The following is a 53128-nucleotide window of genomic DNA, read 5'->3' on the forward strand; positions in this document are numbered from 1 at the left end:
AGCGCGGTGCCGACCTGTACCTGGTCAGCGTTGCGAAAACCGCCAAGGGTATCCGCGAGGGATATGCGCACTACCCAGAGGTGGCACGCGAGCTGGGCATGCCGGTATTGATGGCCAACTGCGTGGGGCCGGCCGACACCTTCATCGGTGCCGGCGGTTCTGCAGCATGGGACAGCCAGGGGCACTTGCTGGCCAGCCTGGATGACCACAGTGAAGGGCTGATCGTACTCGACACCCGCAGTGCCAGCGCGATCACCCTGCCCTTGAACCTGCACCCTGCATGATCTATCTGTTTCTAGCGTTACTGAGTTACGCCTGCACCTACTGTCTGGTCGGTTTGCTGATTCAGGGTCAACTTGCCGATGTGGCCGAGGGATTGCGCCATCGGCCCGATGCGCCTACGCCCGGCGAGTACCTGCGTGAGGTCGGGCCCCGCGCACGTCAGGCCCGGCGGCAATACACCCTGATCGCCGGTTCGGTGCTGGCCGTGCTGGCCTGCCTGATCGCCAGCGGGTTCGGTTGACGCCTTACAGGTCCAGCGCCAGGCTTTGCCGCCCTTCCAGCGCCAACAGATACTGCTTGGCCGCCAGGCCACCGGCAAAGCCGGTCAGGCTGCCCGACGCGCCGATTACCCGGTGACAGGGAGCGATGATCGAAATCGGGTTGCGGCCATTGGCAGCGCCAACCGCGCGTACCGCCCTGGGGTTGCCGAGCTGCCGGGCAATGTCGCTGTAGCTGCGGGTTTCGCCGAACGGTATCGCCAGCAATGCGGCCCACACCTGGCGCTGGAACTCAGTACCGGCAAAGTCCAGCGCCAGCTCGAAACGCTGGCGCTTGCCGTCAAAGTACTCGCCCAGCTGGCGAGCGGTTTCCCGCAATACCGGGCACTGGTCGTCCCGGTGCAGTGCGCCCAGGCGTACGCGGTTTTCCCGCTCCTCTTCCCACAATACGGCTGCCAGGCAATTGCCACGGGCCACAAGGGTCAGCATACCGACGGGCGATGGCATGATCGTGAATGCGCTGGACATAGCCGGCTCCTGCAAGTTGCGACCGCCCAACTGTACGCATCCACAGTCTTTCATGCACCCGCTTTCTTGCTCAGGTAACTGCGCAGCCAGCAATGTGCCGCGCCTGGCTGAGCGTGACCTTGGGTATCAGCTCAGCGGGAATGCGTGATGTTGCCGACAGGTTGTAGACGTGGAAATGCTCGCTGACCACTTCCCTGGCCATCAGCTTCAACGACGGCAGGATGCGGCTGTCCCAATGCTGGTCGAGTCCGCACGGCGAAGACGGGCCCTGGCCGTCCTCGTAAAAGCGCCCGACGCTCTGGTCGAGGTCTACCCCCACCAGCAACACGTCCTCGAAGCCCAGGTGATAGGCCAACTGCAAGGCCACATAAGCCACCGTGCGGGCATCAAAAAAGCCATGGGCCATGTCTTTACTGAAGGCAATCGAGCGGCTGCGTTTGCTCCACAGTGCCCGGTTGCACACGCAACTGTCACCATGGCCGCGCAAACCGTCCAGCAGGCTCGGCATGTCGGCTTTGTGCAAGGCATAACACTGGGTGTGGGCTGGCACATCGGCACGCGCATACTGCTCAGGCCACAGGGCCAGGCGTTCGCTGTCGCGCACGGCAGTGGCGAACAAGGCCGGCTGTTGCTGGCAAAAGCTTTTGTCGGTGCACACGTAGAAGAAGGGTTTGATGCCGTGTTCGGCGGTCATGGCGACCGACCCGTTCATGGCGATGATGGGCAAGTGCGCAAACTCGCCCAGCGGAAAATGTTTGGCAGAAGCCCCGGAGGCAAGGATCACCACGGGGCCCTGCTGGGAATTGCGACACGCCTCGAAACCGGAGAACGCCCCGCGTTCAGCGCTTGGCTGCGACGGAAGTGTGTTCATCAATGGCATCTTTAACTGGACAGTACAAACCACAATACTGATCCGTGTATATGCCGTGGCCGCTTTTACCTAACTTTACCTGGGTGAACTCAAGTCAACCGCCATTCCCTTGTTTGGCGGGGTTTTGGGGCTGCTGAGCGCGCGGGCAAAGCCCCCGCCAGCAACAAGATGGGGCGCAAGGCGCCCCCAGGCATCGCAAGCCACTTCTATATTGCAGTCTGGCGAATGCGTTTCTTGTCGATCTTGCCGACACTGGTCTTGGGGATCTCGTCCACACACCGCACCTGCCGCGGTATCGCCCATTTGGCCAGGTGCCCGCTGTCAACATACGGCTGCAGGTGCCTGGCCAATGCCGGCTGGTCCAACTGCACACCGTCATGACAGACCACCAAGGCCAAAGGTTGTTCCCCCCACTGTGGATCAGGAATACCGATTACCGCGACCGAGGCGACGGACGGGTGCTGGCTGATCAGGTTTTCCAGCGCCACCGAACTGACCCACTCGCCACCGGTCTTGATCACGTCCTTGATGCGATCGCGGATGCGCACCACGCCCAGCGAGTCGATACAGGCCAGGTCACCGGTGTGCATCCAGCCCCCCAGCCACAGCGCCGCGCCTTGCTCCGGTTCGTGCAGGTAACCCTGGGTCAGCCAAGGCGCGCGCACCACGATTTCGCCCAGGCTTGCGCCATCGTGCGGTACTTCCCTGCCCTCGCTATCGACGATACGCAGGTCCACCAAGGCAATCGGCACACCGGCATCGATGCGCAGCGGCAGTTGCTGCGCCATGGGCTGTGCCAGCAAGTCGGTGCTCAGGTGGGTGATGCTGAGCAGCGGGCAGCTTTCCGACATGCCGTAGCCACAATGCACACTGATGCCGCGCCCGCTGGCACGCTGGGCCAGGCTCAGCGTCAGGGCGCTGCCGCCCAGCAGCATCTTCCAGCCGGTCAGGTCGGTGCAGCGCCCTTGCTCGCTGTCGAGCATCATCTGCAGCACCGTCGGCACGCAATGGGAGAACGTCACCCCCTCGTCATGGAACAGGCGCACCAGGCGGTTGGGCTCGTAGCGCCCGGGGTAGACCTGCTTGATGCCCAGCGCCGTGGCCACATAGGGCACGCCCCAGGCATGCACGTGGAACATGGGCGTGATCGGCATGTACACATCGCCGGTGCGCAGCAGCGCTACCTCGCCACACGCGGCCAAGGTGCCCTGCTCGACCAGGGTATGCAGCACCAGTTGCCGGTGGCTGAAGTACACACCCTTGGGGTTGCCGGTGGTACCGCTGGTGTAGAACAGTGTGGCCAGCGAGTTTTCGTCGAAGTCGGCAAATTCGAACTGTGGCGCTGCAGCCGCCAGCATGGCTTCGTATTCGCCCAGCAAAGGCACTGTCTGCGCGGCAGCATCGCCGTCGCTGAGGCGGATGATGCCCTCGACTGCCGGCAGGTCGGCGCATAGCTGCTGCATCAATGGCAGGAAGTCGTCATGCACCAGTACCCACCGATCCTCGGCGTGGTTCATGGTGTAGCGCACCTGCTCGCTGGACAGCCGCACGTTCACCGTATGCAACACCGCGCCCAGCATTGGTACGGCAAAGAAACATTCCAGTGCCCGGTGGCTGTCCCAGTCGAGCAATGCCACCGTGTCGCCAGGCTTGACCCCGGCCGTGGTCAGCACGTTGGCCAGCCGTTGGATGCGTTCCAGCAACGTGGTGTAGGTGTAGCGCAGCTTGTCGGCGTAGACGATTTCCTGGTTGGGCTGGTAGCGCACACCCGACAGCAGCAGGCGTTTGATCAGCAACGGATACGCATAGGCCTGCTCGGCCCGGGGCATGACGCGAGTGGTGAGCATGTTGGCGGCCATCACAGTTGCTCGGCCTCGAGCAGGTACAGGCTATCGCTGCCGGCCCTGACACTGGCGCTGAGCGAGTGGATGCGTGGTAGCAGGCGTGCAAAGTAGAAGCGCGCGGTACCGAGCTTGCTGAGGTGGAACGGCTCAGGTACCGCCTGGCCCTGGCACACCACGGCCATACGCGCCCACAGGTAGGCGTAGAAGGTGTAGCCAAACACGTGCAGGTACTCCACCGCCGCCGCGCCAAGCTCGCGCGGGTTGCCTTGGCTGCGGTCGAGCAGCCAGGCACTCAGTTCGTCAAGGTTGTGCACGGCAGCCAGCAGTGGCGCACTGAACTCGGCGTGCGCCACTGGCAGCGCCTGGGCAAAGCTGACGATTTCGTCAGATAGGCCACGGTAGGCCTTGCCGCCATCACCAAATAGCTTGCGCCCTACCAGGTCGAGCGCCTGGATGCCATTGGTGCCTTCGTAGATCTGGGTAATGCGGCAGTCACGAATCAACTGCTCCTGGCCCCACTCGCGGATATAGCCGTGACCACCCAGCACCTGCTGGCCGTGCAGGGTAGTCTCCAGTCCCATGTCGGTGAGGAAGGCTTTGGCGACCGGCGTAAGCAACGCCACCTTGGCCTCGGCATTGGCGCGTGTAGCCGGGTCGTCGCTGTATTTGGCCATGTCCAACTGCAACGCCACGTAGGTGGAAAATGCCCGCCCGCCCTCGTTCAGCGCTTTCATGGTCAGTAGCATGCGGCGTACGTCCGGGTGGACGATGATCGGGTCGGCATACTGCGACGGCGCTTCAACACCCGACGGCGCGCGGCCTTGCAGACGATCACGGGCATAGGCGATGGCTCCCTGATAAGACCGCTCGCCCAGCGCCAACCCCTGGATACCAACGCCCAGGCGCTCGTAGTTCATCATGGTGAACATGGCATTGAGGCCCTTGTTCGGCTCGCCGACCAGGTAGCCGATGGCGCCGTCGAAGTTCATCACGCAGGTGGCCGAGGCCTTGATGCCCATCTTGTGCTCGATCGAGCCGCAGCTCACTGCGTTGGCCTCGCCAAGCACGCCGTCGGCGTCGACCAGCACCTTGGGCACCAGGAACAGCGAGATGCCTTTGGGGCCGGCCGGTGCATCCGGTAGCCGCGCCAGCACCAGGTGGATGATGTTCTCGGTCAGGTCCTGCTCGCCGCCAGTGATGAAGACCTTGGTGCCGCTGATGCGGTAGCCGCCGTCGGCGAGGGGTTGTGCCCGGGTGCGGATCAGGCCCAGGTCGGTGCCGGCGTGGGGCTCGGTCAGGCACATCGAACCGGCCCAACGCCCTTGGTACATGGGTGGCAGGTACAGCGCCTGCAAAGCCTCACTGGCATGGTTGAGCAGTGCCAGGCAGGCCCCGGCGGTCAGCATCGGGTACAGGCCAAACGACAGGTTGGCGGCATTGAGCATCTCTTCGAGTTGGGCGCCGATCACCTTCGGCATGCCCATGCCGCCGTAGGCCGGGTCCCCGGCCACACCGACCCAGCCGTCAGCGGCAAATGCCCGGTAGGCATCGGCGAAACCGTCGGGCGTGCGTACCTGGCCAGCCTCCCAGCGGCAGCCCTGCTCGTCGCCACTGCGGTTGAGCGGCGCCACTCGCTCGGCAATCAGCTTGCCGGCCTGCTCGAGTATGGCCCGGGCAGTGTCACCATCGACCACCTCGGCCAGTATGGGCGTTTGCGCCCACCAGGTCGGGATGTCGAACACTTCGTTGAACAGAAAATCCATGTCGCGCAGTGGCGCAAGGTAATCAGACATGAGGCGAGCACTCGGTTTCTTGGGTTTGCGAAAGCGCCGGCGCCTGGGCCTCGGCAGCTGCCGAGGCGCCCTGGCCGCGCAGGAGGAAGTGCGACAACGCGGGTATCAGCACCAGCGCGCCGAGCATGTTCCACAGGAACATGAAGGTCAGCAGCAGGCCCATGTCGGCCTGGAACTTGATTGGCGACCAGGCCCAGCCGGCTACGCCAGCGGCCAAGGTGATACCGACCAGCCCCACCACCCGACCGGTGAAGGCCAGGGCTTTCTGGTAGGCGTGGGCCAGGCTCAGGCCGGCGCGCTGGTAGTGCAACTGCACGCTGAGCAGGTACAGCGCGTAGTCCACGCCAATGCCCACCCCCAGGGCGATCACCGGCAAGGTGGCGACCTTGACGCCGATGCCCATGGCCACCATCAACGCCTCGCACAGCACCGAGGTAAGCATCAGCGGCAGGACTGCCACCAGCGTCGCTCGCCAGCTGCGGAAGGTGACCAGGCAGAACAGGGTCACCGCCAGGTACACCAGCAACAGCATGCGGTGGTTGGCCTCGCGCACCACCTCGTTGGTGGCGGCCTCGATGCCGGCGCTGCCGGCGGCCAGCAGGAACTGGTGGTCAGCACTGCTGTTGGCCTGGGCGAAACGCTCAGCCGCTACAGCCACCTGGGCCAGCGTGTCGGCGCGGTGGTCCTTGAGGTAGGCGATCACCGGCATCAGCGAACAGTCGTTGTTGAACAGCTCCGGGGCGTTGACCGAGGCTTGCTGGGCGGCGTAGTTGAGCACGTCCTGGTTGCGCTGCAGGCTGTTGAGGCGCGCGTTGCCTTCGTAGGTACCCGCAGTGATCTGGCGCACCGCGTTTGCCAGCGACACGGTGGTCTGCACACCCGGCAGTTGCTGCAGCTCCCAGGCCAGGCGGTCGGCGAGGATCAGTGTCTGGTATTGCAGGCAGCCTTCGGGGGCCGTCTTGACCATGACCGCGAAGGTATCGCTGGACAGTGCGTAGTGCTGGGTGATGTAAGCGTTGTCGAGGTTGTAGCGCGAGTCCGCACGCAGCTCGGGGGCGCCACTGTCGAGGTCGCCGATCTTCAGCTGGAGGCTACCCCAGGTGCCTAGGGCGGCCAACGCCAGGGCAGCCAGCAGTGCAGCACTGGCCCACTTGCGTTCGGTGAATCGGTCAAGCAGCGCCCACAGCCGGCCGAAGCCACGGTGCTGATCCGCGCGAGCATCGATACGTAGCGCTCGCTCGGCAGCCTTGCGGCCCACACCGACATAGGACAGCGCCACCGGCATCAACAGCAACGAGGTAAAAATCAGCACTGCCACACCAATGCTGGCGGTGATTGCCAGGTCCTGAATCACCGGAATATCGATCAGCATCAGCACCGCAAAGCCCACGGCATCGGCCAGCAGTGCGGTGACCCCGGCCACGAACAGGCGGCGGAAGGTATAGCGGGCGGCAATCTGCCGGTGCGTACCGCGGCCTATGTCCTGAAGGATGCCGTTCATCTTCTGCGCCGCGTGCGACACGCCGATGGCAAAGATCAGGAACGGCACCAGGATCGAATACGGGTCGATGGCATAGCCCAGCCAGGCGACGATACCCAGCTGCCATACCACCGCAGTCAGCGAACACACCACCACCAGCAAGGTGCTGCGCACACAGCGGGTATAGCAGTAGATGATCACCAGGCTGGTCAGCACAGCCAGCGCAAAGAACGCCATCACCTGGATCAGGCCGTCGATCAGGTCACCCATCAGCTTGGCGAAGCCGATCACATGAATGCGGTACTGGCCGCTGGCCTGGTACTGACTGCGCAACTGTTCGAGCTTTTGCGAAAAGGCATGGTAGTCCAGGCCTTTGCCGGTGGCTGAGTCCTGGTCCAGCAGCGGCACCACCAGCATGCTCGACTTGAAGTCGCGCGCTACCAGGCTGCCGACGATGTTGGCACGCTCGATGTTCTGCCTTAGCTGTTCGATATCACCGGCTGCGCCTTGATACCCGTCAGGCATGACCGGGCCGCCCTGGAAACCCTCCTCGGTTACCTCGGTCCATCGCACCGCCGGGCTCCACAAGGACTTCACCCATGCCCGGTCCACGCCTTGGCTGAGGAACAGTTCGTCGTTGATATGGCGCAGGGTCTGCAGGTAACCCGGGTCAAAGATATCGCCGTGGGTGTTCTCTACCACCACCCGGACCGCATTGCCCAATCCGCGCAGCGAAGCGCGGTTTTCCAGGTAGTTCTGTATGTAGGGGTGGCTCTGCGGCAGCATCTTGTCAAAGCTGGGGCGCAGCTCCAGGCGCGTCGCCGCCATGAAGCCCAGCACCAAGGTTGCCAGCAGCATGCACAGAAGAAATGGCCAGCGATGGTTGAACACCAGGCGTTCCAGGCAATTGCCCGAGCGTGGGTCGAAATCGGCGAGGTTGCGGATTACCGGAAGCGTATCTTGGCGGGTAGCGGCCATCAGGGTCTTCTCTTGTCAGGGGTGCTGCGTGGGGTTACCGGCCTGGTTGCGCACGCCACGCTCGCCCACCAGCACCAGGCCGTTACCGGCATCGCTGACGAGTGCGGTGACTGGGCTGCGGGGGCTGTGGGCTACCGGGCTGAAGCTGGCGCCGTCATCACGGCTGAGCAGCAGGTCACCGGCCTGGCTGGCAAGCCACAGCTGCCCATCAGGGTCGATACCGGCGGCGGTGAGGCTGGTGTTGATCCCTGTGTCGATCAGTTGCCACTGCTGGCCGCCATCGGTACTGCGATAGACGTGGCCGCGCAGGCCGTATATCAGCAGCACGCCGGGCTTGCCGACGGCACCGAACAGGGTGCCGGCGTAGGGTGTGCCAACGCGAGCGAAGCGCTTGCCGTCCCACTTCAGCAACAGGCCCTGCTCGCCCGTGATGAACAGCTCGTCGCCCACCGCGGCCAGGCTGGTCAGGTGCAGGCCTTGCGGGTTGTCGCTGTGGTCGAGCCACGGCTGCCAGTGCTTGCCGCCATCCGTGGTGCGAAGCAGCAGGTTGAACACCCCCACCGCGTAACCCGTGCGGGTATCGCTGAACCACACGTCGAGCAAGGCATTGTCGGTGCCCGCGCCTGGCAGCTGTTCGGCCAGTACCCGGCCGTCCAGCTGTTTTTGCCAGTGCATGCCACCGTCACGGCTGTGCAGGACCACACCGTCATGGCCCACCGCCCAGCCCAGCTCGGGCGTGGCGAAGCTCACTGCATTCAGGTCGGCGCTGACCGGCACCTGGGCTTGCTGCCAGTGCGCGCCGTGGTCATCGGAATACAGGATGTGCCCGCGCGGACCGACCACGACCAGGCGTTGCCCGGCCAAGGTCACATCACGCAGGGCGCTGCTGCTGGCAAGGGCGCTGGGCATGGCGGGCACATCCAGCACATCGGTGAATGGCGCTGCCTGGGCCGCGCCATGCAGCGCAACCAGGGCCAGCATCACCACGCTGCATCGTTTGAAGACAGGCATTGGAACCTCTGCTCCGTGCGTTTAGCGAATGCCGTTGCCGGCCAGCGAATCGGGCGACCATTGGGTTTTCGACAACGGGTCGATGTAACGGATGCCGCCGTAGGCACCGACCACGCCATTGAGGTTGTAGGTGCCGCCGATGAGGTCGTAGATCATGAACGGCGTGGCGTCCGGGGTCTGCTTGTCATAGCTCTGGGTGAGGAAGGCGAACGAACCCCGGTACAGCTGGCCACGGGCGTCGTACTGGTCCGAGGCCAGCGCGATCCAGCTGTCCTCATCAAGGTAGAAGCGGCGCTTGTGGTAGATGTGACGCGCGCCGTCCTTGAGCTTGCCTTCCACCACCCACACGCGGTGTTTTTCCCAGCGTACAAACTGCGGCGCCAGGTGATTGGGGGTGATCAACTGCTTGACGTCGGTGTTGTAGGTCAGCCGGTAGGTGTTGTAAGGCACATACATTTCCTGCTTGCCGACCAGGGTCCAGTCGTAGCGGTCCAGCGCGCCGTTGAAGACGAACACGTCATCGTAAGTGCCAGAGCCGGAGGTGCCCGGGTTGGGCGTGTCGTAGGCCAGGTTAGGCGCCAGCTTGACCCGGCGCTGGCCCGGCAGGTACTGCCAGGCGCTGCGCGGTTGCACCAACGGGTTGGCAGCGTCGCGCAGCATCATTGCTTCACCGGCACGGCGTGCGGGCCCGGTGTACACCAGTTTCATCTGGTAGTAGGTGTCCTTGGCGCCGATCGGCTTGGTCATGTCCTCATAGATCGGGTAACTGATGTGCGCCTGGCCGGTGGTCGACAATGACGGTTTGCCGGCAGCATCGACGTTCCAGGAGTCGTACTTGGCGGTCATGCTCACGCCCTGGTAGCGCAGCAGGAAGTTCCACATGGCCTCGGCGCCGTTCTGCGGAATGGGGAACGGAATGCCCGGCAGCACGTTGTCCACTGCGCTGCCGCCCTCCTGGCTTCTGGCGCCGGTGGCGTTCTTGCGGGTGTTGTCCAGCACCGCCTGCGGCAGCGCGACGCTGCGGTGAGTCGGGTACACGTCAACGTGGTAGCTGGGGTAGCGCTTGAGCAGTTCGAGGGTAGTGGCGGTCAGTTGCCCCTTGTACTGATCGGCATTCTTGCCATCGATGACCAGCAATGGCTTCTCGTTGGCAAACGGGTCGGGGCGCATGCTGGCGCCGCTCTGATAGCTGGCCGGCGGGGTAAGCAGGCCGCCTTGGTAGGCCGGGATGGAGCCGTCGGCATTGCCGGCCTTTTCGGCGCCGAGGGTGGTCAGGTTGTTGCCCAGGTGTGCAGCCTGGTCAGGAGAAACGGCAGCCTGGGCGGCGTTGAGCGCGGCCAGCGACAGGCACGAGGCCAGCAGGGTACGTACGAAGATCATGATGATTGTCTTCCTGTGTAGGCGGTAGGAAACAGGACTCAGAAGGTCGTCTTGACGGTCAGGTACAGCGCGCCACGGTCTTCGGTGGTGGCGCCACCACCGGAGAAGGAGGCGTAGCCGCCGCCGTAGCAGGTGTAATCCTGTTCGCCGTCCAGGGCATTGGGGGTGCTGCCGTCGGTCTGGCCGTCCTTGCAGGCCTTGGTCTCACCGAAGCTGTCGACGTACTTGAGGTCGACGAAGTACTGGTTGTAGATCGCAGCGCTCAAGCCCACCGCGTAATTGCCGGTGTTTTCGGCGCCGCCGCCTTGCACCGGGGAGACACCGTCCAGGCCGACGTTGACCGACAACGGCATGCTCAGGTCCATGCCCGGCAACACCTGGTACCAGGTGGGGGTGAAGTTGACGGCGATACCCCAGTTGTCGCGGGTCGCCTTGTCGATGCCGCGGTAGCTGCCCTTGCCTTTGTACAAAGCCTCGTTGTGGCCATCGAGCTTGAGCAGGTTGCTGTAGAACAGCTCACCCAGCAGGGTTGCCGAGTCGAACAGCGGCGTGTCACCCATCGTCATCAGGCCGTTGACGGTGAAATGCAGGGTGTCGCCAGTGGCGCTCAGGCTGTCACCATCCTTGGGTACGTCGTAGACCACCCCGCTGCTGGGCAGGCGCGACGGCAGTAAACCGAAGCCACCACCCAGGCCACCTTGGCCGGGGGCACTGACGATTGCCGGGATACTCGCCAACGGCATGTTGTGGCGGATGTTGAGGTCGCTGCCGACGCTGATGCCGGCCACATCCTTGGACAGGCTCAGGCCATAGATGTCGATGTTGTCGGCGTAGGCGAACTGGTAAGTGGTGCTTTGCAGCGAGTTGTACAGGTTACCAACCGCCCCTTGGCGGCTGCCCGGCGGGTTGCCGAAAGGGCCAGTGGCCACGGTCATGCCGCGCGCATCAAGCCAGGCCTGGGGCAGAATCTCGGACGTCTTGCGGTAGTAGAAACCGAGGGTGCCGCCCAGCCATTGCGGCGACCACCTGGCCATGATGCCCCAGTCGCCGCTCTTGCCGGGCGTCAGGTCATGACCGCGGCGGATGGTGGTCAGCGCTCCGCGCACCGGGATCAAGCCCGGGGTGCCGGTGTGGCCGAGCAGGAAGCTCTGCGCGCCCTCGCCTACCACATCGGCGCCGCCATAGTAGGTACCCGCTTCGGGCAAGCGGGCAGCATCCCAGTCGAAGAAGTACTGCGCCCCCAGGGTGAGTTCGGAGTTGACCAGGAACGAGGTCGACAACTGGTTGCGGGGGACGAACAGCTCCTTGGCCTCGGTGCCTGGCGAGGCCGCCAGCTTGGCCAGGTCCAGGCCGGACTGGCCATAGCTCAGCGAATGCACGGGGTTGAGCAGGGTTTCCCCCCAGAACAGGTTGTGCTGGCCCAGCTTGGCACTGACCTGCGACGCTTCGCCGACGTCACGGCTCATGAATACGAACGCATCCAGCACTTCGCCCGATGGGCCGTTGTAGTATCGCTGGGCGTAGTTGCTCAGGTGCGGGCTGCCCAGGGGTGTGCCAGTACCCGGCAGGCCATTGAGGCTGGGGCTGATGCCCGACTGATCACCGTTGCCATTGACGAACGGGTTGCTGTTGGAGCCGGTGTTGTCGTAGGCCTTGTCGTACCAGCTGGCAGTGCTGACGCGAAAACCGGTGTTGCCCTGATACACCACATCCAGCTCGGTCAGCAGGTCGACCCGGTTTGTGATGTTGGTGCCGGCCTTGCGGAAGTTGTAGTCACCGTCGTTGCTGTTGGGCGTGCCCAGCATGCGCTTGTCGGCGCTTTCTGTGCGCACGCCATAATTGTATTTGACGGTATTGTCGAAGCGCACGGCCCAGTCTTCATTGCCGGTCTCGACTTCGACGGCCTGGGCGGCGGGCAGCGTGAGCAGGGCGACGGCGCAGGCGAGCAGGCAGCGCTGTGGCTTCACGGCATGGTGAATGCGGTGTTCTGGCATTACGATGGCTCCACGTATTGTTATTGTTTTTTACGCCGCCCGTCTGTTGCGGGCGTGGCTGGGGCGTCCATGCGTTACTACAGGGTTTCGGCGTCCAGACGGCGGATCAGGGCCTCGGCCAACGGCCAGGGGCCGAAACCGGAAGCCGGGTTGAGATGGCCGACGGCGCCCAGGTTGACCAGCTCACTGCCCCAATGGCGGGCAAGTTCGCTAACGGCGGCGTAGCTGGCCAGGTGGTCATTGCTACTGGCCGCGACAATGCTCGGGAACGGCAGCGCCGTGGTTGGCAACGGCGACCAGCCCTGGGCGGCCAGGCTGGCCGGGGTTGGGTAGTGCGCCGGCCACTGGGCGTCGAGGTCTGGCGGGGCAGCCAGCAACGCCCCCTTGATCGGCCACCGGTAACGCGCGGCCCAGTGGGCGACCATCAGAACGCCGGCACTGTGTGCCACCAGCAGCACCTGGCCGTCGATCTGCTCCAGTTCGCGCTGGATCGCCTCGACCCGGGCGTTGCAGCAAAGGCCGTCAACCTTCAGCGGCGGTACGCTGCGCACCTTCGCCAGGCGGCTGGCAAGCAGCGTCTGCCAATGATCGGCGACGTGGTCGCGCAGGCCAGGGACGATCAACACGGTGGCAGTGGTTTGCAGTTTTTCCACGGTGAACCTCGTGTGCGGTGTAGCTGTTGAGGTTCACAGTAAACAGCCCTCCCCCCGGGTGCTTCACATTGGGCGTCAGGTACTTTTCATTTGATGACAATGGCCCGAACAGGGCTTTGCTTTTCAATTGATGACACGCAGGCTATAAAACCCGTGCACCTGCAAGCCGAGTGCTTTTTGTCGCAACAGCCTTGTGCTGCTGCCTGAAAGCGCCAGGTTGCCTGAACAATAGGGATAACAATAAAAATGCCTGCCCTCGTCCGCGCCGCCAGCTTGACCAACTACCTGGAAGTGTCCCGCCACCTGGGCCTCAATCCCCACACACTGCTGGCGCAGGTGGGCCTCAGCGCGGCGTTGCTCGACGACCCCAACCGGCGTATCCCGGTGGCCAGCGTGATCAACCTGCTGGAAGCTTCCGCCAGCGCCAGCCACTGCGAGAGCTTCGGCTTGCGCATGGCCGAACTGCGCCAGTTGTCGGACTTCGGCGAAATCAGCCTGCTGCTCAGCCACCAACGCAACCTGCGCGATGCGCTGCAGGTGATCGTGCAGTACCGCCACCTGCTCAATGACGCGCTGGCCATTCATATCGAAGAAGCTGGCAAGACCGTGGTCATTCGCGAAGAGGTGATCAGCGAGCGCGCGCCCTGTAGCCGCCAGGCCACCGAGCTGGCTATCGGCGTGATGATGCGCTTGTGCGCGGCGCTGCTCGGCACGCACTGGCACCCGATCAGCGCCAATTTCACCCATGCGGCCCCTGCCGACCCCGCCATTCACCGGCGCATTTTCGGCTGCACGCTGGTGTTTGGCAGCGAGTTCAACGGCATCGTCTGCCCTGCCGCCGACCTCGACAGTGCCAGCCCGCTGGCCAACGAAGCCATGGCCCGCCTGGCCCGGCGCTACCTGGACACGCTGCCGGCAGGCAGCGAGCCATCGCTGGAGCTGGAGCTGCGCAAGACCATCTACCTGCTGCTACCCATGGGTCGGGCCACCCTCGAGCAAGTGGCGCAAACCCAGGGCATGAACGTACGCACCCTGCAGCGGCGGCTGGAAGACAGCGGCTTGACCTTCAAGGACCTGATCAACAGCGTGCGACGTGACCTGGTGATGCGCTACCTGGAGAACCCCAGCTATTCGCTGGGTCGCATTGCCGATATGCTCGGTTACTCGATGCCCAGTTCGTTCACCCGCTGGTTCATCGCCCAGTACGGCATGCCGCCGGCCAGCTGGCGGGCACGCAGTGTCAGCCCTGCTCCCCAGGCCCGTCACCATCGAGGGTGATGAACACCGCATCACCCTCCTGCTGCACCGGGTAGCTGGCAACTTTCAACGCCTTGGAATTGACCAGGTAGCCGCTGGCCAGGTCGAAACGCAGGCCGTGGGCACAGCACTGGATCACCCGCCCTTCCAGGCGCCCGCCACACAGCGACGCCCCTTGGTGCGGGCAGCTATCGTCGATGGCATAGAGCGCACCGGCGACATTGAACAACGCTACGCTGCGGCCCTCGCAGGCCAGCAGCACCCGGCCATTGCGCTCCGGCAGCTGGCTGGGGTTCAGGGCGATACGCAGGCTCATGCCTGCACCCTCTCTGACAAGGCGTCGGTCATCGCGGCAAACAGCGCCTCGGCTGGCCGCACCCCGGCAATCAGAGGGCCCAGGTTGAAGCGATAACGTGGCACGGCACTGCCTGCACGCCCTGCACCGTCGAGGAACGGGCTGCCATCATCACGCAGACAATCGATTACCTGCGCGGCCTTTAGCCCGCAACTCTCGGCGATGCCGAGCAACGTGCGGCTATCGCCGAGGTCGCGGCCTTGGTGGAAATAGGCAATGAACAGCCGCTCCAGCAACGCTTGCTGTTGCGACGCGCCAAGCAGACTGCCGGCCCGCTGCATCAACCGGTGGGCGTTGCCGGTGTTTGGCATGCGGCAGATGCGCGAGAAGTCGATATCCTCCCCCACCACGCGGGCAGCGGCGCGCACCTGAGCCTGGCGCTCGCGCACTGCCTGCTCGCTGCCCAGGCGTTGAAGGTAGAACTGTTTGAGGGGTACCCCATTGGCTGGCAGCCCCGGCAGCAACTGCACGCCCTGCCTGTGAACCTGCACTTGCACGTGTGGCTGCTCACGCTGCAACAGCAACAACGCAGCCTGCAAGTGCCGCTGGCCAATCAGGCACCAGGGGCAGACGAAATCGAAGAGCACCTCGATGGACAATTGCTGTTTCACAGTTTCAACTCCTGGCGCGCAGACGATCCATGTCGCGGTGGTAGTGACGTTTGGCAACCAAGAACACAGCCGCCGCTGCAATGCTTGTCAGTGGCACCAACTGCAGCGCCGCCTGAAGCCCGATCAGGTCAGACACCCGACCGGTGATCAGCGGCCCGGTGGCCAGGCCCAGCAGGTTGTTGGCCAAGGTCAGGGTGGCGAATGCCGTGCCATGCACAGCAGCGTGGGTAAGGTTGGCGACCATGGCACTGGACGGGCCATTGGTGCCGGCGGCTATCATCATGCCCAGGCAGATCAGCACCAGTTGCGCGGTACCGGCAGGCAACGCAAAGGCTATGCTCAGCAGCGCGCAACTGCCCAGGCAATAGCCGATGGCCAGGCTGATCTTGCGGTCCGGGCGTTGCCGCCCAAGGCGATCGCAGAGCATGGCGCAGAGAATCATGCCGATACCACTGCACAGCACGATGACGGCGGCGATCGCCCCCGCGCGGTCGGTGCCCATGGCGTAATAGCGGTTCAGGTAGCTGGGCATCCACACGATCAGGGTGCCGCCGACAAACAACTGCAGGCCACTGCCGACATAGGCGGCGATGACCGAACGGCTGCTGTACAGGGTGCGCAGCGGGTGGCTGGCCTTGTCCAGCGCCTGCTGCGCGCACTTGGGGGCAATGCGCCCCTCTTTGACGATGACTGGGTAGAGCATCGCCAGCACCAGGCCGAACAATGCCATGCCGGCGAATGCCCAGCGCCAGCCCAGGTGCTGGGCCAACACCCCGCCCAAGGCCATGCCCAGCACCGAGCCGAACATGCCGCCCGCCATGAACGCCCCGGCCAGCGTCGAGCGCATGTCGCGGGGGAATACCGCGACCACCACGGCAATGCCGACACTGCCATAGGCGGCCTCGCCGACCCCGACTAGGAAGCGTGCAATGAACATTTGCGAATAGTTTTCCGCCAGGCCACAGCCGAGCGTGGCCAGGCTCCACAGCACGGCCATCAGCACCAGGCTGCGTACCCTGCCGAAACGGTCGGCCAGCAGCGACAACGGGAAGGTCAGCAGCCCGACCATCAGCGCGACGATGCCGCTGAGCAAGCCCAACTGGCTGTCGCTCAATGCCCATTCGCCCTTGAGCAGCGGAAACACCGCATTGAGCACCTGGCGCGACATGTAGTCGGAGATCAACAGGCCGAAGGTCAAGGCGAAGACGACCCAGGCATAGCGCCGGGGGATGCTGTTGGCAGTGTCGGTGCCGGAGTCTTCGGCGCTGACGAGATAGGTGGCCATGTTGCCTCCTTGGGTGTGAAGCGTGGGTGTCGTTTTTGTTGTTATGGGTAACCGCCAGAACTCACGTTGCGTTTTGTGGCCTCTTCGCGGCGACGCACGCGAAGAGGCCGGGCCTGCCATAACCGCATCAAGTGCGCTGCGGCACGCCCTTCTCACCCGCCTGGCGGTTCGGCGCCATGCCATTGGCTTTCAGCGTTTGCTCGACACTGTCGTACTGTTGCCCGATGCGGTAAATGGCGCGGGCCTCCTTGCCGCTGGCAATCTCGCGACCCAACTCATGGGCCACGCGCACGGTCTGCTGGACCTGCTGCACCGAGGTGAAGCGTTTGCCGTGCTGGTCGATGATGGTGTCTTCATTGCCGCAGCGCGGGTGCAGGCCCATGGCCAGCGCCATGGTGTTGAACGGCAGCACGTTCTTGAGCAACGATTCGGCAGTCAGGGTGCAGCCGTCCGGCGCGCGGTGGATGAAGTTGAAGAAGTTGAACGGGTTGGGGCCGTCGAAACCGCCGCCAATACCGATCCAGGTCAGGTTCAGCGGCCCCATGTAGTCACCCCGGCGCACGATGCGTTCGAGGGTTTCCAGGGCATGCATGCCGGTCAGCTGGAAATGCGGCTGGATATGGCTGGCCTGCAGGCGGCGCAAGTGCTCGCGGACCCAGGCCGGGCCGGCCGGCACGGTCATTTCGCTGTAGGCGGCATGGATTGCGGGGCTGGCCAGCGAGGTGCCTTCAAGGTACTCGGGGTACAGCAACTCCATGATATTCATCTGCGTGGTGTTGATGGCCACGGTCACCTGGTCGGGGCGTGGCGTCAGCTCGGCAAGCATGTGCCGGGTGTCATCCGACAGCCATTTGGCCGCCTCGCCTTCACCTTCCGGGGCGAAGGAAATCGAACCACCAACTTGAATGATCATGTCCGGCACAGCTTCACGTACCCCGGCGATCAGCTCGTTGAACTTGGACAGGCGCTTGGAGCCTTTGCCGTCCAGCTCACGCACATGCAAGTGCAGCACGGTGGCGCCTGCCTCGTAGCAGTCGACGGCCTTCTGCACCTGCTCGTCCATGGTCAGCGGAATGTCTTCAGGGAAGTCTTCGGGCATCCACTCCGGGCCATAAGGGGCGACGGTGATGACCACCTTTTCCATGTTTTCCGGGTGCAACGAATCGTCGAAGAATTGCATGCTGTAGTCCTCGCTATTGTTATTGTGCGGTTACCGCCAGTGACGGCGGCAGGCTTAGAACGTGCGGCTGCCCTTGATCCCGGCACGCTCCATCTTGCGATGGCATGGCGGGTAGTCCATGACCGCGTAATGCTGGGTGCTGCGGTTGTCCCAGATCGCCACGCTGTTGGGCTTCCAGCGCCAGCGCACCTGGTATTCGGGCAGGTAGGCCTGGCTGATCAGGTAACGCAGCAGGTCGCCGGCACCGGGGTTCGCATCCTGGCCGAAACGCACCCGCTGCGGGGTGTGGTAGTTGCTGAAGTGGGTGGTGAAGGCGTTGACGAACAGCACCTGCTCGCCCGTTTCCGGGTGGGTGCGTACGACCGGGTGCTCGGCGTCGGGGAACTGCGCCTTGAGTGCCAGCCGTTTGTCCAGCGGCATTGCAGCGCCGAAGCTGGCCTCGATGCTGTGGCGAGCGCGTAGGTCTTCGATTCTGGCCTTTACATCGTTTGGCAGGTTTTCATAGGCCAGTACCATGTTTGCCCACAGGGTATCGCCGCCTACCGGAGGGCATTCCACACAGCGCAGCACACACCCCATGGGCGGCGCCTCACGCCAGGTGGCATCGGTGTGCCAGGCATTTTCATAGCGGTCGTTGGGCTGGTCCGGGCGCTTGTAGATCTGCACCAGCCCCGGGTGCTCCGGGTCGCTCCCGGCCACCGGGTGGTCCTCCAGCTCGCCGAAGCGGCGGGCGAAGGCCACATGCTCGGCACGGCTGAAGTGCTGGTCGCGCAGGAACAGCACACGGTGCTGGAGCAACTGCTGACGCAACTGGGCGAACAGTTCGTCGTCGTGAATCGCATCGGCCAGGTTGACGCCACTCACCTCGGCACCGATCGCGCAGGTCAGTTGTTCGATGTGCATGCTGTTGCCCTCTTCAGATGACGAAGATCGACGAGCCCGTGGTTTTGCGGGCTTCCAGGTCACGGTGGGCCTGTACCGCGTCCTGCAGGGCGTAGTGCTGATTGATTTCGATACGAATGCGCCCGCTGCTGACGTGGTCGAACAATTCGCCGGCCAGGTCAGCCTTTTCTGCCGGATCGGCGATGAAGTCGGCCAGTGCCGGGCGGGTAAGCTGCAACGAGCCCTTGATGGCCAGCAACTGCGGGTCGAACGGCGGGATGCTGCCCGACGCCGTGCCGACGCAAACCATCAGCCCACGACGCTTGAGCGAATCGAGCGAGCCGGTGAAGGTGGTCTTGCCGACACTGTCGAACACGACGTTCACCCCTACTCCGTCGGTCAGTTCGCGTACGCGGCTGGCGACGTCTTCGACGCTGTAGTTGATGATGTGGTTGCAGCCATGGGCGCGGGCCACCTCGGCCTTGGCCTCGGTGGAGACCGTGCCGATCACGTTCAGCCCAAGCAGCCGCGCCCACTGCGCGACAATCAGGCCCACCCCGCCAGCAGCCGCATGCAGCAGCACGCTGTCACCGGGTTTGAAGTCATACAGCCGGCGTAACAGGTAGGCCGAGGTCAGGCCACGCATGGTCATGGCGGCAGCAGTCTCGAAGGCAATGGTTTCCGGCAGCTTGATCAGCGCCGCTGCGGGGATCAGGCGCTCGGTGCAATAGGCACCCAGGGTATTGAGGAAACCGGTATAGGTGACCCGGTCACCGACCACCACCTGGGTCACGCCTTCGCCCACCGCCTCCACCACCCCGGCAGCTTCCACGCCGATGCCATTGGGCAGCGTGATCGGGTAAGTGCCGTTGCGAAAGTAGGTGTCAGCATAGTTCAGGCCCACCGCCACCTGGCGCAAACGTACCTGCCCAGGGCCGGGCTCGCCAACCTCGGCGTCCTCGTAGCGCAAAACCTCGGGGCCACCGGTCTGATGGAAACGTACCACTTTGGACATGCTTGTCTCTCCAATCATCGATCTGGACGTCAGGCGTCAGTGCTGGTGATTGGACTGTATGCCCTTGGCTTGCGGGGTGCTTCGCATCGGACGACAGCGGGTTTTCATTTGATGACAGCACGTGTCGACCCACCGGCGTTCGGACCAGCGCCTTTATTCATGAGGCTGCTTGATGGTTACCTCTTGCGAGACTAATACTTAAATCTCTGCCTGGGGAGGCACGAAAAATGCAACCAAGATTCGTTATCGTTCCCGCTGTGCCGATCGAAAAGGAATCGTTCCGCGTTGGCAGCCGCTACTACGCCGCGACCGTGTGTGGAGGGTTCGACATTTATGACAATCAGGCAAAGGAGCGGCTCAAGCCGAGCTATCCGAGCCGGATGGAGGCGCAGGTGAAGTGCGAGCATTTGAACAAGCGGGATGAGTTGGGGTAACTGCAGGCGATCGGGGCGGCACAACCCGCTCGGGTCACTGATTCAATCCAGGCATTGCCTGGCAGCCTGGCGTAACTTGTCGCCAGACAGAAAGCTGCCCTTGTAGAAGGTCGCACGGCTGCCCTCGCGAGCGTCGACCACGTCAAGCACATCGTCGCTTGCCACGGCGCTTGGCGCCGTCAGCCGGTAGCCGTGGGCTATCGACTTCTGCGTGGCCTGTGGCGCCAGCGCCTGCCATTTTGGCAGGACACAGGCGACGTACTGCTGCGGCGATTTTTTGGTCAGTTGGCTGGCAGTGGGTTTGCCGGGGGTTGCGCAACCGGCGAGGCTGGCAACCAACACAGTAGCGATAAAAATACGAAAGTCAGGCATTTGCAATCGGCCGTTATGGATAGGCTGCATTTTAACGGGGGTGACGCCGCGTTACTAATCAACCAAAGTCTTGCTGCAGGACGTCGCCCAAGCGGGATTCGTGCAGCGCACCTGATATTTCTGCCAGTAGCAAGGTCCCGCTGCAACAGTGAAACTGCCCACGGCACATCACACCACGACTCGGCAGGGGCTTCAGACCATGCAAACCAACGCCAACCACACTCAGTTCTTCTATCAGAATGGCAAACTCGTCACCCTTAAAACCGGTGAACAAGGCCGTAGCATCTTTCGCTCGCCGGACGTACCACTTGCCGAGCGACAATCAGACGACACCGACGCCGGCGGATTGCTGGCAACTGACGACAAGGGTTCGGTGCTGCAGGTACAGCAGAAAAGCTGAAGTCCTCATGATGCTCCGGCCCCATTGCGAACCAAACGCGGGCTCAAGGCTTGGCTCCTCTGTACAACACGATGGCTGCTATATCCAGGGCCAACACACTGCCGACAATCACGAACATGATGTACAGATCTTCAGAGAGCATTGCCGTATCCCCCAGATGCACCGGTTTAAAAAGGGGTAAGCAAATACTGATCCAGTCAGTGCATCAGGAATGCGAGCTGAGACTCAGCTGAACTTCAACTTGACCACTTTGCTCAGCGCCCAGCCACTGAAGACATAGAACGCATCCAGGTAGAAACGCCCTGCATAGTTGGGCAACGGTGATTGATTCAACAGCACATCCGGCTCGGGCGCGGGAGGAAACAGTGCATAAAAGCCGTTGGGCAGAACGGCCAGTACCAGCAATAACAGGTAAGTCGAGGCTTGTAGCAGGGTGGCACGTTTACTGGATCTGGCGGACCACTTCAGCCCGTAGTAGGCAACCAGGCCGGCAACAGGCAAAACCCAGAAATGCGTCGGAATCCCAATGAACATTTCGGCAACTACGCTTCTTGCTTCCACCTGCGACTCTCCATCCAAATACAACGATTATTACGGGCGGGGCCGGCAAATGCAAAGCAACGCTGCTCAGGCCATACCGGCTCCACCCGCCATTCTTGAACGTTGCCGGGCAGGCGATGGGCAGACAAAAAGCCCGCTCTCGACGGCGGGCTATTGGTGTGGGGGTTGGATGATTACGCTTTTGAACACATCAGTGCAGCATCCAGCAACCTGCCATGGTCGTACCAGGCATCACGTTGATAGGCCGTGAAGTGGCGCTCGCTTCCCGTGCCCCGCAACTCTACAAGACCCTCTGCCTTGTCGGGGTCAGTGCTTTCGACGAAAAGCCTGACCGCGTTATCACCCTCGACTTCATAGGTTTTCACATTACCTTGTAGCTCGCCTTTGACGCAGCCCAGATAAGCGGGTGGGCTTTTCACGGTAGTGCCAGCGGTATAATCGTGGCTGTCACGCACATCAGGGTTTTGTGCGCAGCCTGCGACGAACAGCGAGGCTGCCCCGATTACCAGTATTGCACCTGCCAGCGATCTTGAGTTTTTCACGCGACACGCTCCTGCAGCCCCATCGAAAACTGGGAAATGTTGCCAAGCAGCCTGCCCTTTTTTGGTTTTTGTCCTGCCCATGTTACTGCTCAACGACAACAGGGCATCAGGTTTGTTTGCTATATAGGGTTCGGGGCGTTTCCCTCACGCCCTGCCTTGCCCCCGATTACGAGTAAGGCCTGCCCCATAACCGGGGTCAGGGGATGGCATTGAGAAACACATATGTCGCCGCCAGATCCAGTACCAGCACAGCAACCACGCTGAAAATCATGTAATAGCGGTCATCCTGAGTCATTTCTGCGTACTCCGCATGATCAATGTCTCAGGGGTCACAGCAATTCCCGTTCCAGCGCCCTGATGCAGCCCGCTGACACTGCGCCAGCCCAACCGCGCAATCGCGCAGTCAGTCCTTGATCTGGCATACGCCATTGGCTTTGTTCTTACCGGTATACGAGACGTCAGGCGAGCCGTCCGGGTTGATCGACAACGATACCGTTACCCCGCCACCTTTGGCCTCGAAATAGTTGTCATTGAATTTCTTCAGCGTGGCTTCCTTGCCGTTGATGTAAACAGGCCCACCTTTATCGGCATGGACCTCGATATTGCCGGGGCATGTTGCGTTCAACAGCGGAATACCGGCGTGGGCAGCGCCCGATGCGGCAAGCAACAGGCCTAGTAACAAACGCTTCATTTGCAGTGTCCTCGTGGGGTTGTCGGGGTGCGCGCGTTAAAGCAGTCCTGCGATGACGAAGAGGCTCATCGCTCGTTCGAGATGGTAGGCAAGCACATGCAGGGTCATCTCGCTACGCATTTTTTTTCATCCCGTGCATCCAGTACACCCGTTGGCGGGTATTGCTAGTGGGCGGCCTTTGACTGCCCGGCCCAATGACTTTCAGGAGCACTGCAAATGAACTTCAAATACTCCGCCTGCCTGCTTGCCTGCAGCCTCGCCCTTGCGCTGCCGCCCGCCCTCGCCCAGACCGCGCTGCCAGACGCAGTCAAAGTCCCTGATGGCCATCGCGTCCTGCTCGAAACCGTCGGCGTCGGCGAGATCACCTACGAGTGCCGCGACAAGGCCAACACCCCCGGTCAGACCGAATGGACTTTCGTCGGCCCCAAGGCAGTGCTCAATGACCGTACCGGTAAACAGGTGGGCGACTACTTTGGCCCACCCGCTACCTGGCAGGCCAAGGATGGCTCGAAGGTCACCGGCACCCAGCTGGCAGTGGCACCGGCGGACAAAGGCGCCATCCCCTATCAACTGGTCAAGGCCAACCCGGCCGAAGGCAAAGGCGCCATGCAGGGGGTCAGCTATATCCAGCGCCTGGCTACCCGCGGCGGTGTGGCGCCGTCAGTCGACTGCACGGCGCAGAACAAAGGTGCCAGGCAGGTCGTCCAGTACCAGGCTGACTATGTGTTCTGGACAGCCAAGTGACACGCACCTGACCCTACGCCCTGCGAGTGATGATCTACGCTCGATGGCAAGCCCCCCGGCTGGATGGCCGGGGTACTTGCCTTTCACAAGGAAGCCACACACGTTGAACTCGCCGGCCGCCCCCTTCGACTTCCACCGCTGCCTGTTAGCCTGTGCACAGGGTGACCGGCGGGCCCTGCAGGCGCTCTACGATCACGAAGGCGCGCGCCTGCTGGGCGTTGCCCGGCGTATCGCACGTGATGACGCCACCGCAGAAGACATCGTCCACGATGCGATCATCCGCATCTGGACCCGCGCAGCCAGCTACGACCCGGCGCGCGGCTCGGCTCGAGGCTGGATCTACAGCATTACCCGCCACCTGGCGCTGAACTCGATACGCGATACCCGCCGTGAAACTGTACTGACCGATGCCGACACCGAAACTGCGTCAACATTGCGCGGGAGGGTTGATGACCTTGACCTCTGGTCCGGCTCAGCAAAGATTTACCGCTGCCTTGAACAACTGCAGCCCGCACCGCAACGCTGCATCCTGCACGCCTACGTGGACGGCTGCAGCCACGCCGAGATAGCCGGTTTATTGGGTGCGCCACTGGGCACTGTCAAGGCCTGGATCAAACGCAGCCTCAAAGCGCTACGGGAGTGTCTGGAATGAAGCCCGATTCTGCCGAAGAACTGGACAGCCTCGCCGGGGAATACGTGCTGGGGACCTTGTCGCCGGAGCAATATGCCGCAACGGCCGAACGCCTGCGTACCGACCCCGAGCTTCGCGCCGCCGTGGATGCCTGGGAGGCCCGGCTGCTGGAGCTGACCGCGCTGTCTACCCCGCAGCCCCCTAGCCCCCGCCTGTGGCGCCGCATCCAGCGCAGCCTCGATGAGCTACCCGCACCGCGCACGCAGGCTCGCTGGTGGCAACGCCTCGGCCTGTGGCAAGGGCTCAGCGCCGCAGGGCTGGCGGCAAGCCTGCTGCTGGCGTTTACCTTGCTGACCACGCCCCCCTCAACCACGGAATACCTGGTGGTGCTGGTGGCGCCGAACAGCCAGGCCCCCGGCTGGGTGGTGCAGGCCAGCGACAGCCACATGATCGAACTGCTGCCGCTGGGTAAGGACAAGGTCCCCGACGGCATGGCCCTGCAGTTCTGGACCAAGGCCGAGCAATGGCGTGCTCCGGTTTCGCTTGGCCTGGTCAAACCGGGCGAACCCTATCGAGTTCCGCTGGAAAGTTTGCCACCCCTGGAGGCCAATCAACTGTTCGAGCTGACGCTGGAGAAAGCCGGTGGCTCGCCGACCGGGCTGCCGACAGGGCCGGTGAAGTTCATTGGTCGCGCGGTGAAAGTGATATGACACGACAGGGCCGCAGAACGCGACTGCGGCCTTCGCAAGCTGGACCTATGGTCAGGCGCGGATCACCTCAAGGCGATCCCGCCCAGCCTCTGTGATGGCGTTCTCTCCTTCATCGCTGATGCGATAACGTCCTGACACCATTTTGGTAATTGAGAACCGGACCAGCCCGCTTTGGGACAAGGCTTGGCCTGCTTCGAAGCTCATTGCCTGCTCCAGGTCGAAGATCTTGATTTCTCCGATTTTGTAGCGTGCAAACGCGACCAAGGCGTTATCCAGTTCTTGTTGACTGATCGTTGTAGCGACGTCCATTCGACCTCCCAGGTCATGAGAGCCCCGGTCCGTGGGGTTGGAGGCAACGAACCGGGTGGCTTGTTGAAGGCGGACCGTACTATGCAGTCACGGAAGTCGCTACTGGCTTTCCATCCATGCTGGATGGGTAGGCAGCACGACACCCGCCACACCTACGGTCACTTCAGGCGCCGTCGCCGCATGCCCCGCGCCACCTGCTTCGCGGGTAGACGCGCTCGGAGATCCGCCCCCTGCGCCCTGCTCAGACCATGCTCATCGCCGCGCGCAGCGCCAGCAGGTAGGTTTCGACACCAAACCCGCAGATCTGCCCGCGCACCACCTCGGCAAATACCGAGTGATGGCGGAATGGCTCCCTGGCATGAATGTTGGACATGTGCACTTCAACCACCGGCACTTCGATAATGGCCAACGCATCACGAATGCCGTAGCTGTAATGGGTCCAGGCACCGGCATTGATCAGCACGGCATCCACCCGGTCCTCATAGGCCTGATGGATGCGCTCGCACATGGCGCCCTCGAAGTTGCTCTGGAAGCTCTCGACCTGCGCCCCCAGCTCCTCGCCCAGGGCCTGCAACGCCTGGTCGATGTCGGCCAGGGTCGCTGTGCCGTACTGGCGCGGGTCGCGCTTGCCGAACATGTTGTGGTTGATGCCATGCAGCATCAGTACATTGGCGACCATCGACCTACTCCAGGGGAATCGTCAGCTGATCGATCACCGCACGTGTGTCGGGCCGCACCCCGCGCCACCAGGCGAACGCCTCGGCGGCCTGCTCCACCAGCATGCCGACGCCATCGGCCAGGCGCGCCTGGCCCTGCTCGCGAGCCAGGCGCAGGAAAGGCGTGAGGCCTTTGCCATAGGCCAGCTCGTAGGCCAGGGCCGCCTCACCCAGCACATCAGCCGGCAGTGGCGGCAAGTCCGCGGTCAGGCTCGCCGAGGTGGCGTTGACCACGATGTCGAACGATTGCCCTTCCAGCGCTTCGTAGCGGCTGATGCGCAGACGCGGGTGATCGAGCTCGTTACGCAGCGCCAGCGCCTTGGCCATGTCCCGGTTGGCGATCACCAGCTCGCGAGGCCCCGCCTGCAGGAACGGCAGCAATGCCCCGCGCACCGCGCCGCCAGCGCCCAGCAGCAGCACACGGCGGTTGCGCAGCGGCTCGCCAAGGTTCTCCTCGATGTCCCGCAGCAAACCGATGCCATCGAAGTTCTCGGCGACGATGCGGCCATCCTCGAACTTCAGCGCATTGGCCGCCCGTGCCAATTGCGCCCGCTCACTGCGCCGGTCGGCCAGCTCGAAGGCACGCAGCTTGAACGGGGCGGTGATGTTCATGCCCTTCCCGCCTTCGCTACGAAACTGCAGTACCTGGGCTTCGAAGTCGTCCAGCGAGCCTTCGATAGCTCCGTATTCCAGCTGCTGGTTGCTGGCCTGGGCGAACAGGCCATGAATCAGCGGGGACTTGGTGTGGTTGATCGGTCGGCCGATCACTGCGTAGCGGTCGCTCATCGTGCATCTCCGTGGGTAAACAACACGCCATCCGCCTGCAAGGCAGTGATTTCTTCAGGGCTGAAGCCAAGCCCGGCGGCCACTTCGGCGTTATGCTGGCCAAGGTCCGGGGCTACTTGGTGAATCGTGGTATCGCAGTCGGAAAAGCGGAACGGCAGGTTGGCCAGGCGCAGCGTGCCGTAGCGTGGGTGCTGCTGCTCGATGACCATGTTGCGTGCCTGGATCTGCGGGTCGGCCAGCACTTCGTCGATGCGTTGGACCTTGGCACTGGGGATGTCGATGGCATCGAGCAACGCGAGGATCTCGGCCACCCGACGCGCGCCGACCCAGTCGCGGACCACCGCCAGGATCGCCTCGCGGTGGGCGTTGCGGCCGTTGAGGCTGTGGTAGCGGCGGTCGCTGCCGAACCCGGGCGGGCCGCCGTTGGCTTCGAGCATGACCGCGAAGCGCTGCCAGGCATCATCGACCTGGGCGGCGATCACCAGGTCGCCGTCGGTGGCGCGGAACACGCCGTACAGGGTCGAGGTGGGCATGTCGTGGCCGGTCTGCTGGGGCAACACAGTGCCACCGGACAGCGTGTAACACTGCACCGCGTATTCGTGCATCGACACCAGAGTGTCGTACAGCGCCATGTCGATGTGCTGGCCACGGCCACTGCTCACCCGACCGAGCAGCGCGGCATTGATCGCCGCCACCGCGTGGATGCCGGTGTACATGTCGCCCAGGGAAATACGCAGCAGCGGCGGTGCCTCGCCCGGCACGCCAACCATCTGCATGATCCCGCTCTTGGCCTCGGCGATCAGGCCGAAGCCGGCGCGGTGGGCGTCCGGCCCGGTATGGCCGTAGGCGGAAATCGAGCAGTACACCAGGCGCGGGTTGCGCGCCGACAGCTCGGCGTAGCCCAGGCCCAGCTTGTCCAGGGCGCCGGGGCGGTAGTTCTCGATGAACACGTCGGCCGAATCGGTCAGGCGCTGCATGAACGCCTTGCCGCGCGGGTCCTTCATGTTGACGCTGACGCCCTGCTTGCCCATGTTCAGCTGCAGGAAATAGCCGCTCTGCTGGTCGTCCAGGGTGAACGCATGCTGGCGGCCAGCGTCGCCGCTACCCGGCCGCTCGACCTTGATCACCTCTGCGCCGAGCGCCGCCAGGCAACGGCCGACATAGGGGCCGGCGAGGAAGTGGCTGTAGTCAATGACGCGGATACCCGCCAATGGCAATGCCTGGTTCATGCTGCTGCCCTCCGCGGCACCATCAACCGGTGCTCGCCACGTTGCACGACTTCACCGTGCTGGTTGATCAGCTCCGAAGGCAGCACCACGATGCCCCAGCCAGGTCGGCTGTTGCTCGGACGCATCGCCCCCACCCGCATACGTACGTGGAGCACGTCGTTGACCTTGATCGGCAGCACGAAGTCCCAGGTCCAGCCCAGCGACATACCCGGCACGAAGCGGTACTCGCACTGGGTCTTCAGGCCATCGGCGATCGACAGCCCGAACAGGCCGTGGGCGACCAGGCAGCCAAAGTGGCTGGCGTTGGCGTAGGCCTCATCGACATGCACCGGGGTGTGGTCGCCGGTGAGGTCGGCGTAGGCCAGGATGCGTTCGCGGGTCACGGTGTAGGTCGGGCTGATGCACTCATCGCCTTCGCGGGCATCGTCCCAGTACTTTTCAATCACGCTCATGCCTGCACCTCCGCGCGCGGGTCGATGGCCAGTGCCTGGGCTACGCATTTGGCCGGCAGCGCCTGGATGAACTCCACCGCCAGGCCATCAGGCAGGCGCAGCCAGTTGCGGCCCTGGGGCATCTCACTGACGCCAAAGCGTTGGGCGGCGGCCAGCGCCGCTTCCAGGTCTTCGCACATGATGCCCAGGTGCGCCAGGCGCCCTTCCGGGCCAGCGAAGTCCGGCTGGTGAATGAACTGCAGGCCGCCGAGTGTCCAGTACTGCGCCGGTTGCTCGACGTCACCCTGCACTTCACGCATGGTCATGCCGCACACCTCGCTGAAAAAGCGGATATGCCACTGAATGTCCTGCACCCAGAACGCCACGTGTTCGAGGTAGGCTTTTGGCTGGCTCATGGGGTTTCTCCCTTCTGGTGATCGGCCATGGCGCGCTCGATACCCTTGATGCAGGCCACCAGGGTCGCGTTGACCGGCGTGGCCACGCCATGGCGCTGGCCCCAGCGCACGACGGAGCCGTTGATGAAGTCGATTTCGGTGATCGAGTTTTTTTCCAGGCTCTGCAGCATCGAGGTGCGGAAGCTCGCCGGCAGGCCTTCGGCGGCCAGTGACCAGGCAGCCTCGGGGCTGGTCAGGCTCAAGCGGATGCCGGCGCGCTCGGCCACGGCGATGGCCTCGGCCACGGCGGCCTTGGCGGTGCTTTCCAGCAGCGGCTCGCTGTACAGCTGGCCGTAGCTGAGCCTGGTGATGCCGCTCAACGCACCGGTGGCGACGTTGACCAGCAGCTTGTCCCACATGGTGCCGAGGATGTTGTCGCTGACCGTGGTGGCCAGCCCGGCATTGTTGAACGCTTCGGCGATGGCCTGCACGCGGGGCGTCAGCTGGCCGTCGAGCTCGCCGATGAAAGTCTGTTTGCCGGCCACACCGGCGCGGATCGAGCCCGGTGCGAGGAGCACGCCGCCGACATAGGTCTTGCCAGCCAGCACCCGCTCGCGACCCACCACTTCGGCCAGGATGTCCTCGTGGCCGAGCCCGTTCTGCAGCGACAGCACCAGCGTCTGTGGGCCTATCAGCGCGAGGGCACCGGCGATGGCCTCGGCAGTGTGAAACGACTTCACCAGCACCACCACCAAATCGGTCACGCCAACGTCTTCGGCTTCGATGGCCGCGTTGACCGGTATATAGCGCTCGCCCCGTTCGTCCTGCACCCGCAGCCCATGCTGGTTCATCGCCTCGACATGCGCGCGGCCACGGTTCAGCAGCCAGGTTTCATGCCCTGCCTCGCTCAGGGCCGCGCCGATGGCGCAACCCAGTGCACCGGCGCCCAGAATGCAGATTTTCACGTCGCAGACCTCCTGTGATTTGCGATCACCTTATGCAGCGGGGTTTATTTGCGCTATACAATGGCCTCAATACGGCTATTGAGAATTTCAATAATGACTGCCCTGGAGGCCCTGCCCGAACCCAAGCTGCTGCAGCTGTTCGACGTGCTGTACCAATGCCGCAACGTGACCCGTGCCGCCGAACAGCTGGGGCAGAGCCAGCCGACCATCAGCATCTGGCTGGCGCGCCTGCGCGAGCAGTTGAACGACCCGCTGTTCGTGCGCACGCCGGGCGGCATGGCCCCTACCCCGCGCGCCGATCAGCTGATAGGGCCGTGCCGCGAGGTGCTGGAATCGCTGCGCCGGCTGACCGCCTGGGAGCCGCAGTTCATCGCCGCCACAGCGCAGCGGCGTTTTCGCCTGTGTGTCAGCGATGCCAGCCACATCACCTTGCTGCCCAGCATCCTCAACCATCTGCGCAGCCATGCGCCGGGCATCCGCCTGGAGGCGGCGCGGATCGACGGCAATACCGAGAGCGCGCTGGAATCGGGCGAAGCGGACCTGGCCATCGGCTTCGTGCCCTGGCTGGGCGGGGGGATGTATCAGCAGGTGCTGTTCGAGCAGGACTGGGTGTGCCTGAGCAACCCGCAGCATCCGCGCCTGGGCGATGGCATGAGCCTGGAGCGGTATCGGGCCGAGGGGCATGTGCAGATCAGTTTCGGCACCGGGCAGAAGCTGCTGGAAGCAGGATTGGCGCGGGCCGGGATCGAACGGCGGATCATGCTCGAGCTGCCAGCGTTTCTCGGGTTGGGGAAGATAATCGGGACTACCGACCTACTGGGCACCTTGCCGCGGCATATCGGGCAGACACTGGCCGATATGCATGGGCTACAGGTGCATGACTGCCCGTTCGAAGTGGAGGGATTCACGGTCAAACAGCATTGGCATGCCCGCTATCATCAGGACAATGGAAATCGATGGTTGAGGGAGGTCGTTCGCGGATTGTTTCAGTGAGCCAGCCAAGCATGACCCCGTTTCGACTTGGATAGCTGATGTGATTCAGGCCATCCGCCATGGCCGCAAGCCCATCTTCGGGAGGGACATAGATCAGTCACGGATCCCGGATAAATCCGCTTCTGCAACCGCGCGCGCAACTGCCGATCGGGCAGAGCAGTTGTCTTGCGACTAGCTTTACCTCGGACACTGAAATCTCCGTTCAAAGCTCAACCAGGTAAAGGTTCGTTATGACTAGAATAATCGAGCTGACGATCACCGACGGTTACCTCAATCCGTTTGCCTCGCCAGACAACCCCAAGTTAAGCCCCGAACTGGCGGACTATCTGTCAGATAGCGCCTGGTACCACCCCGAACTGTGCCTGCACATCCGTTGCCCGGAAGACGAGCGAGAACGCCTGCAGCAAGCGATCAAAAATACCTTTGCGCAAAAGAGGGAACAGCTCGGAGGGGATATTCGCACCCAACGGCTGGTGGCGCTGACACTCTTGGGCTTGGCGCTAGCCTTGGTGCTGGCAGGCACAGCGCTGGGCATTGAAGGCACCATCCCGGTGGGCGTTGTTACTGTCACCGCGTGGATGCTGCTCTGGCGTAGCGCAGAGATATTTTTTCTGGATATCCGCAGCATTAAACGGCAGCAGCGTAAGTACCAACGCATTGCCAGCGCATCAAAGCAGTTTGTGCCTTAGTTCTGGCGGGCTGAAAATCCGACTTTTCAACTCCTATGTCTTCGCAACCACCGGCGATTCAGTCAATGACCTTGCACGACCTGATCCGGTTGCGTGCCCATACTCGCGAGAAAAACATCGGTATCCCGATTGGTCCGCAGGCAGACCACGCGACAGCCCGACGGGGCCGTCGCCACGAATCGCTTCATCGCCTCCCGAGACGAGGTTTTCGTCCGCCACATGAACCTGAAAAACTCCGGCAGGTTGGCCAGCAGTTCCGGGCAGTTTTCCGGCAAGTCAGGCCGGGATCGACCGCGGTTCAACATTGTTCTGCGGAGCACGCGCCAGAATCGGAGCGGCGCCGAGCGATCAATCCATATCAACATGTCAGCGCGGGCCAGCCGGTTGTTCCATGTGGTCGAATGCCCGCCTTCGAAGATCCAGCGCTCACGGGCCTCGATCTCATGACAAAGACGCGTCTTCTCGTCGCGGCTCCGCTCGACCCACCCTGGCTGCCAATGAATCGTGTCGATATGCACGACCGGCAAGCCTGTGCGCTCGCCAAGCTTGCGCGCCAGGGTACTTTTCCCAGACCCTGGCTGACCAATGATCATCACCCGTTGCATTGAAGCTCCCTCTCGCCATGCCTACTGAATTTCGGGCGCGCGATTTTACGGCAATGGGCGACGCGGTCAAGGCACGGGCAACAGCGTCGCGGCATTGGGTGATGAACTCGCCGAGGACATCTTCATGAACCAGGGCGTAGTCTGGTGCAACGCAGGTCTGGCCAGCGTCATCTTGCGTCTTCCAGGCCGTTGTAATGCGCAGACGTTTCAACCCATCTTCGATACTGGCGAGCGCGACAGGCCATGAAGAGCTGTTGCTGGATCAGCGCGCGCAACGGCGAAACGCTCGGATCGGGCTTTTTAGCCCGGCTGAGTTTGCGCAGTTGAAACTTCACTACTGCCATGTTCGCCAAGGATGCGATGGCCTTGTTTTTCCAGGTGATCGGCGGCAATTGAGGGGCGTTGTCCTTGCCCTGCAACCAGTCACGAGGCAAGTGCGGATCGATGGCTAACGCCGTTCCGATACCCACCATGTCCACACCGCTCTGCACGACGCTTTCGGCCACCGGGCGCCGACGTATACCGCCAGTGACCATCACCGGCATTTTGGCAACGGTTTGGAGATCACGGGCGAACTCGACGAAATACGCTTCGCGAGCCAGGGTGCGACCATCGCGCGCGTCACCCTGCATGGCGGGTACTTCGTAGCTGCCTCCCGATAACTCCACCATGTCTACGCCCAGGTCGTTGAGCCACTCAACGACCTTTTTCGCGTCTTCGGTGGTGAACCCTCCGCGCTGGAAATCGGCGGAGTTGAGTTTGACCGCCACTGCAAAATCCACAGAAACCACGGCCCTGACCGCCTTGACGATTTCGAGCAACAGGCGCGCCCGGTTTTCCAGAGAGCCACCCCACTCGTCCGTCCTTTGGTTGGTCAGCGGCGAAAGGAACTGGCTCAACAAATAGCCGTGGGCAGCGTGGATCTCCACACCTGTGAATCCGGCTTGTTCGCCCAGGCGTGCGGTGTTCGCAAAGCGCTGAATAACCTCTTCGATCACGCCGAGTGGCATCGCGTGAGGCGTGGCAAAACGCTTGGACAATTTGCCCAGTTCCAGCGGCACGGCTGACGGTGCCCAGGTTTTTTGCCCAAGATTGGACTGCATCTGCCGCCCTGGGTGGTTAATCTGCAACCAGAACTGCGCACCACCGGATCGACCAATACGCGCCCAGCGCTTGAACTTGTCCAGTTGCTGATCGTCCTGTAATACCACGCCACCCGGCCCGGTCATGGCGCGGCCGTCGACCATCACATTGCCAGTGATAATCAGGCCGGCACCACCGTCGGCCCACGCTTGATAGAGACGCATGAGTGCTTCGGAAGGCGCCTGGTCGGCATCCGCCATGTTCTCTTCCATGGCGGCTTTGGCGATACGGTTCTTGACGGTCGAACCGTTGGGAAGCATCAGGGTGTCGAACACATTCATGGAGCAGTCCTCAACTGGATATGAGGCCACCTTAAGTTTGAAGTCAACTTTAAGGTCAATACCTTTTTCAAGATCAGTCGATTTCCAATACGCCGGCACCTGGCAAGTGCGTCACCCGATGGGCGTCCAACAACCGAGTGGGGAGTGTTCAGTCGAAGTCTTGGCCGTACCGGGTGAAAAGCTCGAGCGCGAATCAAACCCAGCGCCAAATGCATCGGACATTATTTGCAGCAAGGGGATTGACCTTAAAGCGAGGTTTAAGGTGAGCATGCACTGGCCTGCTTGAGTGATGGAGCTCGGATGATGCTCAAGACCTTTGTTTCTTATGCGTTGGTACTGATAGGTAGCGCTTTCATGACATTTGCAAATGCTGGCACCGCCGCTTCCACAACGACTGCCAAGAATCGCCAGATTCTGGTGATCATGACCAATCACGCCAGATATCCCTCACGCACCGATTCCACGGGGTTGTGGCTTACTGAGCTGACGCATTTCACCGATGTGGTGGAGGCGGCTGGCTACAGCACAGTTTTTGCCAGTCCCAAAGGCGGTGCGGTGCCACTGGACGAGCGCAGTCTCGGTTGGCTGTACATGGACAAAGCCGCGCGTGAGCATTTGCAGTCCCCGGCCTTTCGCGCCCGCTTGCAGAACACGCTGCCGATCGCCGATATCGATCCGTCCCAGTTCGGCGTCATCTACTTCACCGGGGGCCATGGCGTGATGTGGGACTTCCCCAATAATCCCGACCTGCGACGTGTCGCCGAAACCATCTACAACCAGGGTGGCATCGTCTCGGCCGTCTGCCATGGCGTAGCGGGCCTGCTGGATCTGAAGGATGAAAAGGGCCAGTTGATCATCAAGGGCAAGAACATCACCGGCTTCTCTGATCGCGAAGAACTGTTCTCCGGCATGAAAAGCCAGGTGCCCTTCTTCCTTGAGGACAAGTTGGTGAGTCAGGGGGCTCGGTACCGCAAAGGCTGGCTGCCCTTCACGTCATTTGCCATCACGGATGGAAGGCTTGTCACCGGCCAAAACCCTCAATCACCCAAAGCCGTAGCTGAAGCGGTGATGGCGGTGCTCTCTGGCGACAACGTAGCTCGCTGAACCCTCAAGTTGTTCCCACCCGCGGAGAAAGACCGATTGAAACTTGCAAGCACCGCATTAACAGGATTGCTGTTCAGCTCAATTGCCAACCAAGGGTTGGCGGGGACGCCTGAAATGCTCACGTCGACTGAAACCAACACAATCGAAATCGCAGGCCACCCGGTGCCGGTCGTCAAAGGCGGCCTGTACGACCGTTATCGCTCGAACCCGCCCTTGTCGGTGATTGCAGCAGAGCTGCCGGGTGTTGATTTGAGCTGGTTCAAAGGACTGGAAAAGCACAAGGTCGACATCGGCTTCGAGTCATACTCCCCGAACTTTTACTACCAGAACAGTCGGGTAACGGCTGTCTACACGGCCGACTTGGACGCACTTCGGGCATTGATGCCGCCGGAAGTACTAGCAACCGCATCTCCCCTGCAAGTCTGGCCAGGCCGTGGCTTGGTTGCGTTTACTGCATACACCTATGAGCATTGTGATAACGACGCCTATAACGAAGTGGCGGTGTCGATCATTACCAACACGCCAGGCAAAGCCAATCTGGGTCCGTTCACACTGATTGGCCAGTCGATGTCCGGCGACTTCTGGGGCTATGTGCTCAAGCTGCCGGTCAATACCGAGCTTGCACGGGTGCGTGGTGTCGTCGGTTACAACCTGCCTAAATGGCTGACTGGTATCGACCGCAAAGAAGATGCCCAGTCTGTGGTCTATGACATCACCGACAGCCAGACCGGAAAAGTCGATGTGTCCTTCAAAGCGAAGAAACTCGACAAGCTCTCACGCGAAGTCGATATCGTCACCAGCAGCTTCACCAATCTCGATCATCAGGGCCACTTGGCATACGGTTATGCGGTTTCCCGCCAACTCCGTCACGGCTCGAGCCGCGACGCAGATTCAGCCACCCTCACACTAGGCGACGGCAGTCTGTCGAATTACCTCCGCACCCTGAAGCTTGGGAAAATGATGAAGTACGAATACGTGCCAGAGTTCCAGAGTGCGCTCTATGCACCCAAACCGCTCGCCGGCCTGATTGGCGAGCGTTGAGACCTTTTGCGCCTGTCAGGCCCCGGAAGCCTGGCGGGTGTTTTTTCTTGTGGAAGACGTTACCGCACGCTTGCCGGACGCTTGGCCAACCCCTTCTTCACGCAAACGATTTATCAGCATTTGCGCATTGTCCGCGCACGCCATGCCTTCGGGCTTACCCTCGATGCCTTCGATGACGAGCAGAAGTTGCGCTTTGTTTTGTGCTAGCCGTTCCTCCAGCGCACTGATTTCCTCAACCTTTTGCTTGAGCCCAGTGAGCAACTCGTCGTGCCGCCAGCCACTGGCGTTCATCGGCATCAGTTGCCGGATCTCCTCAAGAGAAAAACCCGCCGCCTGTGCGCTGGTTATCAGTTGCAGAACCCATTCGGTATCAGCCGCATAGTCCCGGTATCCATTGGCCTTGCGCTCGACGGAGCTGATCAGGCCACTGGCCTCATAGAATCGAATGCGTGACGGAGCCAGTCCACTGATTTTTGCCAGTTCACCTATTCTCATACCTCACCCTGAAAAACCTATTGACCTTAAAGTTGACTTTAAACCTGAAGTCATCGGGCGGCCAAGCACAACGTGTGACTTGGTCGCCACGGAAATTCATGGGGTAAGCGGAGGCCGCTCAGCGCGGACGATTGGGGTCTGGGATGGACACTGCATGGGTAACCGCCCGCCTGGGTCGGGTCTGACAGGACGACAGACCTCAATAATCGGTATATCCCTTTTCTCCGGGTGTATAAAAGGTCGAACTGTCAGGTTCTACCAAGTGCTGTCCCGACGCTAGCTTGGCGACCAGGTCCGGGTTCGAAATGAACGGACGACCGAAAGCCACCAGGTCGCCACGCTGCGCGTCGAGGTCCGCATTGGCGCGGGCGACATCATAGCCACCGGAGAGTATGTACTGGCCGGTGAAAGCGGCGCGGATCGCGGATTTCAATTCGGGGCTGACTTCGGGCGCCCCCATGGCGCTGTGATCGACGATGTGGATATAGAGCAGGCCAAGCGCATTCAATGCCTCAATCAGGCCCAGGTACATTGCGTCCATATCGGCATCCGGTAGTTGGCCGTTGAAAACCCCATACGGCGAGATACGCATGCCAACCCGTTCCGCGCCAATGGCGTCGACCGTTGCCTTGGCAACTTCGACCGCGAAGCGGATGCGGTTTTCTACCGGGCCTCCCCAGCGATCATTGCGCTGGTTGGATGCGGTATTGAGGAATTGGTCAATCAGATAGCCATTGGCTGCATGCAATTCGACGCCATCGAAACCCGCTTGTATCGCCAGTTTGGCCGAAGCTGCGTATTCGCTGATGCTCTGGGCGATGTCCGCCTCGCTCATGGCGTGTGGGACAGGATGCGGCTGCATGCCCTCGCTGTCGGTCCACATCTCGCCGGGAGCGGCAATCGCCGAAGGTGCCAGGACGCGGGCGCCTGCCGGCAGGTTCGCGGGGTGGCTGACCCGCCCGGTGTGCATCAACTGCACAAAAATCCTGCCGCCGGCTTGGTGAACGCCATCGGTCACGCGTCGCCAGTTTTGCACGTGCTCTTCGTTGAACAGGCCAGGGATACGTGGGTAACCCAGGCCATTGGGTGATGGAGAGGTGCCTTCGGTGATGATCAGTCCGGCATCCGCCCGAAGGCGGTAGTACTCTGCCATCAGTTCATTGGGCTGGTTGCCGATCGCGCGGCTGCGGGTCAGCGGCGCCATAACAATGCGGTTCTTCAGTGTGAGGTTGCCGAGCTGCGCAGGGGTGAACAAGCGGTCGTTCATGGAAGTCTCCTGGGTGGCGGATTCGATCATTCGTACACAATCACGCGTTCAGTGGGCGCTGATATCGTTCAGCCGCGTGGGTTTGTCGAATGTCAGACATCAGCCCTTGACGCGCACCTTCCAGCGCATCCCAGCGCTCGGCAACATGAAGTGGCGGGATGGTTACCAACTCGCGACGGTCGAAACCGACAAGTGCAGCATCGACCAGCTCACCGACCTCCATCACCTCCGGGAGTGTGTTGACGTCAATGCCGGCACGCGCCCAGATCTCGGTGCGGGTCGCTGCCGGCAGCACCGCTTGCACGTAGACGCCCTTGGGTGACAGCTCCTGACTCAGCCCCTGTGACAGAAACAGCACGAAGGCTTTGGTAGCGCCGTAGATGGACATGCCGAACTCGGGCGCAAAACCCACCACTGACCCCACGTTGACGATCGCACCAGTGCCCGACTGCGCGAGGCGCGGCGCGATTGCAGCAGCGAGCCGCGTCAGCGCGGTGGTGTTGAGCGTGACAAGGCGCTCAATAGCTTCAGCGGACTGGTCGAGGAAACCACCCGATTGGGCCATACCCGCGTTGTTGATCAACACGCCGATATTGGCGTCGTCGCGCAGTCTACTTTCAAGCACGGACAGGTCTGCCGAGCTGGTCAGGTCGGCTGGCAGCACCTCAACGGCCACATGGCTTTCCTCGCGCAAGCGTAATGCAAGCGCCTCCATGCGCGATGTGTCGCGCGCCACAAGGATGAGATCGTGGCCACGACGGGCGAAACGCTCGGCGTAGGTGGCGCCAATGCCGCTGGAGGCGCCAGTAATGAGTACGGTCGGACGGGTGGTCATGGAAGTTACCTTTATGTCGATGGTTGTGTGAGAAATACGGCGGCAGTCACATCTTGATTACGACCTTGCCCTTGGAGCGCCCTTGAGCAAGGTACTCAAGCGCACCCTTTGCGTCCTCGAACGGAAATACCCGGTCGATCACCGGCTGAATTTGCTGGGCATCCAAAAGCTTGCCGATTTCGGCGAGTTGGGCACCGTCGGGCTGCACGAAAAGAAACGAGTATTGGACATTCCGCCTCTTTGCCAGGCGCATGATCTTGCGGCTCATCAGGCCGAACACGAAGGTCAGGAGGAGGTTCAGGCGTTTGGCCCGGGCGAACGCAGCATCCAGTGGGCCAATGAGCGAGACAATCTGGCTTCCGGGTCTGAGGATGGACAAGGATTTTTCAATCGCATCCCCCCTTACGGTTCCGAGCACCGCGTCGTAGTCGCGCAGCACGGTCTCGAAATCCTGCGTCTTGTAGTCCACAACCTCGTCCGCCCCCAGAGCGCGCACCAGGTCAACGTTGCCTGTACTGGTGGTGGTGCCCACCTTTGCACCGAGGTGTTTGGCCAACTGGATTGCGAACGTACCGATACCGCCCGACCCGGCAGGAATGAACACCTTCTGCCCGGCCTGAAGCTTGAGGCGCTCTTTCAGCGCTTGCCATGAGGTGAGGCCGACCATCGGGATCGACGCCGCCTGCTCGAAGCTCAGATTGGCCGGTTTCAGCGCGGCGGCGCTTTCCGGCACAACCGCGAATTGCGCAATCGCCCCTGTGCCAAGATCGAAGATGCTGGCGAAGACAGCATCGCCTGGCTTGAAGCGGGTCACATTGCTACCTACCTCGGTCACGATGCCGGCCAGATCGCTGCCCAGGGTGGCTGGCAGCTGGAAATGCAATACAGGCTTGAACATCCCCGTTGGAATCATGTTGTCGATCGGGTTCAGGCCGGCAGCGTGAACTTGCACCAGTAATTCGTCAGCCTTTGGCGTGGGGCGGGGAACGTCGGCCAACCCGATGTCGGGTGACTTGCCGTAGCGCTTGAAGGTCAGTGCTTGCATGGTTCGGCTATTCATCATTGGTTTTTGCGGGTGGATGGCTCGTCATCGAGGTGTTACTATCGATTTGATACAGACAATACTACCCTTTCGCAGGCAGGTCACTATCAAAATAGTATGGACGTGAAAAATAGTTGCGATAACCCGTGCCCAATCGCCCGCAGCCTGGCAGTTGCCGGTGATGCCTGGAGCATATTGATCCTGCGTGATGCCCATGCCGGCCTTTCTCGCTTTGACCAATTCAGGAAAAGCCTGGGTATTGCACCGACAATGCTGACCCGCCGGCTGGCGACACTGACGGAGGAAGGATTACTGGAGAAGCGGCGCTACTCCGAGCACCCGCCTAGGGAGGAGTACCTGCTGACCGCTGCGGGTCGCGATTTTCTGCCTGTTCTGTTCATGATTGGTGCATGGGGCCGGCAATACCGAGGCGGTGGTAAGCTGACGCGCTTCTTCGATGCGCAAACAGGCACAGAAATCAAAGCTGTCGCCGTGGACGAGATTACGGGGGCAAAGATCGGCACGCGCCCCCTGTGCATTGTCACACCTGAGGAAAGTTGACACGACCTCTGCAGCCTTGGTCAGCGGCCGGTGAGGTGCTGCGCAGTGATCAGGGTGCTGCTGGATCAAGCGTCAACATGTGCCGAGGACAGGGCTTCGAGCAGAACCCGCTCCAAGGTGTCAAAAAAGCATTTGATGTGAGCTTGCTTCAAGGCCTGAGGCCGGGTCACCAAATAGATCTCCATATCTGGAAGCTGGAGATGCGGGAACAGCTGGACCAAATCGGTAGCCGCGATACGGGGCAGCACAGCCACCCCCATCCCTCGCCTCACCGACTGGAGCTGCACGGCGAACGAGTTCACGCTGATCTGCGCGCGGTCCAGACCCGCGGCCTTTGCCGCTCGCATTTGCGGCAAGATATCCAGCGGGGGAAGCAAGGAAATACTGACCGCCGTGGAAAGCGTCACGCCTGGAAATTGCTTCAGATAACCCGGGGCAGCAAAGATGCCGTAGGCGAGCCGGCCAATGGGTCGATAAATCAGTGACGGTTCCCCCAGATGGGCGGTGCGCACAGCAACATCTGCCACGCCGCGGGCGATCTTGTGAAACTCGGCTGCCACCGTTAGCTCCACGGAGCAACGCGGGTGCAGGGATGTAAAGCGCCTTATCGCCTCCAGAACGTAATCCGAGAACCCCTCCCCTGCACTGACCAACACACTGCCGGACAGCTCGGTAGGCTGCTGCGATGTGTCAGAAAGGGTTTGCCGCCTCAAGCCTGATTCTGCAGCGATAGCAACTTCCACCAGGGATTGCCCCCGGGACGTCAGCCGGCACCCTTCAACGCCGCGCTCGACAAGTGGCTCGCCCACTGCAACCTCAAGTTGGGTCAGGCGGCGTGACAAGGTAGAAGCTGCGATACCGAGCAATTGTCCCGCCTGAAGAAAGCTGCCACGTCGCGAAACGGCCAGCAGAAGGCGAAGATCATCCCAATTTGCGTGCGATGTCATACTGTCAGTCATTCCTGGCTTTGCGAATATGCAAAGCCATTATGCAGTGATTGCTGTTTTTCGAAAGCATCCTCAAAGGTATATCTATAGCCCTTCGATACGAATGGACCGGACTTTATGACTATCACCCCCAACGCCTGTGCGCAGCACGCCTCTGGCGCTTTCAATCGACCAGATCCAGAGGCGTTGCTTGCAGTGGTTGGCAACGATTGCATCCACCTCGATACCATGGGTCTTGTCGTCATGGACAAGGCCTTTTTCGACAGCGCCGTGTTGCTGCCGTTAACCGAACAGCGAGCGTGTTGAGCCATGCGCAGCGTATTTGTGACCGGAGCAACCGGCTTGCTGGGCAACAACCTGGTGCGTGAATTGGTCGCTTGCGGCTACACGGTCAAAGGCCTGGTCCGCTCAAAAGCCAAAGGTGAACAGCAGTTCAACAATCTGCCGGGGGTGGAACTGGTCGTTGGGGACATGGCCAAGGTCGACGCATTCGCAGCGTCGCTGCAAGGCTGCGATACGGTATTTCACACAGCCGCGTTCTTCCGCGATAGCTACAAGGGCGGCAGCCACTGGAACGAACTCGAACAGATAAACGTGTCGGGTACGCGGCGCCTGCTTGAGCAGGCCTACGGGGCCGGCATACGTCGGTTCATCCATACGTCTTCCATTGCTGTGCTCAACGGCGCACCTGGCACGTCCATCGAGGAGAACTGCCTGAGGGCTGACGCCGACGCCGATGACTACTACCGCAGCAAGATCCTCGCTGACCGTGTCGTGTTGTCGTTCCTTGAGAGCCACCCCCAGATGCATGCCTGTATGGTCCTGCCTGGCTGGATGTGGGGGCCTGGCGACATTGGCCCAACCTCGTCGGGGCAATTGGTCAACGATGTGGTACAGGGCAATTTGCCCGGGTTGATCCCTGGCAGTTTTTCCATTGTCGATGCCCGCGATGTGGCATTGGCACAAATTGCCGCAGCCAGACATGGGCGCCGAGGTGAGCGCTATCTCGCGGCGGGTCGACATATGACAATGCGCGAACTGATGCCTGTTTTAGGACGCATGGCGGGCGTCAAGACACCAGCCCGACAAATACCGCTGCCCTTTCTATACACCTTGGCGGCTGTGCAGGAGATCTACGCGCGCCTGACCGGCAGACCCATTCTGCTGAGCATGGCCACGTTGCGTCTACTGGTTCGAGAGCAGGACCGCACCCGTTTCGACCACCGCAAGAGTGAACAGGAGCTTGGGCTGAGTTTCCGGGCACTCGAGCTGACAATCGCCGACACCGTGGCGTGGTACCGTGATCACGGCTGGTTTGAAAAAGGCAGCCGACTGTGAGCGGGGAAATAATCCTGATGCGCCACGGCCAGCCAAAACGAGTCACAGCCATTGTTCGGTCACGGTTTCATGAACCGGATGATCTCCAAACAACTGATGGCAGACGGATGGAAACGCCAAACGCGTAGCGGCAGCCAGTATTGGAGTGCGACGGTCTATCGATATGCGGGTGTTGAAGCGTGAATCGCCCGGATTCCGAAGACACATCTCGGCGACAGTGATTGCCCTGTAAGTCGGTGGCAAATGCACACGCCTTGATGGACAATCCGGCGCCTCATGTAGTTATCGCCAAGGAACGGACATGGCACTGACCAGCAAGATTACCCCCTACGATCCCACATGGCCCGCCCGTTTCCTGACAGACAAGCCACTCATTGCCTCGGCATTCGACGCTGAACTGATTGCTATCCACCACGTTGGAAGCACGTCTGTCCCAGGGCTGGCGGCGAAGCCCGAACTGGATGTGCTCATTGAGGTTCACGCGCATCGCAATACCTCGACGCGGGACGAGGTGTTGATGGCTTTGGGGTATGTACGGGGAAGTGATCTGTCAGAGGGCCATCATTTCTACCGGCGCAATGTGGATGGGATTCGCACGCACAAGCTCCATGTTTGTACCCGCGACCACCTGACGATCACTCAGATGCTGGGGTTCAGAGATTTGCTCAGGCGCGATGCCTCGATCCGCCAACAGTATGAAACGCTGAAGCTTCAGTTGGAGTCGAGCAATACGGGTGGGATGGCTGAGTATCTAGAGAAAAAGGCTCCTTTCATTATCGCGGCGCTGCTTCATGCCGGTATAACCACGCGTGAATGATCGGTTTTTCTGGCACACCCTTTCGTCCCGACAGTAGCGACGAAGTCACCACTTCGATTGCGGCCAGCTTGGCCGGCCGCCGGCACCGCCTGGAACAAAGCCCCTCACATCAAGGAAGGACTTTCATGATCACTTGCCATCAAGGCTTGAAGCGGGCGTTTCCGGCGGGTAATTACTGATAGATAAAGCTCAGGAGACTATTCACTTATCAACTGGATAACCGTCTTGCCCCTGCCGCGACCTTCGGCGACCTGTCGGAATGCGTCGTTGACCTCATCCAATGCAAACTGTTGCGGGTCCACCCGGATCGCCAGTTGCCCGGCATTGGCCAGAACGGCAGCCTCGCGCAGGATACTTCCATGGTGTTCGCGTCCCTTGCCGGTTAGCAGCGGTGCCAGGGTAAATACGCCCGAGTAGGTGGCACTTTTGAAGGATAAAGGCGCGAGACTGTGCTGGCCCCAACCGAGGCAGCTGAGTACGTGCCCGGTATAAGGCTTTACTGCCTTGAATGACGCGTCCAACGTGCTGCCGCCGACGGTGTCATAAACGATGTCGAAACCTTCCCCGGCCGTAAATTGTTCGACATAGGCCTCTACACCCTGCGCCTGATAGTCAATTGCCGTGGCCCCCAGCGAGCGAATGAAGTCTAGACTGCCCGCGGAACCGGTGGCGTAGACTTCGGCACCGCGAGCCTTGGCCAATTGCACCGCAACTTGGCCGACGCCACCTGCGCCGCCATGAATCAGCACACGCTGACCACTACGAACATTGGCGTGATCTACCAAACCTTCCCAGGCGGTGATGAATACCAACGGCAGCGCGGCAGCCTCACGCATGCCGAGTGCATGCGGCTTAGATGCAATCAGCCTGGCATCCACGGCGATGTATTCGGCCAGGGTGCCTTGGGCGCCGCCGATTCCGCCGGCCATGCCGAAGACCTCCTGGCCAGGCGTGAAGCCATCAACTGCCTCGCCCAGTTCGACGACCGTACCGGCGAGATCCAGGCCGAGCACGGCCGGCAACTCCTGGCGGGCGTGAGCACCCGCACCGATTGCAATCTTGGTGTCGAGCGGGTTGACCCCGGCGGCGTGAATCCGCACCAATACCTGTCCCTTACCGGGCACAGGGCGGGCGATGTGGCGCACGACCAGCGGGGTCTGGGCGGATTCGGCGATAGCGGCAAACATGGTCTGATTCATGACGGGAACCTCTGAATGAGTGGACGCTTACAGGTTGCACCGTCTTCCTCATTCCGATAAGAAACTAAATTTGGATATTACTTATTCCCCAAAGAGGCCCAATAGCGATGGACCTGTTCGACAGCATGCGCATCTTCGTGCGCGTCGTGGAGCGCGGCTCGTTTTCCGCAGTAGCTCGGGAGCTGAACATGGGGCAGCCGGCAGTCAGCAAGCAGGTCCGTGCGTTGGAGCAGTACCTGGGCGGAGCCGTGTTCGCCCGCAGCACCCGGCACCTCGCCCTCACCGATCAAGGGCAACGCTTCTACAGCCACTGCCAGGAGATTCTCAGCCAGCTAGAGCATGCCACGCGCAGCTTCGCCAGCGGCCAGGAGCAGATCGCCGGCCCCCTGCGAATAGCCGCACCGGTCAGCTATGGGAGGCTGTGCATAGCGCCCCTGATCGGGGCTTTTCTACAGCGCCACCCCGATGTGCAGATTGACCTGCGCCTGAACGATTACAACGAAGACCTGCTCATGGAAAACATCGACCTGGCCATCCGCATTGGTGTGGTGAAGAGCGAGGGGCTGGTGGCCGTGCCCCTGGGCACCAGCACACGGCGAGTCTATGCTGCACCGGCCTATCTCGATCGCCATGGCCAGCCACGCGAGCCCGCCGAACTGGCAGGCCACAACTGCATCGCCTTCACCTTGCTTGAGCATTACGACCGCTGGCACTTCACCCGTCGTGGCGAAGCACTTGAGGTTGCAATCAAAGGCAACGTCACCAGCAACAACAGCGAGGCCATTCGTGAGATGGTCCTCGGAGGCCTGGGCATCTCCCTGTCTCCGCAGTGGCTGTTTGCTGCGGACTTCGAGCAGGGTGGCGTGTGTAGCCTGCTCGACGAATACCAGACGACCGCGCTGCCGGTCAGCGCCGTGTTCAGCCGTGAGCGGCGCCGCTCGGCAAGGACGATGGCGTTCATCGATTTTCTTCGGGAGAACGTGTAGGCCACCCCGATGAGGCGCAGGACCTTGCTCATTCCCTGGCGTGCAAGTCGGTCGACCAGGCGTCACACCGTTCCCTGCTGCAGCCATTGTTTCGGGCTCGCACCCACCTTGCGGCGAAAGGTTCGGGCTAGCGCAGAAGGACTTTCGTAGCCGACCTCATCGGCGATCAGGGCAATGGGGCGCCCTTCGCGAAGGCGTTTTTGCGTCAAACTGATGCGCCAGTTCGCCAGGTAGTCCGCAGGCGTAATACCCACGATCTCGCGAAAGTGCGAAGCGAAGCTTGCCCGCGACATGCCCGAAAGATTCGCCAGTTCCGCCACGGACCAATTGCGCTGCGGCTCATCGTGGATCCCCACAAGCGCGCGAGACAGCTGAGCGTTGGCCAGACCCGCCATCATTCCCGAGGCGATGCTGCGGCTGGCGATGAGGTGGCGAAGCAGCTGAATGATCATCAGCTCGAACAAGCGATTGAGAATGACATCACGACCACACTCATCTCCAAAGGCTTCTTCGAACAGCCAGTCAAGGGTGCCATCAAGGCCTTGCAATTCGCCGAGGGGCTTGATGATGAAGTCCGGCAAAGCCAGGGTCAGCGGATTGTTGGCGCCGCCATCGAATTGCAGGGTGGCGCACACTAACTCCGCTTCATCGGCGTCGGTGGCAAGCAAGTGATGCTCCTGCGGGCGCACCGCCAGAATCAGGGTGGGTTCGGTCAACTCGATACGCTGCCCACGCTTGTCCTTGAAGGCCAGACGCCCCGAGCGCAACAGATGGGCGTGCCCGACACTGTGTTGCCCAAGGTGGGTCGTTCCACAGAACCCACCCTGGTGAAACGCACTAGCGTGCAGGTTGAAGTGCTTAAGTAGTGTCGACAGTCGGTCCATAGCGCACTCAGGTTTAGACGATCTGTTGCATAACTTCGACGATCTGAAGCCGAAAGAAAAGTCTGCCTCTCTAGTATGGACCCCAAGCTTGATAGACAAGCCGGTTACTCAACCTATTGGAGAACGACCATGACTCGTATTACCGCTCTCTCGCTGGACCAGGCGCCTACTGGCTCGCGCGCAGCTCTCGAAGGCATTCAAAAAGGTCTCGGCTTCATTCCCAACGCATTCAGGACCCTGGCGCACGCTCCGGTCGCACTCAATGGTTACCTGGGCCTCGCCCAAGCGTTGGGTAAAAGCTCACTGAGCGCCGCCGAGCGTGAAGTCGTTGCCCTCGCCACCTCGGAAATCAACGGGTGCGACTACTGCCTGGCCGCACACACCTTCTTCGGCGGCAAGGCGGGTTTGAACGATGAGGCCGTAAGCCAAGCCCGAGCCGGCACACTCAGCGCCGTTGCCGCACTGGCGCAGCAGATCACGGCAAGGCGCGGCCAGTTGAGTGACGAGCAGATCGCTGCCGCGCGTGAGGCAGGTCTTACTGATAGCAAGATCGTGGAGGTGGTGGCACAGGTCACGCTGTTAACCCTGACCAACTACCTGAACAACATCGCCGCTACCGATATCGACTTTCCGCCATCGGCAAACTAGGAGAGTAACCGCCATGAGCCCTGTGACTATCTATACCACCCCTCACTGCCCATACTGCCTGAGCGCCAAGCGACTGCTGTCGAGCAAGGGCATCACCCCTGACGAAATCAACGTTGAAACGTCACCCCTGCACCTGGCGGAAATGATGCAGCGATCCCAGCGCCGAACTGTCCCACAGATATTTGTTGGCAAGGTGCATGTCGGCGGCTTCGATGACTTGGCCCGTCTTGACCGCAAGGGCCAGCTCGAGGCATTGCTTCACGCTTGAAGCGCAAAGTGCTCCGGCATGTGAGCCCATCCGGAGCACTATTCATGTTCACTCCATGCCCATGCCATACGTACCCACCTGCACAGCCGTTCTATCGCCCGCGCAACAGCACAGCGGCCCTTACCCGCTGCCTGCCGAAACTGCTCATGCGCTGAAATTCGGCATGGCTTACTGGCAGATGCTGGCAGTCCAGGATGCGTTTTTGGCGGCTGTGATCCACATCAGGATCATGCAGGTACACGAATTCGTCATCGCAACCCGTGACCAAGATCCAGTGCGGGGCTTTCAGACGAGTGAAACGGTAGCTGCTAATCAGCACCACCGGCCTGAACCCGTCTTGCAACGCTGACCGCACATCAAGGCCGGGCGCCAGCACCTGATGCACGTCGGTTTCGGCCAACGCTCCGGCAAAGCCGTCCTCGACCAATTGCATTACGTCTTTTTTCTGAGCACTGCGTACTCCATCGAGGAACAGCGATCCAGGCTGGCTGACCACCATGCACACCTCGAACCCGCGGCGCCAGGCCGCCAGTGCAAGCCCCTGCGGACTGCAACCGCCGTGCCCTGCCGTCATGAAGATGGTGGTCGCTTCTCGCCACAGTTGAATTTCCTCGCTGCGGTGCATGGCCCGCCCCCGTTCGACCGCAGCCATGGCCATCAAAAGGCAGGCCGCTCCGCAGGTGAACTCGGTCGTTTGCGCGTAGTACGGCACTTGCCGTGCAGGGGGCGGAGCACTGCGCAGGATACGCTTCTCGAAACGCAGCGCCTGGCTGTGGTCTTCGTAGTAGTTCTCAACCACAGCGAAGCGTTGATAGCCATTGCTTTCGTACAAGCTGATGGCCGCAGGGTTGTCCGCACGCACCTCCAGGCGCAGCCAGGCGCAATTACGCTCAAGCGCACTTGCCTGGGCCTGCTCCAGCAACTGCTGGCCCAACCCATGGCCGCGCCAGGCCGGGCTTACGGCAATTGAATACAGACGGGCAAGTGACGTGCCGCGATGGAACAGCAGCAGCGCGTAGCCCGCCAGATGCCCCTGTTGTTCAGCGACAATAAGGCTGGCATTGGCGCGTCGCACCATCCAGTTGAAATTACGCGGGCTCAGGCGGTCGAGGGTGAAACAGTCCTGCTCCAGGGCAACCAGCGCATCGATATCGGCCACCGATGCAAAGCGAAAATCAAAAGCCATGGCAACACCGTAATGTTTGAGTAACGAACCGGGACAGGTCGGGAAACCCGTGATTTATTGAAGGGGCGTCTTCTTCAACAGGGATCGAATACTCATGTCAGCGGTGCAAGCCAACGTGGCCGAAGTATTGGCCAAAACCGAAGTTTCCACAATAACCCTCTCCGAGGAGCCACCCAGTAAGCGGAGCGCCGGTAACCGCTTGCTGATCGTGGTGGAGCGCAAGGAAGACTGGGCCAGCTACTTTCCCAGCGAGAGCCTGATGCTGGCCCAGGACTACTTTGAACACAGCGACGATGTTGCGAGGCGTACGCAGGTAATCAACCTGTGCCGCAGCTACAAGTATCTGGGGCAAGGCTACTACTGCTCGCTGCTCGCCGAGGCACGGGGCCACAAGGTGTTCCCGTCAGTGCGAACCATCAGCGAGCTTACCCGCAAGGCGCTCTATGGCGTGGGGCTGGATGACCTGGAACGCACGCTGGAGCGAGCCCTGGCCGATCACCCCTATGGCAGCACCGAGGCTTTCACCCTCACCTTGTATTTCGGGCGGACCGCCATTGAACCCCTTCAGGATATCGGTCGACAGCTGTTCGAGTCGTTCCCCTGCCCTGTCTTGCTGGTGGAGTTTCGCAGGCGTGATACCTGGCAGATCGACGGGATCAAGGCCGGCGCGCTGCACAAACTGCGGGATGAGCAGCAGTACTTGTTTGCCAACGCGCTGGATGCCTTCAACCGCCGGACGTGGCGTCAGCCCGCCTCCAAACGCCTGGCCCGGTTCGACCTGGCGATTCTGCATGACCCGGCCGAGGCGCTGCCGCCGTCCAATCCTGAGGCGCTGGAGCAATTCATCGAAAACGGTAAACAGCTGGGCATCGATGTAGAGCTGATCGAAAAGAAGGACTATGCACGCCTGGCCGAATTTGACGCCTTGTTCATTCGGGAGACCACGCGGGTGGACGACCATACCTACCGTTTTGCCAAAAAGGCCGAAAGCGAAGGCCTGGTGGTGATCGACGACCCCTCCTCCATCCTGCGCTGCACCAACAAGGTGTACCTCGCCGATCTGCTCAAACGCCACAACCTCGGCGCACCGGCCACGGAGATCCTGTACAAGGACCGCCCGCAGGAACTCGAACTTGTGGGCCGGCGCCTCGGTTTTCCGCTGGTGTTGAAGATTCCCGACGGCTGCTTCTCGAAAGGCGTGATCAAGGTCGCCGACGCCCAGGCACTGGCCTCGGCAGCACAGGAGTTGTTCGAACACTCGGTACTGCTGCTGGCCCAGGAGTACTGCTACACCGAATACGACTGGCGTATCGGCGTACTCAACGGTGAAGCGCTTTATGCCTGCCAGTACTTCATGTCCAAGGGCCACTGGCAAATCTACAACCACAAGGCCCAGGCCGGCGAAGTCAACGGTCTGTGCCGCGCGGTCCCGGTGGAACAGGCACCGCCCGAAGTCGTAAAGCTGGCCGTCGACACTGCCAGGCTGATCGGGCAAGGGCTGTACGGTGTGGACCTGAAGCAGACCGGCGACCGTGTACTGGTGATCGAAGTCAACGACAACCCCAACCTCGATGCCGGCACCGAAGACGCCGTGCTGGGTAACGCGCTTTACCAGCGAGTGCTGCAGGCTTTCGTGCAGCGGCTTGAACGTAAACACCTCGGCCAGGCCTGGTAAACGATGATCGAATACTACCTCGCCGTAGACGGTGCCCTCCTTGAAGCCCCCGAGGAACGAGCCAGCGTCTGGTTGTGTGTCGCGCCGGACGCAACGGAGCAATCCCGGTTGTGCGAGTGCCTGGGGGTCAGTGCCCAGTCGCTGGAGTCCTCCCTGGACCCGGATGAAGTGGCGCGTATCGAGATCAAGCCAGATCATCTGTTCCTGATCTGGAAGCGCCCGGAAAGCTTCGATGGCCGGGTATTCAATGTCTCGTCATTCGGCGTTGTACTCAGCGAAAAGCGCCTGGTGGTGATCTGCGCCGCCAACTCGCTACTCGCCGGGGTAGACCGGCAGGCGGGCATGAGTACCCCACTGGATGTGCTGATGGCGATGCTGGCTGAGAGCGTGCATCACTACCTGGGCCACCTGCGGGTGGTAAAGCAGGTGGCCCGCGAAATCCAGCTGCAGTTCGATCGGTCCATGGACAACCAGCACCTGGTGCAGATGTACAGCCTTAGCGAAAGCCTGGTGTATTACGTCAACGCCATTCAAAGCAATGGCGCCGTGCTAGCCCTGCTGCGCAGCCATGGCCAGAAACACGGCTTCGGGCCCGAGCAACTGGAAGTGCTGAATGACCTGATCATCGAAAACGAGCAAAGCTACCAGCAGGCGAAGATCCATGCCCAGGTCTTTACCAACCTGATCGAGGCCCGCGGCAACCTGGCCAACAACGGCATGAACCACGCGCTGCGCAACCTGACCATGATCAATGTGGTGTTCCTGCCGTTGAACCTGCTTGCCAGCATCGGCGGCATGTCGGAGTTCAGCATGATGACCGCCGGCATGCCCTGGTGGTTGACGTTCCCCACGCTGCTGCTGGCCATGGCGGTACTTGGCGGGGCCATGGCCGTGGCTTTACGGCGTATGGCATGACCCGCCGTGCCAAGAAATAGTGTCAACCTGTACCCATCAACCCGCAGGACGAGACCATGGAAAATTCGGACATCGGATTATTTATGCTGGCGCTGATTGCAATTACGGGCACCCTGATAAGTCTGTTTGAACACCGCGCCGTACGTTCAAAAGAACCCAGCATCAAGCAGCTGGCAACCAAAGTTCAGCGGCGTCCTTGAACTTGGAATGGCGACCCACTCGCAAACTGGCGCCAACGTCCTCGAGAACAGCCATCCACATCGGTCGAGGTAACAGTGCCCCAGGGCGGGTCGCATTGCCTGGCCTGCCTCAGGGACAGGGCGCAACGGCAGATGACACCGGGTCAAGGAAGATCAGTTGCAAGGGCTCCGCCAACAGCTGTTCGGCCTGCTCGGCAAACCGCTGGAAGTGAGCGGTGGTCAGGTGCGCGTCCAGGGCCTGCCGATGGTCGAACGCCTCGCGCATGTAGAACGTCCCAGGCTCGTCGCTGCGTTCGAACAACATGTAGTCGCGGTTGCCGGGCTCCGCCCGAGTCGGTTCGATCAATGCCAGCAAGGCCGCTTTCAGCTTTGGGGCCTGGCCTGGCTTGGCCTTGAGGATGGCGAGGGAAACGAGGGGGTAATCTTGTCGGTTCACATCAAGCTCCTGGTCAGTGGCAAAGAGCAGGCGCGGTACTGCCTGCTTCAATGTGTGCATGAGTTTCACCGGGCGTAGCGCCGGGAATGTGCGCGGCGCGGAGAAACACGGTTCGTTCAAGCATGCTCATGGCAGACCGGATCGACCGGTCCGCCGTTGTCTGTCAAACAGGTTTCAGAAGCCTTCCAGGACGATCTTGCCGCGCGCCTTGCCACTCTCGACCAGCGCATGGGCACGGCGCATGTTGGCGGCATTGATGGCGCCGAAATGCTCGCCCAAGGTGGTACGCAGGATGCCTTGATCGATCAGCCCGGCCACGCGCTCGAGCAGCTCGTGCTGGCGCACCATGTCGTCGGTTTCGTAAAGCGAGCGGGTGAACATCAGCTCCCAGTGCAGCGACAGCGACTTGCGCTTGAGCGGCATGACGTCCAAGGTCTGCGGGTCGTCAATCACGCCCAGGCGACCTTGGGGGCGCAGCACTTCAACCAGTTGCGCAAAGTGCTGATCAGTATGGGTGAGGCTGGCGACATGGCTGACTGACTCGATCCCCAGGGCCTGCAGCTGCCCTTGCAGCGGCGCACTGTGATCGATGACGTGATGGGCGCCCAGTTCGCGTACCCAGTTGCTGGTCTCGGCGCGGGAGGCCGTGCCGATAACCGTCAGGCGGGTCAGTTGCCGGGCCAACTGCACCAGCATCGAACCGACGCCACCGGCAGCGCCAACGATCAGCAGGGCATCGCCCTCCCCGCCGCCCTCCGCGATCCCCAGGCGATCGAACAGCAGTTCCCAGGCGGTGATGGCCGTCAGCGGCAGCGCGGCTGCCTGCGCCGCACCCAGGCTGCGCGGTTGATGCCCGACGATACGTTCGTCAACCAGGTGATATTCACTGTAGCTGCCGGGCCTGGCGATGGAACCGGCGTAGTACACCTGGTCTCCGGGCTTGAACAGGGTCACCTGACGCCCGACTTCGCGGACGATACCGGCCGCGTCCCAGCCGAGTATTTTCGGCTCTCCCGTGAAAGTTCCCGCGCGTACCTTAGTGTCTACGGGGTTGACCGACACGGCTTTGACCTCGACCAGAATGTCCCTGGACCCAGGGCTGGGCTTGGGCATGAAGATGTCCTGGAGAGACGCAGGGTCTTCGATAGGCAAGCCTTTGTGGATGAAACTGATCGCTTTCATAGGCACTCACTGCTGAATGTGGTTTGATTTGGCATCGAGTCTGGCGTCCCAGGCGCCCGGGAAAAACGGGCCCTGTCCGTCAACACTTTCATTGCAGGAGTGATAATGATCCGTCTCGACGACCTGGGTATCTTCGTTCGCAGCGCTGCGCTGGGCAGCTTTACCGCGGCGGCCCACGAGGCCGACCTGCTACCTGGCCAGGCAGCCGAGGCAGTCAAGCGCCTGGAGCGTGAACTGGATGTGCGATTGTTTGCCCGCACCACGCGCAGCTTGCGCCTGACAGCCGAAGGCGAGCGGTACCTGCCCTCGGCCCTTGTCGCCCTGGAAGCCCTCAGGCACGGGCGCGACAACCTGCGTCAGGAAAGCGCCCAGCTCAGCGGAACCTTGCAGGTGGCTGCACCCTCCGATCTGGGCCGCAACGTGCTGTTGCCCTGGCTCACGGCGTTTCGCCGAGAGCATCCACAGTTGAACCTGCGCTTGTTTCTCTCCGACCAGATCGCCGATCTTTTTCGCGATCCGGTAGATATCGCCATCCGCTATGGCCTGAACGCCGAAGCCAACTATATAGCCCTGCCACTAGCACCTTGGAACCGTAAGGTGCTGGTGGCCTCGCCCGAGTACCTGGCGCGGCAAGGCACCGTCCAAGCCCCCGAAGATCTGCTCGAACACCAGTGCCTGCTGTACATGCAGCAGGGGCGGGTCTACGACAAGTGGCAACTGGGAACGCAGACCGTCCAAGTGCGTGGCGCCCTGCTCTGCGACGACGCCGATATCGCCCGGCGCTGGGCCGTGGCCGGCGAAGGGATAACCTACAAGTCCTGGCTGGATGTGAGCGACGATGTGCTGGCGGGAAGACTT

The 53128-nt window shown here is 61.7% G+C and carries 61 protein-coding genes and 1 pseudogene (2 of these 62 only partly in view); 24 read left to right on the forward strand and 38 right to left on the reverse strand.

Annotated features, from left to right (window positions below; all coding sequences use genetic code 11):
- Together N5D53_RS08555 and N5D53_RS08560 are read left to right on the forward strand one after the other, a co-directional pair.
- On the forward strand, positions 1 to 284 hold the 3' portion of the coding sequence (locus N5D53_RS08555; protein WP_104961783.1) for a carbon-nitrogen hydrolase family protein. Its footprint begins 460 nt before the window's first position; the window shows 284 of its 744 coding nt (coding positions 461-744); its start codon lies beyond the left edge, outside the window; the stop codon is at positions 282 to 284.
- A complete protein-coding gene (locus tag N5D53_RS08560) occupies positions 281 to 523 on the forward strand; it encodes a hypothetical protein (protein ID WP_010953917.1) in 243 nt (80 codons plus the stop codon). Before N5D53_RS08555 ends, N5D53_RS08560 begins: the two co-directional genes overlap by 4 nt.
- A 4-nt stretch (positions 524 to 527) precedes the next feature.
- On the opposite strand, the gene N5D53_RS08565 is transcribed toward N5D53_RS08560, so the two are convergent.
- The 9 genes from N5D53_RS08565 to N5D53_RS08605 form a co-directional block, all read right to left on the reverse strand.
- Entirely contained in the window at positions 528 to 1028 is a 501-nt protein-coding gene (locus tag N5D53_RS08565) for a methylated-DNA--[protein]-cysteine S-methyltransferase (RefSeq protein WP_004576657.1), read from the reverse strand.
- A gap of 70 nt (positions 1029 to 1098) precedes the next feature.
- Complete coding sequence (locus N5D53_RS08570) at positions 1099 to 1899, reverse strand: lipopolysaccharide biosynthesis protein (RefSeq protein ID WP_190869289.1); 801 nt, start codon at positions 1897 to 1899, stop codon at positions 1099 to 1101.
- A gap of 206 nt (positions 1900 to 2105) precedes the next feature.
- The gene (locus N5D53_RS08575) at positions 2106 to 3758 is read right to left on the reverse strand and encodes a fatty acid--CoA ligase (RefSeq protein WP_104961785.1); all 1653 of its coding nucleotides are present in this window, start codon (positions 3756 to 3758) and stop codon (positions 2106 to 2108) included.
- Positions 3758 to 5536, reverse strand: coding sequence for an acyl-CoA dehydrogenase C-terminal domain-containing protein (locus tag N5D53_RS08580; RefSeq protein ID WP_190869290.1), 1779 nt, complete (start codon positions 5534 to 5536; stop codon positions 3758 to 3760). Before N5D53_RS08580 ends, N5D53_RS08575 begins: the two co-directional genes overlap by 1 nt.
- On the reverse strand, positions 5529 to 7994 hold the full coding sequence (locus N5D53_RS08585) for an MMPL family transporter (RefSeq protein WP_279840188.1): 2466 nt from the start codon (positions 7992 to 7994) through the stop codon (positions 5529 to 5531). Before N5D53_RS08585 ends, N5D53_RS08580 begins: the two co-directional genes overlap by 8 nt.
- A gap of 15 nt (positions 7995 to 8009) precedes the next feature.
- Positions 8010 to 9005, reverse strand: coding sequence for a YCF48-related protein (locus tag N5D53_RS08590; RefSeq protein WP_104887567.1), 996 nt, complete (start codon positions 9003 to 9005; stop codon positions 8010 to 8012).
- A gap of 21 nt (positions 9006 to 9026) precedes the next feature.
- On the reverse strand, positions 9027 to 10385 hold the full coding sequence (locus N5D53_RS08595; protein ID WP_104887566.1) for a DUF1329 domain-containing protein: 1359 nt from the start codon (positions 10383 to 10385) through the stop codon (positions 9027 to 9029).
- A gap of 38 nt (positions 10386 to 10423) precedes the next feature.
- Positions 10424 to 12379, reverse strand: a complete 1956-nt coding sequence (locus N5D53_RS08600) for a DUF1302 domain-containing protein (RefSeq protein ID WP_279840189.1) — start codon at positions 12377 to 12379, stop codon at positions 10424 to 10426.
- Positions 12380 to 12456: 77 nt separating this feature from the next.
- On the reverse strand, positions 12457 to 13032 hold the full coding sequence (locus N5D53_RS08605) for an alpha/beta hydrolase (RefSeq protein WP_064490589.1): 576 nt from the start codon (positions 13030 to 13032) through the stop codon (positions 12457 to 12459).
- 246 nt (positions 13033 to 13278) lie between these two features.
- Between N5D53_RS08605 and N5D53_RS08610 the strand changes: the two genes are divergently transcribed.
- Positions 13279 to 14310, forward strand: coding sequence for an AraC family transcriptional regulator (locus N5D53_RS08610; RefSeq protein ID WP_064490590.1), 1032 nt, complete (start codon positions 13279 to 13281; stop codon positions 14308 to 14310).
- Here N5D53_RS08610 and N5D53_RS08615 read toward each other — a convergent pair.
- The 6 genes from N5D53_RS08615 to N5D53_RS08640 all read right to left on the reverse strand — a co-directional run bounded on the left by N5D53_RS08615 (position 14273) and on the right by N5D53_RS08640 (position 19617).
- On the reverse strand, positions 14273 to 14605 hold the full coding sequence (locus tag N5D53_RS08615) for a Rieske 2Fe-2S domain-containing protein (protein ID WP_020191133.1): 333 nt from the start codon (positions 14603 to 14605) through the stop codon (positions 14273 to 14275). The two genes, N5D53_RS08610 and N5D53_RS08615, sit on opposite strands and share 38 nt — an antisense overlap.
- Entirely contained in the window at positions 14602 to 15255 is a 654-nt protein-coding gene (locus N5D53_RS08620) for a DsbA family protein (protein WP_064490591.1), read from the reverse strand. Before N5D53_RS08620 ends, N5D53_RS08615 begins: the two co-directional genes overlap by 4 nt.
- 4 nt (positions 15256 to 15259) lie before the next feature.
- Positions 15260 to 16540, reverse strand: a complete 1281-nt coding sequence (locus N5D53_RS08625) for an MFS transporter (RefSeq protein ID WP_064490592.1) — start codon at positions 16538 to 16540, stop codon at positions 15260 to 15262.
- Positions 16541 to 16667: 127 nt separating this feature from the next.
- Positions 16668 to 17720, reverse strand: coding sequence for a 3-keto-5-aminohexanoate cleavage protein (locus tag N5D53_RS08630; RefSeq protein WP_020191130.1), 1053 nt, complete (start codon positions 17718 to 17720; stop codon positions 16668 to 16670).
- Between the two features lie 54 nt (positions 17721 to 17774).
- Positions 17775 to 18623, reverse strand: coding sequence for a TauD/TfdA family dioxygenase (locus N5D53_RS08635; RefSeq protein ID WP_012052451.1), 849 nt, complete (start codon positions 18621 to 18623; stop codon positions 17775 to 17777).
- A gap of 13 nt (positions 18624 to 18636) precedes the next feature.
- Positions 18637 to 19617, reverse strand: a complete 981-nt coding sequence (locus tag N5D53_RS08640) for a quinone oxidoreductase (RefSeq protein WP_019438486.1) — start codon at positions 19615 to 19617, stop codon at positions 18637 to 18639.
- Positions 19618 to 19844: 227 nt separating this feature from the next.
- On the opposite strand from N5D53_RS08640, the gene N5D53_RS08645 reads away from it, so the two are divergent.
- Positions 19845 to 20051, forward strand: a complete 207-nt coding sequence (locus N5D53_RS08645) for a hypothetical protein (RefSeq protein ID WP_020191128.1) — start codon at positions 19845 to 19847, stop codon at positions 20049 to 20051.
- A gap of 42 nt (positions 20052 to 20093) precedes the next feature.
- Here the strand turns inward: N5D53_RS08645 and N5D53_RS08650 are convergent, their stop codons facing one another.
- Positions 20094 to 20453, reverse strand: coding sequence for a hypothetical protein (locus N5D53_RS08650; RefSeq protein WP_064490594.1), 360 nt, complete (start codon positions 20451 to 20453; stop codon positions 20094 to 20096).
- A 169-nt stretch (positions 20454 to 20622) separates the two neighbouring features.
- On the opposite strand from N5D53_RS08650, the gene N5D53_RS08655 reads away from it, so the two are divergent.
- Positions 20623 to 20823, forward strand: a complete 201-nt coding sequence (locus tag N5D53_RS08655; protein ID WP_020191126.1) for a hypothetical protein — start codon at positions 20623 to 20625, stop codon at positions 20821 to 20823.
- A 225-nt stretch (positions 20824 to 21048) separates the two neighbouring features.
- Here the strand turns inward: N5D53_RS08655 and N5D53_RS08660 are convergent, their stop codons facing one another.
- From N5D53_RS08660 to N5D53_RS08670, 3 genes are all read right to left on the reverse strand, one after another.
- Entirely contained in the window at positions 21049 to 21357 is a 309-nt protein-coding gene (locus N5D53_RS08660; RefSeq protein WP_064490595.1) for a hypothetical protein, read from the reverse strand.
- Positions 21358 to 21557: 200 nt separating this feature from the next.
- Positions 21558 to 21926, reverse strand: a complete 369-nt coding sequence (locus N5D53_RS08665) for a hypothetical protein (RefSeq protein ID WP_010953909.1) — start codon at positions 21924 to 21926, stop codon at positions 21558 to 21560.
- A gap of 403 nt (positions 21927 to 22329) precedes the next feature.
- Positions 22330 to 22617, reverse strand: coding sequence for a hypothetical protein (locus tag N5D53_RS08670; RefSeq protein ID WP_012052457.1), 288 nt, complete (start codon positions 22615 to 22617; stop codon positions 22330 to 22332).
- 216 nt (positions 22618 to 22833) lie between these two features.
- Between N5D53_RS08670 and N5D53_RS08675 the strand changes: the two genes are divergently transcribed.
- From N5D53_RS08675 to N5D53_RS08685, 3 genes are all read left to right on the forward strand, one after another.
- The gene (locus tag N5D53_RS08675) at positions 22834 to 23361 is read left to right on the forward strand and encodes a DUF3455 domain-containing protein (RefSeq protein WP_064490596.1); all 528 of its coding nucleotides are present in this window, start codon (positions 22834 to 22836) and stop codon (positions 23359 to 23361) included.
- Between the two features lie 103 nt (positions 23362 to 23464).
- A complete protein-coding gene (locus N5D53_RS08680) occupies positions 23465 to 24013 on the forward strand; it encodes a sigma-70 family RNA polymerase sigma factor (protein ID WP_064490597.1) in 549 nt (182 codons plus the stop codon).
- Positions 24010 to 24702, forward strand: coding sequence for an anti-sigma factor (locus N5D53_RS08685; RefSeq protein ID WP_279840190.1), 693 nt, complete (start codon positions 24010 to 24012; stop codon positions 24700 to 24702). Before N5D53_RS08680 ends, N5D53_RS08685 begins: the two co-directional genes overlap by 4 nt.
- A gap of 51 nt (positions 24703 to 24753) precedes the next feature.
- On the opposite strand, the gene N5D53_RS08690 is transcribed toward N5D53_RS08685, so the two are convergent.
- The 7 genes from N5D53_RS08690 to N5D53_RS08720 form a co-directional block, all read right to left on the reverse strand.
- On the reverse strand, positions 24754 to 25011 hold the full coding sequence (locus N5D53_RS08690; RefSeq protein ID WP_014591103.1) for a hypothetical protein: 258 nt from the start codon (positions 25009 to 25011) through the stop codon (positions 24754 to 24756).
- Between the two features lie 241 nt (positions 25012 to 25252).
- Entirely contained in the window at positions 25253 to 25690 is a 438-nt protein-coding gene (gene aroQ, locus N5D53_RS08695; RefSeq protein WP_010953903.1) for a type II 3-dehydroquinate dehydratase, read from the reverse strand.
- A 4-nt stretch (positions 25691 to 25694) separates the two neighbouring features.
- The gene (aroE, locus tag N5D53_RS08700) at positions 25695 to 26513 is read right to left on the reverse strand and encodes a shikimate dehydrogenase (RefSeq protein ID WP_064490599.1); all 819 of its coding nucleotides are present in this window, start codon (positions 26511 to 26513) and stop codon (positions 25695 to 25697) included.
- Positions 26510 to 27742, reverse strand: coding sequence for a CoA transferase (locus tag N5D53_RS08705; RefSeq protein ID WP_064490600.1), 1233 nt, complete (start codon positions 27740 to 27742; stop codon positions 26510 to 26512). Before N5D53_RS08705 ends, aroE begins: the two co-directional genes overlap by 4 nt.
- Positions 27739 to 28194, reverse strand: a complete 456-nt coding sequence (locus tag N5D53_RS08710; RefSeq protein ID WP_060537967.1) for a MaoC family dehydratase — start codon at positions 28192 to 28194, stop codon at positions 27739 to 27741. The genes N5D53_RS08705 and N5D53_RS08710 overlap by 4 nt, the downstream gene beginning before the upstream one ends.
- On the reverse strand, positions 28191 to 28589 hold the full coding sequence (locus N5D53_RS08715) for a glyoxalase/bleomycin resistance/dioxygenase family protein (protein ID WP_010953899.1): 399 nt from the start codon (positions 28587 to 28589) through the stop codon (positions 28191 to 28193). The genes N5D53_RS08710 and N5D53_RS08715 overlap by 4 nt, the downstream gene beginning before the upstream one ends.
- Positions 28586 to 29533, reverse strand: coding sequence for a ketopantoate reductase family protein (locus tag N5D53_RS08720; protein WP_020190223.1), 948 nt, complete (start codon positions 29531 to 29533; stop codon positions 28586 to 28588). Before N5D53_RS08720 ends, N5D53_RS08715 begins: the two co-directional genes overlap by 4 nt.
- A 93-nt stretch (positions 29534 to 29626) precedes the next feature.
- On the opposite strand from N5D53_RS08720, the gene N5D53_RS08725 reads away from it, so the two are divergent.
- Positions 29627 to 30526, forward strand: a complete 900-nt coding sequence (locus tag N5D53_RS08725; protein WP_064490601.1) for a LysR family transcriptional regulator — start codon at positions 29627 to 29629, stop codon at positions 30524 to 30526.
- 230 nt (positions 30527 to 30756) lie between these two features.
- Positions 30757 to 31215, forward strand: a complete 459-nt coding sequence (locus tag N5D53_RS08730) for a hypothetical protein (RefSeq protein ID WP_274145253.1) — start codon at positions 30757 to 30759, stop codon at positions 31213 to 31215.
- Positions 31216 to 31277: 62 nt separating this feature from the next.
- Here N5D53_RS08730 and N5D53_RS08735 read toward each other — a convergent pair whose 3' ends face one another.
- Complete coding sequence (locus tag N5D53_RS08735) at positions 31278 to 31820, reverse strand: AAA family ATPase (protein WP_020190221.1); 543 nt, start codon at positions 31818 to 31820, stop codon at positions 31278 to 31280.
- 167 nt (positions 31821 to 31987) lie between these two features.
- A complete protein-coding gene (locus N5D53_RS08740) occupies positions 31988 to 33244 on the reverse strand; it encodes an NADH:flavin oxidoreductase/NADH oxidase family protein (protein WP_064490603.1) in 1257 nt (418 codons plus the stop codon).
- 300 nt (positions 33245 to 33544) lie between these two features.
- On the opposite strand from N5D53_RS08740, the gene N5D53_RS08745 reads away from it, so the two are divergent.
- Together N5D53_RS08745 and N5D53_RS08750 are read left to right on the forward strand one after the other, a co-directional pair.
- Entirely contained in the window at positions 33545 to 34348 is an 804-nt protein-coding gene (locus N5D53_RS08745; protein WP_064490604.1) for a type 1 glutamine amidotransferase domain-containing protein, read from the forward strand.
- 114 nt (positions 34349 to 34462) lie between these two features.
- Positions 34463 to 35389, forward strand: coding sequence for an acetoacetate decarboxylase family protein (locus N5D53_RS08750; RefSeq protein WP_104887885.1), 927 nt, complete (start codon positions 34463 to 34465; stop codon positions 35387 to 35389).
- Between the two features lie 15 nt (positions 35390 to 35404).
- On the opposite strand, the gene N5D53_RS08755 is transcribed toward N5D53_RS08750, so the two are convergent.
- The 4 genes from N5D53_RS08755 to N5D53_RS08770 all read right to left on the reverse strand — a co-directional run bounded on the left by N5D53_RS08755 (position 35405) and on the right by N5D53_RS08770 (position 39031).
- The gene (locus tag N5D53_RS08755) at positions 35405 to 35884 is read right to left on the reverse strand and encodes a MerR family transcriptional regulator (protein ID WP_104887557.1); all 480 of its coding nucleotides are present in this window, start codon (positions 35882 to 35884) and stop codon (positions 35405 to 35407) included.
- 199 nt (positions 35885 to 36083) lie between these two features.
- Positions 36084 to 37151, reverse strand: a complete 1068-nt coding sequence (locus N5D53_RS08760; RefSeq protein WP_064490605.1) for an alkene reductase — start codon at positions 37149 to 37151, stop codon at positions 36084 to 36086.
- A 40-nt stretch (positions 37152 to 37191) separates the two neighbouring features.
- Positions 37192 to 37986, reverse strand: coding sequence for an SDR family oxidoreductase (locus N5D53_RS08765; RefSeq protein ID WP_020190215.1), 795 nt, complete (start codon positions 37984 to 37986; stop codon positions 37192 to 37194).
- Positions 37987 to 38032: 46 nt separating this feature from the next.
- The gene (locus tag N5D53_RS08770) at positions 38033 to 39031 is read right to left on the reverse strand and encodes an NADP-dependent oxidoreductase (RefSeq protein WP_198747044.1); all 999 of its coding nucleotides are present in this window, start codon (positions 39029 to 39031) and stop codon (positions 38033 to 38035) included.
- Positions 39032 to 39145: 114 nt separating this feature from the next.
- Between N5D53_RS08770 and N5D53_RS08775 the strand changes: the two genes are divergently transcribed.
- Positions 39146 to 39589, forward strand: coding sequence for a helix-turn-helix domain-containing protein (locus N5D53_RS08775; RefSeq protein ID WP_347881664.1), 444 nt, complete (start codon positions 39146 to 39148; stop codon positions 39587 to 39589).
- Positions 39590 to 39654: 65 nt separating this feature from the next.
- Here the strand turns inward: N5D53_RS08775 and N5D53_RS08780 are convergent, their stop codons facing one another.
- Entirely contained in the window at positions 39655 to 40536 is an 882-nt protein-coding gene (locus N5D53_RS08780; protein ID WP_279840192.1) for a LysR family transcriptional regulator, read from the reverse strand.
- 117 nt (positions 40537 to 40653) lie between these two features.
- Here N5D53_RS08780 and N5D53_RS08785 point away from each other — a divergent pair, with 117 nt between their 5' ends.
- The 4 genes and pseudogenes from N5D53_RS08785 (at position 40654) to N5D53_RS08800 (ending at position 42691) form a co-directional block, all read left to right on the forward strand.
- Positions 40654 to 40842, forward strand: coding sequence for a hypothetical protein (locus N5D53_RS08785; RefSeq protein ID WP_129932425.1), 189 nt, complete (start codon positions 40654 to 40656; stop codon positions 40840 to 40842).
- Positions 40843 to 40845: 3 nt separating this feature from the next.
- Positions 40846 to 41874, forward strand: coding sequence for an SDR family oxidoreductase (locus tag N5D53_RS08790; protein WP_279840193.1), 1029 nt, complete (start codon positions 40846 to 40848; stop codon positions 41872 to 41874).
- A gap of 51 nt (positions 41875 to 41925) precedes the next feature.
- Positions 41926 to 42057: pseudogene (locus N5D53_RS08795) on the forward strand (histidine phosphatase family protein); the annotation flags it as partial.
- Positions 42058 to 42175: 118 nt separating this feature from the next.
- Positions 42176 to 42691 carry a GrpB family protein gene (locus N5D53_RS08800; RefSeq protein WP_019438508.1) on the forward strand — a complete coding sequence of 172 codons (516 nt, stop codon included), beginning with the start codon at positions 42176 to 42178 and terminating at the stop codon, positions 42689 to 42691.
- 197 nt (positions 42692 to 42888) lie between these two features.
- On the opposite strand, the gene N5D53_RS08805 is transcribed toward N5D53_RS08800, so the two are convergent.
- Complete coding sequence (locus tag N5D53_RS08805; protein ID WP_190869307.1) at positions 42889 to 43890, reverse strand: zinc-dependent alcohol dehydrogenase family protein; 1002 nt, start codon at positions 43888 to 43890, stop codon at positions 42889 to 42891.
- A gap of 107 nt (positions 43891 to 43997) precedes the next feature.
- Here N5D53_RS08805 and N5D53_RS08810 point away from each other — a divergent pair, with 107 nt between their 5' ends.
- The gene (locus tag N5D53_RS08810) at positions 43998 to 44876 is read left to right on the forward strand and encodes a LysR family transcriptional regulator (RefSeq protein WP_190869308.1); all 879 of its coding nucleotides are present in this window, start codon (positions 43998 to 44000) and stop codon (positions 44874 to 44876) included.
- Positions 44877 to 44938: 62 nt separating this feature from the next.
- Here the strand turns inward: N5D53_RS08810 and N5D53_RS08815 are convergent, their stop codons facing one another.
- Positions 44939 to 45760, reverse strand: a complete 822-nt coding sequence (locus N5D53_RS08815; protein ID WP_003248200.1) for an AraC family transcriptional regulator — start codon at positions 45758 to 45760, stop codon at positions 44939 to 44941.
- Between the two features lie 129 nt (positions 45761 to 45889).
- Here N5D53_RS08815 and N5D53_RS08820 point away from each other — a divergent pair, with 129 nt between their 5' ends.
- Together N5D53_RS08820 and grxC are read left to right on the forward strand one after the other, a co-directional pair.
- On the forward strand, positions 45890 to 46408 hold the full coding sequence (locus N5D53_RS08820) for a peroxidase-related enzyme (RefSeq protein WP_064490612.1): 519 nt from the start codon (positions 45890 to 45892) through the stop codon (positions 46406 to 46408).
- A gap of 13 nt (positions 46409 to 46421) precedes the next feature.
- Positions 46422 to 46676, forward strand: coding sequence for a glutaredoxin 3 (gene grxC / locus N5D53_RS08825; protein WP_010953858.1), 255 nt, complete (start codon positions 46422 to 46424; stop codon positions 46674 to 46676).
- 91 nt (positions 46677 to 46767) lie between these two features.
- On the opposite strand, the gene N5D53_RS08830 is transcribed toward grxC, so the two are convergent.
- Positions 46768 to 47862 carry a GNAT family N-acetyltransferase/peptidase C39 family protein gene (locus N5D53_RS08830; protein WP_064490613.1) on the reverse strand — a complete coding sequence of 365 codons (1095 nt, stop codon included), beginning with the start codon at positions 47860 to 47862 and terminating at the stop codon, positions 46768 to 46770.
- Positions 47863 to 47956: 94 nt separating this feature from the next.
- Here N5D53_RS08830 and N5D53_RS08835 point away from each other — a divergent pair, with 94 nt between their 5' ends.
- Genes N5D53_RS08835 through N5D53_RS08845 form a run of 3 tightly spaced genes read left to right on the forward strand, consistent with a single transcriptional unit; the run spans position 47957 to position 50652 of the window.
- Positions 47957 to 49537, forward strand: coding sequence for a RimK family alpha-L-glutamate ligase (locus tag N5D53_RS08835; RefSeq protein ID WP_020190206.1), 1581 nt, complete (start codon positions 47957 to 47959; stop codon positions 49535 to 49537).
- A gap of 3 nt (positions 49538 to 49540) precedes the next feature.
- A complete protein-coding gene (locus tag N5D53_RS08840) occupies positions 49541 to 50452 on the forward strand; it encodes a magnesium transporter CorA family protein (protein WP_104961815.1) in 912 nt (303 codons plus the stop codon).
- Positions 50453 to 50508: 56 nt separating this feature from the next.
- Positions 50509 to 50652, forward strand: a complete 144-nt coding sequence (locus N5D53_RS08845) for a hypothetical protein (RefSeq protein WP_177429898.1) — start codon at positions 50509 to 50511, stop codon at positions 50650 to 50652.
- 109 nt (positions 50653 to 50761) lie between these two features.
- Here N5D53_RS08845 and N5D53_RS08850 read toward each other — a convergent pair whose 3' ends face one another.
- Both N5D53_RS08850 and N5D53_RS08855 read right to left on the reverse strand, forming a co-directional pair.
- Positions 50762 to 51148 (reverse strand): putative quinol monooxygenase, encoded by a 387-nt coding sequence (locus N5D53_RS08850; RefSeq protein ID WP_104961816.1) that lies wholly within the window; start codon positions 51146 to 51148, stop codon positions 50762 to 50764.
- Between the two features lie 114 nt (positions 51149 to 51262).
- The gene (locus tag N5D53_RS08855) at positions 51263 to 52270 is read right to left on the reverse strand and encodes a zinc-binding alcohol dehydrogenase family protein (RefSeq protein ID WP_190869309.1); all 1008 of its coding nucleotides are present in this window, start codon (positions 52268 to 52270) and stop codon (positions 51263 to 51265) included.
- A gap of 105 nt (positions 52271 to 52375) precedes the next feature.
- Between N5D53_RS08855 and N5D53_RS08860 the strand changes: the two genes are divergently transcribed.
- On the forward strand, positions 52376 to 53128 hold the 5' portion of the coding sequence (locus tag N5D53_RS08860; RefSeq protein ID WP_104961818.1) for a LysR family transcriptional regulator. Its footprint extends 138 nt past the window's final position; only the first 753 of its 891 coding nucleotides appear in the window; its start codon is at positions 52376 to 52378; the stop codon falls past the right edge of the window.

This window comes from Pseudomonas sp. GD03862 (genome assembly GCF_029840855.1).
Classification (GTDB): Bacteria; Pseudomonadota; Gammaproteobacteria; order Pseudomonadales; family Pseudomonadaceae; genus Aquipseudomonas; species Aquipseudomonas alloputida.

What these genes read in the sequence shown, in the direction of transcription:
- N5D53_RS08560 (WP_010953917.1), top strand. Translation starts at nt 281, where the DNA reads ATGATCTATCTGTTTCTAGCGTTACTGAGTTACGCCTGCACCTACTGT.
- N5D53_RS08565 (WP_004576657.1), bottom strand. Translation starts at nt 1,028, where the DNA reads ATGTCCAGCGCATTCACGATCATGCCATCGCCCGTCGGTATGCTGACC.
- N5D53_RS08570 (WP_190869289.1), bottom strand. Translation starts at nt 1,899, where the DNA reads ATGAACACACTTCCGTCGCAGCCAAGCGCTGAACGCGGGGCGTTCTCC.
- N5D53_RS08575 (WP_104961785.1), bottom strand. Translation starts at nt 3,758, where the DNA reads ATGGCCGCCAACATGCTCACCACTCGCGTCATGCCCCGGGCCGAGCAG.
- N5D53_RS08580 (WP_190869290.1), bottom strand. Translation starts at nt 5,536, where the DNA reads ATGTCTGATTACCTTGCGCCACTGCGCGACATGGATTTTCTGTTCAAC.
- N5D53_RS08585 (WP_279840188.1), bottom strand. Translation starts at nt 7,994, where the DNA reads ATGGCCGCTACCCGCCAAGATACGCTTCCGGTAATCCGCAACCTCGCC.
- N5D53_RS08590 (WP_104887567.1), bottom strand. Translation starts at nt 9,005, where the DNA reads ATGCCTGTCTTCAAACGATGCAGCGTGGTGATGCTGGCCCTGGTTGCG.
- N5D53_RS08595 (WP_104887566.1), bottom strand. Translation starts at nt 10,385, where the DNA reads ATGATCTTCGTACGTACCCTGCTGGCCTCGTGCCTGTCGCTGGCCGCG.
- N5D53_RS08600 (WP_279840189.1), bottom strand. Translation starts at nt 12,379, where the DNA reads ATGCCAGAACACCGCATTCACCATGCCGTGAAGCCACAGCGCTGCCTG.
- N5D53_RS08610 (WP_064490590.1), top strand. Translation starts at nt 13,279, where the DNA reads ATGCCTGCCCTCGTCCGCGCCGCCAGCTTGACCAACTACCTGGAAGTG.
- N5D53_RS08615 (WP_020191133.1), bottom strand. Translation starts at nt 14,605, where the DNA reads ATGAGCCTGCGTATCGCCCTGAACCCCAGCCAGCTGCCGGAGCGCAAT.
- N5D53_RS08625 (WP_064490592.1), bottom strand. Translation starts at nt 16,540, where the DNA reads ATGGCCACCTATCTCGTCAGCGCCGAAGACTCCGGCACCGACACTGCC.
- N5D53_RS08630 (WP_020191130.1), bottom strand. Translation starts at nt 17,720, where the DNA reads ATGCAATTCTTCGACGATTCGTTGCACCCGGAAAACATGGAAAAGGTG.
- N5D53_RS08635 (WP_012052451.1), bottom strand. Translation starts at nt 18,623, where the DNA reads ATGCACATCGAACAACTGACCTGCGCGATCGGTGCCGAGGTGAGTGGC.
- N5D53_RS08640 (WP_019438486.1), bottom strand. Translation starts at nt 19,617, where the DNA reads ATGTCCAAAGTGGTACGTTTCCATCAGACCGGTGGCCCCGAGGTTTTG.
- N5D53_RS08645 (WP_020191128.1), top strand. Translation starts at nt 19,845, where the DNA reads ATGCAACCAAGATTCGTTATCGTTCCCGCTGTGCCGATCGAAAAGGAA.
- N5D53_RS08650 (WP_064490594.1), bottom strand. Translation starts at nt 20,453, where the DNA reads ATGCAGCCTATCCATAACGGCCGATTGCAAATGCCTGACTTTCGTATT.
- N5D53_RS08655 (WP_020191126.1), top strand. Translation starts at nt 20,623, where the DNA reads ATGCAAACCAACGCCAACCACACTCAGTTCTTCTATCAGAATGGCAAA.
- N5D53_RS08660 (WP_064490595.1), bottom strand. Translation starts at nt 21,357, where the DNA reads ATGTTCATTGGGATTCCGACGCATTTCTGGGTTTTGCCTGTTGCCGGC.
- N5D53_RS08670 (WP_012052457.1), bottom strand. Translation starts at nt 22,617, where the DNA reads ATGAAGCGTTTGTTACTAGGCCTGTTGCTTGCCGCATCGGGCGCTGCC.
- N5D53_RS08675 (WP_064490596.1), top strand. Translation starts at nt 22,834, where the DNA reads ATGAACTTCAAATACTCCGCCTGCCTGCTTGCCTGCAGCCTCGCCCTT.
- N5D53_RS08685 (WP_279840190.1), top strand. Translation starts at nt 24,010, where the DNA reads ATGAAGCCCGATTCTGCCGAAGAACTGGACAGCCTCGCCGGGGAATAC.
- N5D53_RS08690 (WP_014591103.1), bottom strand. Translation starts at nt 25,011, where the DNA reads ATGGACGTCGCTACAACGATCAGTCAACAAGAACTGGATAACGCCTTG.
- aroQ (WP_010953903.1), bottom strand. Translation starts at nt 25,690, where the DNA reads ATGGTCGCCAATGTACTGATGCTGCATGGCATCAACCACAACATGTTC.
- aroE (WP_064490599.1), bottom strand. Translation starts at nt 26,513, where the DNA reads ATGAGCGACCGCTACGCAGTGATCGGCCGACCGATCAACCACACCAAG.
- N5D53_RS08705 (WP_064490600.1), bottom strand. Translation starts at nt 27,742, where the DNA reads ATGAACCAGGCATTGCCATTGGCGGGTATCCGCGTCATTGACTACAGC.
- N5D53_RS08710 (WP_060537967.1), bottom strand. Translation starts at nt 28,194, where the DNA reads ATGAGCGTGATTGAAAAGTACTGGGACGATGCCCGCGAAGGCGATGAG.
- N5D53_RS08715 (WP_010953899.1), bottom strand. Translation starts at nt 28,589, where the DNA reads ATGAGCCAGCCAAAAGCCTACCTCGAACACGTGGCGTTCTGGGTGCAG.
- N5D53_RS08725 (WP_064490601.1), top strand. Translation starts at nt 29,627, where the DNA reads ATGACTGCCCTGGAGGCCCTGCCCGAACCCAAGCTGCTGCAGCTGTTC.
- N5D53_RS08730 (WP_274145253.1), top strand. Translation starts at nt 30,757, where the DNA reads ATGACTAGAATAATCGAGCTGACGATCACCGACGGTTACCTCAATCCG.
- N5D53_RS08735 (WP_020190221.1), bottom strand. Translation starts at nt 31,820, where the DNA reads ATGCAACGGGTGATGATCATTGGTCAGCCAGGGTCTGGGAAAAGTACC.
- N5D53_RS08740 (WP_064490603.1), bottom strand. Translation starts at nt 33,244, where the DNA reads ATGAATGTGTTCGACACCCTGATGCTTCCCAACGGTTCGACCGTCAAG.
- N5D53_RS08745 (WP_064490604.1), top strand. Translation starts at nt 33,545, where the DNA reads ATGATGCTCAAGACCTTTGTTTCTTATGCGTTGGTACTGATAGGTAGC.
- N5D53_RS08750 (WP_104887885.1), top strand. Translation starts at nt 34,463, where the DNA reads ATGCTCACGTCGACTGAAACCAACACAATCGAAATCGCAGGCCACCCG.
- N5D53_RS08755 (WP_104887557.1), bottom strand. Translation starts at nt 35,884, where the DNA reads ATGAGAATAGGTGAACTGGCAAAAATCAGTGGACTGGCTCCGTCACGC.
- N5D53_RS08760 (WP_064490605.1), bottom strand. Translation starts at nt 37,151, where the DNA reads ATGAACGACCGCTTGTTCACCCCTGCGCAGCTCGGCAACCTCACACTG.
- N5D53_RS08765 (WP_020190215.1), bottom strand. Translation starts at nt 37,986, where the DNA reads ATGACCACCCGTCCGACCGTACTCATTACTGGCGCCTCCAGCGGCATT.
- N5D53_RS08770 (WP_198747044.1), bottom strand. Translation starts at nt 39,031, where the DNA reads ATGCAAGCACTGACCTTCAAGCGCTACGGCAAGTCACCCGACATCGGG.
- N5D53_RS08775 (WP_347881664.1), top strand. Translation starts at nt 39,146, where the DNA reads ATGGACGTGAAAAATAGTTGCGATAACCCGTGCCCAATCGCCCGCAGC.
- N5D53_RS08780 (WP_279840192.1), bottom strand. Translation starts at nt 40,536, where the DNA reads ATGACATCGCACGCAAATTGGGATGATCTTCGCCTTCTGCTGGCCGTT.
- N5D53_RS08785 (WP_129932425.1), top strand. Translation starts at nt 40,654, where the DNA reads ATGACTATCACCCCCAACGCCTGTGCGCAGCACGCCTCTGGCGCTTTC.
- N5D53_RS08790 (WP_279840193.1), top strand. Translation starts at nt 40,846, where the DNA reads ATGCGCAGCGTATTTGTGACCGGAGCAACCGGCTTGCTGGGCAACAAC.
- N5D53_RS08800 (WP_019438508.1), top strand. Translation starts at nt 42,176, where the DNA reads ATGGCACTGACCAGCAAGATTACCCCCTACGATCCCACATGGCCCGCC.
- N5D53_RS08805 (WP_190869307.1), bottom strand. Translation starts at nt 43,890, where the DNA reads ATGAATCAGACCATGTTTGCCGCTATCGCCGAATCCGCCCAGACCCCG.
- N5D53_RS08810 (WP_190869308.1), top strand. Translation starts at nt 43,998, where the DNA reads ATGGACCTGTTCGACAGCATGCGCATCTTCGTGCGCGTCGTGGAGCGC.
- N5D53_RS08815 (WP_003248200.1), bottom strand. Translation starts at nt 45,760, where the DNA reads ATGGACCGACTGTCGACACTACTTAAGCACTTCAACCTGCACGCTAGT.
- N5D53_RS08820 (WP_064490612.1), top strand. Translation starts at nt 45,890, where the DNA reads ATGACTCGTATTACCGCTCTCTCGCTGGACCAGGCGCCTACTGGCTCG.
- grxC (WP_010953858.1), top strand. Translation starts at nt 46,422, where the DNA reads ATGAGCCCTGTGACTATCTATACCACCCCTCACTGCCCATACTGCCTG.
- N5D53_RS08830 (WP_064490613.1), bottom strand. Translation starts at nt 47,862, where the DNA reads ATGGCTTTTGATTTTCGCTTTGCATCGGTGGCCGATATCGATGCGCTG.
- N5D53_RS08835 (WP_020190206.1), top strand. Translation starts at nt 47,957, where the DNA reads ATGTCAGCGGTGCAAGCCAACGTGGCCGAAGTATTGGCCAAAACCGAA.
- N5D53_RS08840 (WP_104961815.1), top strand. Translation starts at nt 49,541, where the DNA reads ATGATCGAATACTACCTCGCCGTAGACGGTGCCCTCCTTGAAGCCCCC.
- N5D53_RS08845 (WP_177429898.1), top strand. Translation starts at nt 50,509, where the DNA reads ATGGAAAATTCGGACATCGGATTATTTATGCTGGCGCTGATTGCAATT.
- N5D53_RS08850 (WP_104961816.1), bottom strand. Translation starts at nt 51,148, where the DNA reads ATGCACACATTGAAGCAGGCAGTACCGCGCCTGCTCTTTGCCACTGAC.
- N5D53_RS08855 (WP_190869309.1), bottom strand. Translation starts at nt 52,270, where the DNA reads ATGAAAGCGATCAGTTTCATCCACAAAGGCTTGCCTATCGAAGACCCT.